Source organism: Variovorax sp. P1_H2, assembly GCF_056405295.1.
This window is the reverse complement of sequence record NZ_JBFUCJ010000049.1, coordinates 1-44,657: the sequence shown is the minus strand read 5'-3', so window position 1 is coordinate 44,657 and position 44,657 is coordinate 1. Positions and strand designations below refer to the sequence as shown.

38 protein-coding genes and 1 pseudogene are annotated in these 44,657 nt (G+C 69.8%); 31 read left to right on the top strand and 8 right to left on the bottom strand.

The features are described 5' to 3' along the window. Positions 1–379 precede the first annotated feature (379 nt). Both AC1D2E_RS18035 and AC1D2E_RS18030 read left to right on the top strand, forming a co-directional pair. A complete protein-coding gene (locus tag AC1D2E_RS18035) occupies positions 380–2,299 on the top strand; it encodes a sensor histidine kinase (RefSeq protein ID WP_478198660.1) in 1,920 nt (639 codons plus the stop codon). 168 nt (positions 2,300–2,467) lie between these two features. After that, entirely contained in the window at positions 2,468–3,937 is a 1,470-nt protein-coding gene (locus AC1D2E_RS18030) for a DUF1254 domain-containing protein (protein WP_478198659.1), read from the top strand. 396 nt (positions 3,938–4,333) lie between these two features. Here the strand turns inward: AC1D2E_RS18030 and AC1D2E_RS18025 are convergent, their stop codons facing one another. Further along, entirely contained in the window at positions 4,334–4,921 is a 588-nt protein-coding gene (locus AC1D2E_RS18025; protein WP_478198658.1) for a hypothetical protein, read from the bottom strand. A 12-nt stretch (positions 4,922–4,933) separates the two neighbouring features. Then, positions 4,934–5,761 carry a DUF2092 domain-containing protein gene (locus AC1D2E_RS18020; protein WP_478198657.1) on the bottom strand — a complete coding sequence of 276 codons (828 nt, stop codon included), beginning with the start codon at positions 5,759–5,761 and terminating at the stop codon, positions 4,934–4,936. Positions 5,762–6,193: 432 nt separating this feature from the next. Between AC1D2E_RS18020 and AC1D2E_RS18015 the strand changes: the two genes are divergently transcribed. Next, a complete protein-coding gene (locus AC1D2E_RS18015) occupies positions 6,194–6,841 on the top strand; it encodes a response regulator transcription factor (protein WP_478198656.1) in 648 nt (215 codons plus the stop codon). 41 nt (positions 6,842–6,882) lie between these two features. After that, positions 6,883–7,254 (top strand): response regulator transcription factor, encoded by a 372-nt coding sequence (locus tag AC1D2E_RS18010; protein ID WP_478174573.1) that lies wholly within the window; start codon positions 6,883–6,885, stop codon positions 7,252–7,254. A 67-nt stretch (positions 7,255–7,321) separates the two neighbouring features. On the opposite strand, the pseudogene AC1D2E_RS18005 reads toward AC1D2E_RS18010, so the two are convergent. Then, a pseudogene (locus tag AC1D2E_RS18005) lies at positions 7,322–7,736 on the bottom strand (hypothetical protein); the annotation flags it as partial. Between the two features lie 147 nt (positions 7,737–7,883). Between AC1D2E_RS18005 and AC1D2E_RS18000 the strand changes: the two are divergent. After that, entirely contained in the window at positions 7,884–9,401 is a 1,518-nt protein-coding gene (locus tag AC1D2E_RS18000; protein WP_478198655.1) for an SLC13 family permease, read from the top strand. A 110-nt stretch (positions 9,402–9,511) separates the two neighbouring features. After that, on the top strand, positions 9,512–10,585 hold the full coding sequence (locus tag AC1D2E_RS17995) for an NAD(P)-dependent alcohol dehydrogenase (protein WP_478198654.1): 1,074 nt from the start codon (positions 9,512–9,514) through the stop codon (positions 10,583–10,585). 8 nt (positions 10,586–10,593) lie between these two features. On the opposite strand, the gene AC1D2E_RS17990 is transcribed toward AC1D2E_RS17995, so the two are convergent. The 4 genes from AC1D2E_RS17990 to AC1D2E_RS17975 all read right to left on the bottom strand — a co-directional run bounded on the left by AC1D2E_RS17990 (position 10,594) and on the right by AC1D2E_RS17975 (position 12,903). Then, positions 10,594–11,439: an FUSC family protein gene (locus tag AC1D2E_RS17990; RefSeq protein ID WP_478198653.1), complete on the bottom strand. Its 846-nt coding sequence runs from the start codon at positions 11,437–11,439 to the stop codon at positions 10,594–10,596. Positions 11,440–11,497: 58 nt separating this feature from the next. Next, positions 11,498–11,956, bottom strand: a complete 459-nt coding sequence (locus AC1D2E_RS17985) for a MarR family winged helix-turn-helix transcriptional regulator (RefSeq protein WP_478198652.1) — start codon at positions 11,954–11,956, stop codon at positions 11,498–11,500. A gap of 85 nt (positions 11,957–12,041) precedes the next feature. Then, on the bottom strand, positions 12,042–12,446 hold the full coding sequence (locus tag AC1D2E_RS17980) for an Hsp20/alpha crystallin family protein (RefSeq protein WP_478198651.1): 405 nt from the start codon (positions 12,444–12,446) through the stop codon (positions 12,042–12,044). 19 nt (positions 12,447–12,465) lie between these two features. Next, entirely contained in the window at positions 12,466–12,903 is a 438-nt protein-coding gene (locus tag AC1D2E_RS17975; protein WP_478198650.1) for an Hsp20/alpha crystallin family protein, read from the bottom strand. Positions 12,904–13,332: 429 nt separating this feature from the next. Between AC1D2E_RS17975 and AC1D2E_RS17970 the strand changes: the two genes are divergently transcribed. The 4 genes from AC1D2E_RS17970 (at position 13,333) to AC1D2E_RS17955 (ending at position 16,817) form a co-directional block, all read left to right on the top strand. Further along, positions 13,333–13,647: a hypothetical protein gene (locus AC1D2E_RS17970; RefSeq protein WP_478198649.1), complete on the top strand. Its 315-nt coding sequence runs from the start codon at positions 13,333–13,335 to the stop codon at positions 13,645–13,647. Positions 13,648–13,846: 199 nt separating this feature from the next. Next, a complete protein-coding gene (locus tag AC1D2E_RS17965) occupies positions 13,847–14,389 on the top strand; it encodes a hypothetical protein (protein WP_478198648.1) in 543 nt (180 codons plus the stop codon). Continuing rightward, on the top strand, positions 14,386–14,904 hold the full coding sequence (locus tag AC1D2E_RS17960; RefSeq protein ID WP_478198647.1) for a hypothetical protein: 519 nt from the start codon (positions 14,386–14,388) through the stop codon (positions 14,902–14,904). Before AC1D2E_RS17965 ends, AC1D2E_RS17960 begins: the two co-directional genes overlap by 4 nt. 188 nt (positions 14,905–15,092) lie before the next feature. After that, positions 15,093–16,817 carry a M30 family zinc metallopeptidase gene (locus AC1D2E_RS17955; protein ID WP_478198646.1) on the top strand — a complete coding sequence of 575 codons (1,725 nt, stop codon included), beginning with the start codon at positions 15,093–15,095 and terminating at the stop codon, positions 16,815–16,817. A gap of 104 nt (positions 16,818–16,921) precedes the next feature. Here AC1D2E_RS17955 and AC1D2E_RS17950 read toward each other — a convergent pair whose 3' ends face one another. Continuing rightward, positions 16,922–17,293, bottom strand: coding sequence for a hypothetical protein (locus AC1D2E_RS17950; RefSeq protein WP_478198645.1), 372 nt, complete (start codon positions 17,291–17,293; stop codon positions 16,922–16,924). A 219-nt stretch (positions 17,294–17,512) separates the two neighbouring features. On the opposite strand from AC1D2E_RS17950, the gene AC1D2E_RS17945 reads away from it, so the two are divergent. The 21 genes from AC1D2E_RS17945 to AC1D2E_RS17845 all read left to right on the top strand — a co-directional run bounded on the left by AC1D2E_RS17945 (position 17,513) and on the right by AC1D2E_RS17845 (position 44,583). After that, positions 17,513–17,764 (top strand): hypothetical protein, encoded by a 252-nt coding sequence (locus AC1D2E_RS17945; protein ID WP_478198644.1) that lies wholly within the window; start codon positions 17,513–17,515, stop codon positions 17,762–17,764. 37 nt (positions 17,765–17,801) lie between these two features. Continuing rightward, the gene (locus tag AC1D2E_RS17940; protein ID WP_478198643.1) at positions 17,802–18,401 is read left to right on the top strand and encodes a Pvc16 family protein; all 600 of its coding nucleotides are present in this window, start codon (positions 17,802–17,804) and stop codon (positions 18,399–18,401) included. After that, entirely contained in the window at positions 18,398–19,207 is an 810-nt protein-coding gene (locus AC1D2E_RS17935) for a hypothetical protein (RefSeq protein ID WP_478198642.1), read from the top strand. Before AC1D2E_RS17940 ends, AC1D2E_RS17935 begins: the two co-directional genes overlap by 4 nt. 59 nt (positions 19,208–19,266) lie before the next feature. Next, positions 19,267–21,042 carry a phage tail sheath family protein gene (locus AC1D2E_RS17930; RefSeq protein WP_478198641.1) on the top strand — a complete coding sequence of 592 codons (1,776 nt, stop codon included), beginning with the start codon at positions 19,267–19,269 and terminating at the stop codon, positions 21,040–21,042. Between the two features lie 176 nt (positions 21,043–21,218). Beyond that, positions 21,219–21,662 (top strand): phage tail protein, encoded by a 444-nt coding sequence (locus tag AC1D2E_RS17925; RefSeq protein WP_478198640.1) that lies wholly within the window; start codon positions 21,219–21,221, stop codon positions 21,660–21,662. A gap of 25 nt (positions 21,663–21,687) precedes the next feature. Beyond that, complete coding sequence (locus AC1D2E_RS17920; protein ID WP_478198639.1) at positions 21,688–23,307, top strand: phage tail protein; 1,620 nt, start codon at positions 21,688–21,690, stop codon at positions 23,305–23,307. After that, positions 23,307–23,786: a phage tail protein gene (locus tag AC1D2E_RS17915; RefSeq protein ID WP_478198638.1), complete on the top strand. Its 480-nt coding sequence runs from the start codon at positions 23,307–23,309 to the stop codon at positions 23,784–23,786. Before AC1D2E_RS17920 ends, AC1D2E_RS17915 begins: the two co-directional genes overlap by 1 nt. A 14-nt stretch (positions 23,787–23,800) precedes the next feature. Further along, positions 23,801–24,784 (top strand): CIS tube protein, encoded by a 984-nt coding sequence (locus AC1D2E_RS17910; protein ID WP_478198637.1) that lies wholly within the window; start codon positions 23,801–23,803, stop codon positions 24,782–24,784. Positions 24,785–24,786: 2 nt separating this feature from the next. Then, positions 24,787–24,954 (top strand): hypothetical protein, encoded by a 168-nt coding sequence (locus tag AC1D2E_RS17905; RefSeq protein WP_478198636.1) that lies wholly within the window; start codon positions 24,787–24,789, stop codon positions 24,952–24,954. Positions 24,955–24,979: 25 nt separating this feature from the next. Next, a complete protein-coding gene (locus tag AC1D2E_RS17900) occupies positions 24,980–26,065 on the top strand; it encodes a phage late control D family protein (RefSeq protein WP_478198635.1) in 1,086 nt (361 codons plus the stop codon). A gap of 77 nt (positions 26,066–26,142) precedes the next feature. Then, positions 26,143–26,832, top strand: a complete 690-nt coding sequence (locus AC1D2E_RS17895; protein ID WP_478198634.1) for a phage baseplate assembly protein V — start codon at positions 26,143–26,145, stop codon at positions 26,830–26,832. 18 nt (positions 26,833–26,850) lie between these two features. Beyond that, positions 26,851–28,518, top strand: coding sequence for a hypothetical protein (locus AC1D2E_RS17890; protein WP_478198633.1), 1,668 nt, complete (start codon positions 26,851–26,853; stop codon positions 28,516–28,518). Between the two features lie 82 nt (positions 28,519–28,600). Further along, on the top strand, positions 28,601–28,972 hold the full coding sequence (locus tag AC1D2E_RS17885) for a GPW/gp25 family protein (RefSeq protein WP_478198632.1): 372 nt from the start codon (positions 28,601–28,603) through the stop codon (positions 28,970–28,972). Positions 28,973–28,975: 3 nt separating this feature from the next. After that, complete coding sequence (locus AC1D2E_RS17880) at positions 28,976–31,243, top strand: putative baseplate assembly protein (RefSeq protein ID WP_478198631.1); 2,268 nt, start codon at positions 28,976–28,978, stop codon at positions 31,241–31,243. Between the two features lie 237 nt (positions 31,244–31,480). Beyond that, positions 31,481–34,270, top strand: a complete 2,790-nt coding sequence (locus AC1D2E_RS17875; protein ID WP_478198630.1) for a phage tail protein — start codon at positions 31,481–31,483, stop codon at positions 34,268–34,270. Positions 34,271–34,609: 339 nt separating this feature from the next. After that, complete coding sequence (locus AC1D2E_RS17870; protein ID WP_478198629.1) at positions 34,610–34,924, top strand: hypothetical protein; 315 nt, start codon at positions 34,610–34,612, stop codon at positions 34,922–34,924. Between the two features lie 18 nt (positions 34,925–34,942). Beyond that, positions 34,943–35,296, top strand: a complete 354-nt coding sequence (locus AC1D2E_RS17865; RefSeq protein WP_478198628.1) for a hypothetical protein — start codon at positions 34,943–34,945, stop codon at positions 35,294–35,296. Next, positions 35,293–36,198 (top strand): hypothetical protein, encoded by a 906-nt coding sequence (locus tag AC1D2E_RS17860; protein WP_478198627.1) that lies wholly within the window; start codon positions 35,293–35,295, stop codon positions 36,196–36,198. Before AC1D2E_RS17865 ends, AC1D2E_RS17860 begins: the two co-directional genes overlap by 4 nt. Positions 36,199–36,222: 24 nt before the next feature. Beyond that, a complete protein-coding gene (locus AC1D2E_RS17855; RefSeq protein ID WP_478198626.1) occupies positions 36,223–37,812 on the top strand; it encodes a hypothetical protein in 1,590 nt (529 codons plus the stop codon). Positions 37,813–37,854: 42 nt separating this feature from the next. Further along, positions 37,855–42,897 carry a hypothetical protein gene (locus AC1D2E_RS17850; protein WP_478198625.1) on the top strand — a complete coding sequence of 1,681 codons (5,043 nt, stop codon included), beginning with the start codon at positions 37,855–37,857 and terminating at the stop codon, positions 42,895–42,897. Between the two features lie 165 nt (positions 42,898–43,062). After that, the gene (locus AC1D2E_RS17845; protein ID WP_478198624.1) at positions 43,063–44,583 is read left to right on the top strand and encodes a hypothetical protein; all 1,521 of its coding nucleotides are present in this window, start codon (positions 43,063–43,065) and stop codon (positions 44,581–44,583) included. The last annotated feature ends 74 nt before the right edge of the window (positions 44,584–44,657 follow it).

Here is a 44,657-nt window from a genome sequence, read left to right as displayed (position 1 = left end):
GATGCCCGGACTGCGAGTGGGTCAGCGGGTCTTCATCCAGGGCAATGGCGAGGCCGCTCGCGTCCTGCTCCAATGAGCCACCCATCGGCCGAGTCGGATTTTTGGCATCGCGGACGCTGGTTCTTCGAAATGGCACTCAGGGAAGCTGGCGCTGAGCGCCCGGAAGGACCGGGCCGCAGTGCCGCAGATCTCGAACTCGTGAACTGACGCATGTCCGTTCCGGTGCAGCAGCACCGGAACGCGTCGATGAGCTTGTGCACCGCCATGAATCCCGTCTTCGAGGCCGGGAGCGCCGTCGTCATACTGCCCTTCGGTATCCTCTCAAGTCACGTCACTCGACCCAGACGAGAATTGGGCTTGGTCGCCGAATGGAGTTTTCATGAGTTGGGTCACCATTGTTTGGGCCATGGTCGGGTCCGCGTGCCTCATGCTGGCTGCCGTGCATCTGCCGGTGTGGGTGAAGGATCGGGCAGCCTGGCCGAGTTTGTTCTTCTCGGTCTTGGCGGTGGCGACCGCTGCGCTTGCTTTCTGCGAACTCGTCGCCATGAAAGCGCAGGGGCCGGATGAATATGCCCTCGCGCATCGCATGGGACAGGTGGCGGCCTGGCTCATCACCGTATCGCTGGTCGGCTTCGTGCGCAGCTATCTCAAAAGCGGTCGCGCTTGGTTGGGGTGGACAGTCATCGTGCTGCGGACCTTCACGTTGTTTCCCAACTTCCTGAGCGGTCGGTCACTGAACTTCAAGGAGATCTCGGCGTTGCGCGCCATTCCGTTCCTGGGCGAGAACGTCTCGGTCGGCATCGGGACGCCCAATCCGTGGATGCTGGTCGGCCAGTTGACGATGTGTCTGCTCGCGATTTTTGTCTTGGATGCCAGTCTCTCGGCCTGGCGCCGCGGCAACAGGGCCACTGCGCTCACGATCGGTGGCACGGCCTGCTTCTTCGCCCTGGGTGGTGTCGCTCAAGCGGTGCTGGTGTTCTGGGGCTTTGTCGAGGCGCCGATCATGGTCAGCTTGTTCTCTTTGGGCATTGTGTTCGCGATGGCCTACGAACTGAGTCGCAACGTGCGTCACGCGGCGAGACTGCTGCATGCGTTGCGCGAAAGCGAGGAGCGCATGACGCTCGCCACGCAAGCCGCGAACCTGGGCCTCTGGATGCGTGATGTCGCTTGCGATACCTTCTGGGCGAGCCCGAGGACTCGGCAGCTGTTCGACTTTTCGCCTAGCGAGCCAATGGATTTGGAGTCGTTGCTATTGAAGGTGCATGCCGACGACCGCGACATGGTGCGCCTGGCGTTCTCCGAGGCGGGAGGGGAAAGGGTTGGCCACTATCAGACGGAGTTTCGCGTCTGCGTTTCCGATGGCAGTACGCGGTGGCTCTCGGCGCAAGGACAATTCGAATTCGAATGCCAGCGCGCTGTCCGTAGCCGGGGCGCCTGCAGCGACATCACCGCACGCAAGGAAGCCGAGCAGGAAATGCTGCGTCTGCGGCACGAGATCGCTCATGCAGGCCGTGTGTCCGTGATGGGGCAGCTGGCGGCTTCTCTGGCTCACGAACTCAACCAGCCGCTGGGCGCCATCCTGCGCAATGCCGAAGCCGCAGCACTCATGTTGCAATCCGGTCACGCGGACCTCGAAGAGATCCGCGCGATTGTCGACGACATCCTCGCCGATGACCAGCGCGCGGGACTCGTGATCGATCGCATGCGCGCCATGCTGCGGCGCCACGAGGTGGAGGTCATGCCATTGGAGGTGCGTGACCTCCTGGAGGATGTCACCGCATTGGTCCGTCCCGACGCCGCGGCGCGCCACATTCGCGTGGAATTGGAAGTTGCGCACCATCTGCCGCCGGTTCTTGGCGATCGCATCCATCTGCAGCAAGTGCTGCTCAACCTTATCTCCAACGGCATGGACGCGATCGATGAAGCAACACACAAAGTGCGAAGCATTGTGGTCACCGCGATGCATCGAGGCACCGAGACGGTCGAGATCGCTGTCAACGACACGGGTTCCGGTATTCCGAAGGACCGGTTTGAACAGATCTTTGGGTCGTTCTTTACCACCAAGCCGACCGGGATGGGTATGGGCCTGTCGATCTCCCGCACACTGGTCGAGGCACATGGAGGGCGACTGTGGGCCGAGAACGTCGAAGGTGGCGGCGCCAGCCTGCGCGTGACGCTACCGGTCTCACCGGCCGACGGGCCCGCAATGGCTACGCCTGCGCCTGCGCGATCCGTCAGGCAAGTGCGATACACAGATGAATCGCGCCGAAGTCTGAAAGCGTGGTCTGGAGCATCTTGACTCTCCTATTCGCCCGAACTGATGTTTCTCGTTCGAGGAGGACCGCGCTTGCGTGGGCCTGTCGACCCTCCCTAAAGGGCAGTTGCCAACCCATTGGAGCCGGTGTCATCATCGCGCGGACCGTTGCAACGGTGCACGGATCACGATCTTCAAGGCAGAAAGGCAAGCATGAAAGCGGAATTAGTGAAATGGCTCGCGGTGGTCGCCGGAGCGATCAGCCTGACGGTTGGCTGCGCCAGCAAGACCGATCCGATCGCGCAGGCAGCCAAGACGGATGTGGCCAAGGGCATACCCGCGCCGAGTCTCGAGCAGACCAAGGCGATCGCCGAGGAAGGCTTTGTCTATGGCTTGCCGCTGGTCATGAACTACGCCGTGATGAACGAGTTCGCGGTGGACACCAAGTCCAGCCAGTTCAAGGCGCCCTTCAACCAACTGCACAACGAGCATCGGGTCGCGACGCCCGCTGACACGGCCGTCATCACGCCCAACAGCGACACGCCCTATTCGATTCTCTGGGCCGACCTGCGCGCCGAGCCGCTCGTGATCACGGTGCCGGCGGTCTCGAGCAAGCGCTACTACTCGGTTCAGTTGATCGACGGCAACACCTACAACTACGGCTACATCGGGAGCCGGGCAACCGGAAGCGCGCCTGGGAACTATCTGGTTGCAGGCCCCGACTGGAAGGGTGCGACGCCCCCGGGCATCAAGAAGGTGTTCAACTCCACGACCCCCTTCGCGCTGACCTTGATCCGCACCCAGCTGTTCAATCCGGCCGACATGCCGAACGTCGAGAAGGTGCAGGCGGGCTACAAGATCCAGCCGCTTTCCGCATTCCTCCATCAACCCCCGCCGCCTGCTGCGCCGAAGATCGATTTCGTGCCGGCCACGACGGGTGGCATCAAGGCCAACTTCTTCGAGTACCTGTCGGCCGCGCTGCAGTATGTGCCGCCTTCGGCTGACGACAAGGAGATCCGGGCCAAGCTGGCCAGCATCGGGGTGGGCCCCGGCCGGAGCTTCGAATTCAAAGACCTCTCGCTCGAGCACAAGGGCGCGGTCCTGCTCGGCATGAAGGCCGGCGACGACCAGGTGGACAAGTTCCTCTCGGGCGGGATGAAGAAGATCAACGGCTGGAACGTCGGCGCGTTCTTCGGCGACCAGGCGTTCTACAAGGCCGACTGGCTGATGCGTGCCGGCGCCGCGAAGGGCGGCCTCTACGGCAATGACGCCGTCGAGGCGATGTACCCCTACACGCGCACCGACGGCGCCGGCCAGACGCTCGATACCAGCAAGCACAATTACACGCTGACCTTCCCGGCCGGCAAGCTGCCGCCAGTCAATGCCTTCTGGTCGGTGACCATGTACGACGGCAAGAGCCAGCTGCTGATCAAGAATCCGATCAATCGCTATCTGATCAATTCGCCGATGCTGTCGACGATGAAGAAGAACGCGGATGGCTCGCTGACGCTGTACATCCAGAAGGAGTCGCCGGGCAAGGCCAAGGAGGCCAACTGGTTGCCGGCGCCCGACGACACGGTCTATCTGGTGATGCGTCTCTACTGGCCGAAGGCCACGCCGCCTTCGATTCTTCCCGCCGGCGCCGGCAGCTGGCAGCCGCCAGGGATCGTTGCGTCGAAGTAGCGGTTCGGAGTCCGCGCTTGAAAAAAGGCTTCTCGCCGAGCTGAGCACGCGCGTGTCGGATTCAAGGGCTGCTCCGACTTTCATTGCGGTCGCTCGGTGGCGCCCATCGAAATCCTCTACGCCGCGACACCAGGAAGGATGCCTGAAGGTCTTGAGCCCGAGGCCATTCGCAGACCAGGATGACGGCCGCCGACCAGGCAACAACGTTCACCAGGCTTCGCGCAAGCGTCTTGAGGGACTTCATCGGCGAGTACCGTGCCACCTTCAGGGTCGAGCGGATCTGCTGGGGTCCTGCAGATCGCGCCTATCGGCGCTACGTGGCCAGCACGAGGCAGACGAGGGAGGGATGGGTGAGCTGCGCGATCTCGCGCAGTGTCCTGGAGGGGCAGTCGTTCATCAGTAAGGAGCCGGTACGACGGTGTAGTACACGCCGTTGGCGCCGTAGTACGGCCGGAACCAAGTGCTGCCGACCTGGTAGTAGGTGATGCCGGCCTGACTCACGATCACCGCGTCGGGCGGCACGGTCGCATAGTTCACGCCCATTGAATAGACCGGGCGCGCAGCACTGGCGACCGCGGCGCCGGCGGCCAGGCCGACGACCGCACCCGCAGCGACCGCGCCGGCGCAGTTGTAGCAGCCCGCGTGGTAGTACGGCACCGCCACCGGTGCGTGGTAGGGCGCATAGCCCGCGTAGCCGTAGGCCGGCGGGCGGTAGGTGCTGAAGCCTCCGGCAGTCGTGTGCACGGCGCCGTAACCCGGTACCCCGGCGGAATGCCCGCCGTAGATGTTGGAGTGGCTGACGGCGCCGTCCCAGCTGCGCGAGGTGGATCCGCCCCAGCGGTTGACATGCGTGGCGCCACCCCAGCCGCCATAGGAATGGCCGCCGAAGCGGTTGGCGCTGGCCCAGGCGGCCGCCGGTTCATGGAAGCCAGCCGCGATGAGCAACGCGACCAGCACGGGAAGAAGGACCTTGGTATTCGTCATGGTTCGTTCTCCTTACTTGGTCTTGGTGGCCTTCTTCGCCGCCGCCGGTGGCTTCGGCACCGCGAAGCCGATCTTCTTCGCATTGGCCGCATTGACCGCCGCGAAAGCCTCGGCCGCGATCACCGGGTCGAGCTTCCAGTTGGACAGCTCCACCTGGTGGTGCAGCAGCAACGGGTCGCCACGGAACACCGCGCGCATCTTGCGCGGCAGCTTGTCGTCGGCGCCGATCCAGATCTGCATGAACATCTGGTCGCTGGCGATAGCCACCATCTCGGTGGTGGTGCCGCCGACGACCTTCGACGGGCCGATGTAGAAGGCCTTGGTGAGGCCCTCGGTGAGCGCCTTGAAGGGGTCGCTGCCGACGACGTCGGCGAAGGGGAAGTAGATCGCGGCATTGTCGAAAGCCTGCTTGAGCATGGCGTCGATGGTGGGCGGGGCTGGCGCGACGGCCACCAGGTTCTCGGCCGGCGCGAAGGCGGTGATGGTCTTGCCGTCGTAGGAGAACTCCGAGGCGGGCCCGTCGCCGAGAGTGAGCACGCGCAGCCTGTCGGGGCGCTGCAGCAACACCTCGGAAGTGGTTCCGTAGGCCAGCGCGGGGCCGACACTGCTCGGGCTCTCGTAGGTGGCGACGGCCGTGAACGACACCGAATTGGCGGTCGTCAGAGCACCGCCCATCGCGCGCAGGAGGTCGATCGCCTTGGCTTCGAGTTCGGGCTGGGCTGACTTGGCGGCGGATCTGGCGGGCTTGGTGGGTGGAGCTTGCTGTGCATTTGCCTCCGCCATCAGCGACAGGCCCAGCGCGACCAGCAATGTGCAGGCGGAGCGTTGGAGTTGGATCATTGCTGATTTCCTTCTTCGACATTGATGAACACAGGCCCGGATCGCGGGCGCATTGATCTGCTCGCTGGACAGGCACTGCGCCTTGCGGTTCGTTTCAGTGCTGAGGATAGTGACAATGGCGTCGACGCACACCTTCCCTTTCGGGAAGTAGCCGGCGAGTCATCAGTCCACGTTTCTCGGCGGCGCAGTAAGCTCGCACGCTCGAGACAGAACTGCCGCTCAGAGCCAAGATCGTGGTTTTCCGAAACTGGGGAACGCTGTGCTTGGCCGCGATCAACTTGCGTAGATCAGGCCCGATTTTGCTGAATGGAGGACCGTGAAGTTGAAAAAATCATTCGATTGCCGAGCCCGGATCCACGATCGTGGCCGACGCGATGGCGCCTGCGCCGGTCTCCGTTTCAGGCTGTCGGTTGGGCTGGAACTCGCCGCAGCATGAAAGCGAGCGAACCTACCGTCCACATTGTCGACGACGACGTGTCGTTTCTCACCGCCACGTCCCGATTGCTGCTCGTGAGTGGTTTCACCGTGAAGACCTTCCCGTCTGCGAGTGAATTTCTTGCGCAGTGCGACAGCAACGCGCGGGGTTGCGTGGTGGCGGATTTGCAGATGCCCGGATTGAATGGGCTCGATCTGCAATCGGCGCTCGCGCTGACGCGCAACCCGCTGCCGCTGCTCTTTCTTACCGGCCACGGCGACATTGCTTCGACGGTGCGCGCGATGCGCGGCGGCGCGGAGGACTTTCTGGAAAAGCGAGCCCCCAAGGAAGAACTGCTCGACGCGGTACGGCGGGCCCTGGCGCGAGACGGGCATGAGCGCCAGGCGAGGGCACGCCAACGCGAGCTGGAGGAACGCTTCAGCGCACTGTCGGTGCGAGAGTTCGAGGTACTCTCCCACGTTCTGCGGGGCCGGCTCAACAAGCAGATTGCCGGCGATCTGGGAATCAACGAACGCACCGTGAAACTGCACCGCACGGCGATCATGATGAAACTGGGGGTGGGGTCCGTCGCGGCGCTTACACGACTGTCGCAGGAGGCAGGTGTATTGACGGCGGCCGCGCCGACCTTCCCTAAGGGGCAGTAGACAAAGGGTTCGGAGGCGCCCAAAGTGCACGTAGACCTCCGATGAGCACCATCATCCCCATCTATGTCGCTGTCGTCGATGACGACGAGAGCCTTTGCCGATCTCTTGGCAGGCTGCTGCGTGCGTCGGGCATGCAGCCGATCACCTATGGCTCGGCAGAAGCGTTCCTCGCAGACACGAAGCAGCCCCGGTTCGACTGCCTCGTTCTCGATGTCCAGCTCGGGGGGATGTCGGGAATCGAACTGGCCCAGCGCCTGGTTGCGGAAGGCGGACACGCGCCGTTCATTTTCATCACCGCGCACGACGACCGGGAAATGCGCGCTGCGGCGCAAGCCGTCGGCTGTGCGGCCTACTTTCGCAAGAACGATACCGGGGCCGATGTTCTCGAGGCCATCCGCCGAGCGGCTGGCTGAGCAGCATGGACATCTGCCATCGACATTGCGCGCGTATCTGTGGGCGGTGCGCTAGAAGCTGACTGCCAGGCCGACCGAGAATCCCGAGCGTGAAGCCGGTCGGAGCCCGATAGCGGCTCCACAGGCTGGCCGTGATGGCGTCGGCATGGCCCTTTACCGCCGGCGAACTGCTGCCATAACTCTGTAGCCGGATGTTGGTGTAGCGCAGCTCGACGTCGATTTCGCTTTCGGACCGATAGCGCTCGTAGTCCAGCATCAACGAGCCGTCGAGGCCGTAGGCGTTGAGATGGCCCCTGTCGAGAAAATCGAGTTCGGGCCCGGAGTTCCGGCCGAGAAGGACTCTGGCTATCGCCAGGTCGCTTGCGACGCGACCGAGCGCGAGATTGACGATCGTCCCACCCCATGCCGCCGGTCTGCGCGCCGTTGTTCCACTTCACCGGGATGGCACGCTCCTCACGGCTGTTGCTCGCATAGAACGTGGGGCAGCTCATGGCCGTTCGCGATTTCTTCAGGGAGGATCGTAGCTTTCCTCTTTCTGGGGCTGGGCCGTCAGCTTGATCCACATCAGCCGCCGTCGCCGGCTCGGCGTCGATGATGAAGGGGTCTCAGACCCAGGCCCGGGAGCCCCCATGAACGCCATCGCTACGCCCACCTCGCCTGCCGGACCGGCGCCCGTCTCCTTCGTCAAGCGCGCTGGACTCGTTGCCGCGTTCGCGGCGTTGATCGCAATCGTCTGGATGCCTTCGGCCCAGGGGTTGCCACAGGCCGGGCAGGTGATGCTCGGCATCCTCGCTTTCGCCGTGATCGTCTGGATGACCGAGGCGCTCGATTATGCGGTGAGCGCGGTGGTGATCGGCGCGCTGATGATCTTCCTGCTGGCCTATGCGCCCGATGCGGCCAGGCCGGACGGCGCCGACATGGGGACCGCCGCCGCGCTGGGCCTGGCGCTGTCGGGTTTCGCCAGCAGCGCCGTCGCGCTGGTGGCGGCGGCCTGCTTCATCGCCGCGGCCATGACCGCGACCGGGCTCGACCGGCGGATCGCGCTGATGGTGCTGTCGAAGGTCGATGCGCGCACCAGGCACATCGTGATCGGGGCCATGGCGGTTGGCTTTCTGCTGTCCTTCATCGTGCCCAGCACCACGGCGCGCGTGGCCTGCCTGATGCCGATCATGATGGGCTTCATCCTCGCATTCAAGGTCGACAAGCGCAGCCGCTTCGCGGCGCTGCTGGTGATCACCGCGGCGCAGACCGCCAGCGTCTGGAACATCGGCATCAAGACCGCGGCGGCGCAGAACATGGTGGCGACCGGCTTCATCGAGAAGCAGTTCGGGGTCAACATCACCTGGACCGAATGGTTCGTCGCCGGCGCGCCCTTCTCGGCGCTGCTCAGCGCCGCGCTCTACTTCATCATGACCCGGATGCTGAAGCCCGAGATGGCCGAGATCCAGGGCGGCAGGACCACCATCCGCCTGCAGCTCGACGGGATCGGTCCGATGACCGGGCGCGAATGGAAGCTGCTCATGCTGGTGCTTGCGCTGCTGGGCTTCTGGTCGACCGAGAAGGTGCTGCACGACTTCGACACCTCGTCGACCACCATCGCCGCGATCGCGCTGATGCTGCTGCCGCGCGTGGGCGTGATGGACTGGAAGGAATCGCAGCGCGCATTCCCGTGGGGCACGGTGCTGCTGTTCGCCGTGGGCATCAGCGTCGGCACGGCACTGCTCAAGACCCACGCCGCCGACTGGCTGGCGAACCTGATCGTGCATCACCTGGGCCTGCAGCAGGCCGGCGCCTTCGTGATCCTGATGCTGCTGTCGCTGTTCCTGATCGTGATCCACCTCGGCTTCGCCAGCGCCACGGCACTGGCGTCGACCATGATCCCGATCGTCATCAGCGTGCTCACGGCCGTGCAGACGCCGGGCCTCAATGTGGTCGGAATGACGATGCTGCTGCAGTTCGTGGTGAGCTTCGGCTTCATCCTGCCGGTGAACGCACCGCAGAACATGATCGCCTACGGCACCGACACCTTCGAGGCGCGCGACTTCGTGCGCACCGGGCTGGCGATCACGGCGGTGGCCACCGTGCTGCTGCTCGTGTTCGCGCTCACCTACTGGCCGTGGATGGGGTACATGGCATCGGGTGGGTGAATCGGCGCGCGGCCGCCGGCCGAGTGCTTTCCCGGTCACTGTTGCGCGAGATCAAGGGCGCGCCGCGCACATGGCGATCCAATGGAATCGATTGACGAAAGGGCCTTGCCATGAAGAAGATGAAAGCCGCGATCTTTGTTGAAAAGGGTCGCATCGTTCTCGATGAGAAACCGATCCCCGACGTCGGGCCGCTGGATGCGCTGGTGCGCGTCACCACCACGACGATCTGCGGCACCGATGTCCATATCCTGAAGGGCGAATACCCGGTCGAGCGCGGCCTGACCATCGGCCACGAACCAGTGGGCGTGATCGACAAGCTGGGTTCGGCGGTCACCGGGTTCCAGGAAGGCCAGCGCGTGATCGCCGGCGCCATCACGCCCAGTGGCCACAGCTACGCCTGCCTCTGCGGCTGCGGCTCGCAGGATGGGCCGGGGACGAAGCACGGCTTCAAGGCCATGGGCGGCTGGAAGTTCGGCAACACCATCGACGGCTGCCAGGCCGAGTACGTGCTGGTCAAGGATGCGATGGCCAACCTCAGCCCGATCCCCGACGGCCTCACGGACGAGCAGGTGCTGATGTGTCCAGACATCATGTCCACGGGCTTCTCGGGTGCCGAAAGCGGCAAGGTCAGGATCGGCGACACGGTCGTGGTCTTCGCGCTGGGGCCGATCGGCCTGTGCGCGGTCGCCGGCGCCAAGCTGATGGGCGCGACCACGATCATCGGCGTCGACACGGTGCGCGAGCGGCTCGACGTCGCCCGCGCGCTCGGCGCCGACCACGTCGTCGACTTCAGGCAGGGCGACCCGGTCGAGCAGATCATGGCGCTGACCGACGGGCGAGGCGCCGATGTCGCGATCGAGGCGCTCGGCACGCAGGGCACCTTCGAGTCCTCGTTGAGGGTGCTGCGGCCGGGCGGCACGCTGTCGAGCCTGGGCGTCTATTCGAGCGACCTGCGGATTCCGCTCGGTGCCTTCTCCGCCGGCCTCGGCGACCTGAAGATCGTCAGCACGCTGTGTCCCGGCGGCAAGGAGCGCATGCGCCGCTTGATGGACGTGGTCGGCTCGGGCCGGGTCGACCTCAAGCCGCTGGTGACACACCGCTTCAAGCTGGACGACATCGAGGCCGCCTACGAACTGTTCGCCAACCAGCGCGATGGGGTGCTCAAGGTGGCGATCACGCCCTGAGCGGGTGCTCAGCCGGCGCGCGTCTTCTCGTGATGCGCCGCCAGGTGGGCGCGGTCGTCGAGCGTCGAGAAGGCCACCGCGAAGGCGATGCCGACCAGCGCGCCGAGGATCGTGTCCAGGACGCGCGCCATCGGCATCCCGTCGGTGGCGTGCGGCGCCGCGAGCGAGGTCATGAGCAGCGCCATCGGCGTGACGCAGATCAGGCCGAACACATAGTTGAAGCCGATCACCAGTTCGGTCGCGAACTGAAGCAGGACCACGGCCAGCAGCACCCACCAGAAAGAGGGATGGTTCACCAGGAACACCCACGCCAGCGCGGCGCCGACGACGGTGCCGACGGTGCGCTGCACTGCGCGGTGCATGGTGACGTGCWGGTGGCCGCCTTGCATCACGGCCGTCGCGCCGATTGCCGCCCATGCCGGATGGGCCCAGCCGGCGGCCAGCGCCAGCAGTGCCGCACTCGCCGCGCAGAGCGCGATGCGCGCGCCTGCGATCCACAGGTGCAATGCGGGTCGAGGGCTGTCGCCGGCGCCAGGCAACGGGGCGCCGGAACGCAGCCGGTCGGTCGAACGGCAGATCCCCCAGGCGACGACGGCGCCGGCCGCCGTGAAGGTGGTGCGCTCGACCACGGTTCGCCACGAGTCCACGGGGCCGACCGCGGCGCAGGCCGCGAAGACGAAGATGACCGCGCCGGGGCCGCCGAGCCGCCAGCGGTTCACCAGGACGCTCAGCAGACCGGCGAGCAGCGCCAGGCACAGCAGCATCGTCGCCGGCGCCGCGCCTGTCTTCGAGACCACGGACAGCACGCCGACCGGCGACGTCTGCAGCAGGCCCGCCAGCAGGACGATCGGCATGCGCCGCCGCGCCGGCGCGAAGCGGCCGAAGAGGGCGGCCAGGGCGCCCAGCGCGGGCTCATTGGGTTCTCTCGGCCATGGCGGCGATCCGGGCCTCGATGCGCTCGAAGGCCTGCAGCATCGCGGCTGCAGCCTCGTCGTCGACGTCGGCCAGCAGTTCGGACTCGATGGCCTGCAGCCGCTTGCGGATCGACGCCACGGTGCGGCGGCCGGCCGGGGTCAGGTGCACCCGCTTCACGCGGCGGTCTTCCGGGTGGGGGCGGCGTTCAATCAACGCCTGTTCGACCAGGATGTCCAGCAGCCGGACCAGGCTGGAGCCGTCGAGCCCGACCGCGGCGGCGAGTTCGCTCTGCGAGATGCCGCTGCCCAGTTCGTGCAGGTGCATCAGGGGTGCCCAGGTGGCGTCGCTCAGCCCGGCGGAAGACAGCCGGGCGTCGAGCGCCTGGCGCCAGCGGCGGGCCAGGCCGACCAGGCGGATGCCGATGCGCTGCTGAAGTTCCGATGTTTCGTTCGTCACCAGAATGGTTTTATCACAATCGTTTGAATTCAAACGATTTGGAGAAGAACACGAAGCGTCCTTGCCGCTTCGTGTTCTTGCACGCTCAGGCCACCTGGACTTCGATGCGCCGCGGCTGCGCGTGCTCCGCCTTGGGTATGCGCAGCTTCAGCACGCCCTGTGCAAGCTCTGCCGAGATCTTCTCGGTGTCCAGCTCCTTGCTCAGGGTGAACACCCGGCGGAAGCGCCCGAGGCCGACCTCCGTGTGGCTGGACTGCAGTCCTTCGGGCAGTTCCAGATCGACTTCGCCCTCGATCGTCAGCGAGTCGGATTCCACATGCAGATGCAGCTTGTCGCGTGGCACGCCCGGCAGGTCCGCGTACAGCGTGATGCCGGCACTGTCCTCGATGACGTCCACCGGCGGGGTCAGCGCGGGTTCGTCGTAGCGCCGTTCGCTCTTTCGTTCCAGGCCGGTCCCGGGTTGGGGCTCGCGTTTCTGAATGTCGTTCATCTCTTTTCTCCCGTTCGCTTCATTGGATGGTGATGCGACGCGGCACCGCGGAGGCGCGCCGCTTGACCGTGATGTGCAGCACGCCGTCGCGCACCTTGGCCTCGACCGCGTCGGGATCGGCATCGTCGGGCAGGGTCAGCAGGCGGCGGAAGGCGCCTTCGAAGCGCTCGTTGACGTGCAGCGTTTCCTTGGCGCCGGGCTCGGGCAGGCTGCTCTTGCGCTCGCCGGAAATGGTGAGCAGGCCGCGATCGATCTGGACGTCGAGCGTTGCGGGGTCGAGACCCGGCGCAAAGGCGTAGATCTCGACCGTCTGCGGCGTGCCGCCGACGTTCAGCGCCGGAAAGCTGCCGTGGCCGAAGCCTCGGATGGTGGGGGAGAGATCGAAGGCCTGCTGCATCTCGCGTTGCAGGCGATCCATCTCGGCGAACATGTCGCGCGGGAACAAGGATCGAACCATGGCGAAAACCTCCTTTTGGGTTGAACGGAGCGCCGGAGGCGTCTCCAGTGCTTCCAAGTCCCAAATAGGCGTGGCGGCCGAAAGTTCAAGAGGCATCCTGCCGATGGATGGCGCGATCGCGCCATCGGAACGTGAAGAAGCCCGCGCGAGGCGGGCTTCTTCGTGAATGTGGCCGTGGGCACTTACGCGACCCACGTTACGGCAAATGTTCACTTGCGGAAGTCACCTGTCGTTTTTCTCGTCGTGGTGGCTTCGACGCGCCGGCGTGAGATGCGGCTTGCCTGCGCAGGCAACCGAAAGAGGCCAGGGCATTTCGGGGAGGGCGAATTATACCCGGGTCGAAGGATGCGCGCCGCAAAGACTTCGGGATTACACCTAGTCCATTCGAAGGGCTTGTAACCAAAAGTGTTATTAGTCATAATGCCTTACATGCAATCCACCCGCTCCCCCCAACTGCAGTGGTCCACCAAGGGACTGCTTGGCATTCTTCGTGCGACCCGGGCGGCCCGGGCGGCCCAGGCGCCGCGCCCTGACCGGACGGTCAATGACCCGCCGGAGCCGTTGAGCGTCGAGGAACTGAGCGAGGTCGCGAAGAACTGGCGCAGCCGCGCCGGTGAGGACGAGGGCCGTGCCGACACGGTCGCCCAGGCGCTCGAATCGGTGGTGGAACGTCGCCGGGCCGCGGCGACCCGCAGCCGGGCCCGCGTCGTCGGCGAGCGGATTTCGCAGTTCATGCGGATCTAGATCAGGTACCGGGAGGACGACCCGAGCGGGGTCAACGGCGCGCACTCAGCCGTGCCTGAGCGTGAACTGGTGGCACGACAACGCCCCGTTCGACGCACGCGATGCATCGATGGCGTCCTCGAGAAAGCTCTGATTCGCATCCCGGATGCGGACCCTTCCGGCAGACGCCCGCGCCGCCTCTTCCTAGACTCCCCGGGGCATGAAGAAGACGAATCGGGAATCGACGGAACGCAGGTGGGCTGGCTGTCTTGCGCTTGCCGCGGCGCTGGCATTGAGCGGCTGCGGCTCGCTCGTCGCCGAGAGCGCTTCGGCCGGCGCGGGCATGGTGGGTGCGGCGCTGGCGAATGCGGTCACCGACAACGCCGGGGTCGCCACCGGCATCGGCATCGGGCTGCAGTCGGCCGCGCGCGCGGGCGTCCAGTACTACGAACGCAAGGTTCACGACGAGGCGCAGAAGCAAATTGCCCAGGTGGCCGGGCCGCTCAAGGTCGGGCAGGTCAGGCCGTGGAAGACTGCGCTCTCACTGCCGCTCGAGCGCGAGGAAGCCGGCCGCGTCACGGTCAGCCGGGTGATCAGCACCGGCGAGCTCGACTGCAAGGAGATCATCGTGTCGGTCGAACAGAGCGGCGCCGACCTGCTGCCCGCGAGCGAGTTCTACGTGGCCGCGATTTGCCGCAACGGCAGTCGCTGGGCATGGGCCCAGGCCGAACCGGCGACCGAGCGCTGGGGCTCGCTGCAATGACGCGTATCAGCGAGCGCGCGGCTGTGCGCCTGGGAACTGCGCTCGGGTGCGCGTTGGTCCTCTCGGGCTGCAGCGCGGTCGGTGGCATCACGGGAGCGGTCGCAGGCATCGCCTCGGGCGCCGCGTCCGCCAATCCGGCTGTGGGCGTGGCCGTCGGCATCGGCGTCCAGGCTGGCGTCGATGCGACCATCCAGACCGTGCTCCGCCGATGGAGCCAGGTAGAGCAGGCCCGCATTGCGGCTCTGGTGGGCGACATGGAGGTCGGTCAACGCCGGCCCTGGGACGTCCGCCACGCCGTGCCCTATGGAGACGGGCAAGGCGAGGTCCAAGTGGTGCGCGCGTTCAGCACGCCGCTGGCGGCTTGCAAGGAGGCCGTGTTCTCGGTCGGCGACATCGACGCCAAGCATGCCGGTGAAGCGCAGACCTACTACGTGACCACGGTGTGCCAGGGTGCGCACGGCTGGAAATGGGCGTTGGCGGAGCCGGCGGTGGCGCGTTGGGGCAAGCTGCAATGAGCTCGCGCGGACCCCGGAGAAGTAAGAGTTTCGCCTCACTGCAGATTCCTCCGCAGCTGCCGATATCCACTTGCAACCCGATTCACTGAACGCCGATCCGTCGTGCATTCCTCGGGCTGCGCGGGGAGGCGCTTGCCACCTCGCCGAACCCTGCAACGAGGAAGCGAAAGATGCGCCGCAGATCACGAGTGGAATTGCCATGGGGCGCGACGGCCATGCTGGCCGCCGCCATGTCCTTGTCGGCCTGTGGCGGCGGTGGTGGTGGCGGTGGTGGCGGTGGTGGCGGTGGCGGTGGCGGCGGCGGCGGCGGTGCCGTGGCAGTGCCCGCGGCAGCAGCTGCGCCGCCCGCGGAAGTGAAGCCGCCGGACGCGGCGATCACGACCTCGTGCAGTTCCTGCAGTGCGTTCGAGGTCAGCACCTATTCGGGCTCGGGCACCGTCGTCTGGCAGGGCATCAACAAGTCCCAGGTCTCGGCGGATGTTCCGTTGTCCGTCGCCGGCCTCGACGGCCAGACCGTGACGCTCGTGCTGACCAACGAGAGCACCACCGACCAGGCAATGGCCGGCATCGTGCTGCGCTCCAGTGTCGATCGCAGCATCGTGTCCAGCAAGGCGATGTTGACGGACGCCGGGAGCGGCATCGACAGCGTCGAGGCACAGAAGCGCGCGATCGGCGAATTCAATCGTTCGGGCTTCGGACTGCTGATCGATCCGCAATCGAAGACGCAGCCCGCGCTCTCCAAGTCAATGGCGCCATCGGCGGCCTATGCCGTCGATGACCAGCGCCAGATCTACCTCTACGACCATTCGCAGCGGACGGTGAAGCTGGTCGCCCAGCGAGCCGCCAGCGACGGCACCATGGTCAACCTGTGGGTCGAGGCCGGTGAACTGGGCCCGTCGCGGATCAGCGCCGAACTCGCCAACCGCATGAAAGACAAGTTCGCCGCGCCCGGCGGGATCTACGACATGCTGGTGCGCACCGGCGGACCGCTGTGGGGCGACCACGACTTCAGCCAGATGGTGGCGGGCAGCGGCCAGCCCGTGGACATCTTCTTCGTCAATTTCGAACCCAATGGCAAGCCCTATGGCCTCATCGGCTACTTCTGGGGCCTGAACAACTTCAGGAAGGGCAGCGGCGATCTGAGCTACAGCAACGAATCGCTGAGCCTCTATCTCGACTCCGAGTCGCTCTACCTGGACGGGGAGGCCGGCGTGAAGCAGATCGCGACCGCGATGGCCCACGAGGGCCTGCACATGCAGAACTTCTATCGCCGCGGCGTGAAGATGGGCTCTCAGTACACCTACGACACCTGGCTGGAGGAAATGTCGGCGCTGATGATGGAGGACTGGGCCAGCTTCAACATCGACCCCAGCCACAACGCCATTCGCGACACGCGCTTTCCGAACTATCTGGCCTACAACGGCTCGGGCAGCTACAACTGCACGCTCTCCGAGTGGACGCCGATGGGGGCGAGCTGCGAGAGCTATGCGTTGACCGGCTCGTTCGGCGGCTTCCTGAACCGGCAGTTCGGCCTCGACTTCTACAAGTCGCTGCTGAACAGCACGGGGATCGAGGAYTCGACCGCGATCCTGGACAACGCCATCAAGTCGAAACGGCCGGATTCCAACCTGGGGCAGGAACTGCGCCGCTTCTCGGCCACCGCCGCCGGCGTGATCCCGCTGGGTGCGGGCATTGCCGAGTACAGCATGCCGGCCCGCAGTGAAGGCGGCTTCAGCCTGCCCGCGATCGACCCCTCGAGCCTGGGCCGCAGCAACCGCGCGCTGCCGCAGGCGGTGCCCGACATGCTGCACAAGCTGGGCAGCTTCCCGGTGGCGCGTCCCGGCCTGAAGGGCACTTATACCGAGACCGTCCGCGTGCCCGCGGGGACCACCCTCTCGGTGGTTGTGAACTGAATGCCGGAAGAAGGCGGGGCCCGTCAGGAGCCCAGCAGATTGGATCGCGACCACCGACGAGGCGCCGGCCGATTCGCTCAAGGTGCAGACCTGGGTCAAGCCCCTCATTTGCCCTTCGCCGCCGCCACCATCGCACAGGTGTTGCCCGGCTCCACCGAGCGGAACTTCTCGACCACCATCTGCTCGCGTGCCGGTCCTTCCATCGCCTCGCGCACTTCGAGTCGGCCATCGAAGTTGACCAGCAGCGGCGCTGCGGGTTCCTTGCGCCATTCGAGGTAGCTGCGCTGCAAGGCGACGGCGTCGGCGGTCATCGCCACCGGCCAGCGCTTGCCGGTCTCGCAGTCGGTGAACAGCGCGGCATCCGCGAAGTAGACGAAGTCGCCGCGCCAACCCGTGGGCTGGGCCTGCAGGCCGAGGGCGAAGGCGGCGAGCAGCAGGCCCAGGCCGCGCTTGCCGATCGAAAGCGATGGAGTCATGGGAGGCCTTTCACTTTCCGAATGCGCCGGGCCACAGACTACTACGCCGGCCGCGGGCCGGGTCCGTCCCGCCCCGGTGGGTCGCGGCTGCCGGGTCGGCAATGACCCGGCAGGCGTCCCTGCAGCGCGGTCACTCCCAATCAAATCAAGCACTTGCGCACAGGCGTCGATTGGCACGCGATTCGCAATGACAGTGCATGACTTTGCCTGGAGACTGCATTGCTCGACGGGTCGGCGGAAAGCAGAACGCGGCGCGCTGCCGAGGCCATCGAGGCCTACCTCGCGTGCTGGCCGCAGGCTGCCGACACGGAAGAGGGCATTGCGCAATGGTGGTTGCCGCGCATGGGCGTCGAGCTGCCATTGCCCGATGTGCGATCGGCGCTCGAGCGGCTGGTGCGCCAGCGCGTGATGATGCGCTCCAGCCTGCCCGAAGGCAGCGTGATCTACCGGGCCGCGCCGGCGGGTCCGTGAGGCCGCGCGGGATGCGTCGGAACGAGCGCTGACGAAGATGGCCAACATCCAGGCGATCCACTCGGTAGGCGCTTCGATTGCGACCTTCCTGCGCAACACCTACCCGGCGAGCGTGGGTGCCCAGGCGATGCCGGCCTGCGATTTCGCGCTGGTGTCGTCGGGTGAACTGGCCGGCACCATCGAGGACACGACACGCATCACGCTCTACCTCTACCGCGTGACGGTGAACGAGCACAACCGCCAGCAGCGCCCCGGTCTGATGTCGCCGCAGCAGCAGGCGCCGCTGGGGCTGGACCTGCACTTCCTGCTCACCGCATGGGCCGGTACGGCGCAGGACGAACTGCTGCCTTTCACGTGGGCGCTGCGCCAGTTGTATCTGCACCCGATCCTCGATGCGTCGTCGCTGTCGCCCGAGGGCGCGTGGAGCGCGCAGGAGGTGATCCAGATCATTCCTTCGGAGTTGCCGGTGGAAGACATGATGCGCATCTGGGATGCGCTCGCGCCGCCGTACCGGCTCTCGGTGTCGTATGTGGCGCGGCTGGTGCGCATCGATCCCGACCTTGTCCTCGAAGCGGGGCCGGTGGTGGCGACGCGCTTCGGCCATGGCACGGCGCGGCCGGCGGGAGCCGGGCCATGACCCTTGTCATCCGCGAACTCGAACACATCGACACGCGCGTGCTCGGCGCGCTGCGCTGCGTCGACGCGAGCACGCGCGCGGCGGTCGATGCGCCGCTGCAGGTCAGCGTCGATGGCGCGCGCGTGCGGCGCAATCGCAGCGGGTTCTACGTGATCACGCAAGCCGATCTGCTGGCCGCGCACGAGGCCGCCTTCGACACGCCGCCCGCCGCACCCGCGATCGGCTCGGTCGCGCTGCGCGCATCGCTGCGAGACCTTTCCGGCAGCTACCTGCCGCGCATCGCCGCGCTGGCGCTGCCGCGCGACCCGGCGCCGGATCATGCGGATCCATCGACGTCGTTGTTCCGCCCGATCGAGGTCGAGATGTATCCCGCGAGCAGTGCGCCGGTGGGCGTCAACTGGGCGGTGCTGCGCGTCAGCGYTCGAGAAAGCGCCAGCGGCGACGCGCTCGGCGGCGCGCTGCTCGTCGTGCGCAGCAGCGCCGGCGTGGTCGCGCGCGGCCTGAGCGACTGGCGCGGCGAGGCGCTGGTGCCGGTGCCCGGCGTGCCCGCCACGACGTGGTCCGACGAGGCCGAGGCAGTGGTCGTCGACGAGACCGCCGTGACGCTCGAACTCGTCTACGACCCGGCCACGGGCCTGCGCACCCACGCCGATGCCGTGCGCGCCGGCCGTGCGCCGGCCGTGCTGCCGCTGGTCGATCCGGACCAGCTCGAGGCCCATCGCGCCACGCTGCCGAACGCCACGCTCGACCTGCGGATCGCCTCCGGGCGTTCGCAGTCCGTTTCCCTCGCGCTCGCATTGCCATGAAGGCCCAGCGAGTCACTCGTCGTCCAGCACCCGCAACCTTCATGCAAAGGAGATAGGCCATGCCCGAATACCTGGCACCCGGCGTCTACGTCGAAGAAACCAGCTTCCGCGCCAAGTCGATCGAAGGGGTCGGCACCAGCACCACCGCCTTCATCGGGCCGACGCGGCGCGGACCGCTCGGCGGCGTGCCGGAGCTGGTCACGAGCCTGCCCGATTTCGAGCGCATCTACGGCAGCCTCGAGAACCTGGCGCTCGGCGACGTGAGCGATGCCGCGCGGCGACTCAACTTCGTCGCCCACGCGGCGCGGGCCTACTTCGACAACGGCGGCTCGCGGCTCTACGTGGTGCGCACGCTCAACACGGCAGCGGTGGCCAGTGGCTCGCTGCTGGCCGGCGGCTCGGACGCCGAGAACGCCTCGATTCGCGCGCGCTTCGCGGGCGCGGCCTACAACGGCCGTGTGCTGTTCCGCGAAGCGGCGCGTTCCGCCACGGTGCGAACGCTGGGCACCGCGCCCGCGGGCAGCCTGCTGAGCATCCGGGTCGGCGACACCGAGACGCTCTACACCGGGAGCGGCGCCACCTGGCTCGACAGCGGCAACACGGCGCTGTCGCTCACCGGCCTCGCCGCCGGGGACACGCCCGGCGGCGCCGGTTCGGTCGCCAACCTGGTGACGCTGGCGGTCGACGTGATCGACGCCGATGGCTACGCGCAGTCGTGGGACGAGCTCGGCTACGCGCCCGCGCATCCGCGCTGGCTCGGCACGGTGCTGGCGCAGAACCCGGCGAACCGGGCCGACGCGCTGGCCAACCTGGTGGCGGCGCAGATCGGCAACGGCGTCAGCGCCTTCGAACTGGCGGCCGCGGTGCGGGCGCTGCCCGCGGTGGTCGGCGACACCGACGGCCGCCGCCTGCTGGTGATGGCCGGCGGCACCGACGGCAACGCGCCGATCACCGGGGCCGAAGGCACGCCCGGCAGCTATGCCGACGGCCTGGCGACCCTGTCGGGGCTGGAGGACGTGTCGATCGTGGCGGCGCCGGGCGGCAGTGCGTACGCCGATGCGCAGGCGATCCAGGGCGCGCTGATCGGCCACGCCGAGCGGCGCCGCGCCTACCGCATCGCGGTGCTCGACTGCGAGCCGAGCCAGACGCCCGGCGGCATGCGCATCGCGCGCGGCCGCATCGACTCGCGCTACGCCGCGCTCTACTACCCGTGGGTGATCGTCTCGAACCCGCTGGCCCGGCCGGGCCGCGACGACATCCCGCGCGAGATCGCCTTGCCGCCCTCGGGCTTCGTGGCCGGCATCTATGCGCGCAACGACACCCAGCGCGGCGTCTACAAGGCGCCGGCCAACGAGGTCGTGACCGGCGCGCTGCGCTTCGAGAGCGACATCAACTTCGCGCAACAGGAACTGCTGAACCCGATCGGCGTCAACTGCCTGCGCTACCTGTCGGGCCGCGGCTATCGCGTCTGGGGCGCCCGGCTGGCCTCGAGCGACCCGGAATGGAAGTACGTCTCCGACCGGCGCTACTTCAACTACCTCGAAGCCTCGATCGATCGCGGCACGCAGTGGGCGGTGTTCGAGCCCAACGGCGAGCGGCTGTGGGCCAACGTGCGGCAGACCATCTCGGACTATCTCTACAACGAGTGGCGGGGCGGGGCGCTGCTCGGCACCACCACCGAGGAAGCCTACTTCGTGCGCTGCGACCGCACGACCATGACGCAGAACGACCTCGACAACGGGCGGCTGATCTGCCTGATCGGCGTGGCGATCATCAAGCCGGCCGAGTTCGTCATCTTCCGCATCGGCCAGAAGACCGCCGACGCCCGGCAATGAAACACACCCCCAGGTTGGCCCACTTCGTGTGGCCGCCCACCCCCTCGCCGGGGGCAACACCAGCGGCCCGGCGAAGCCGGTTCCGCGGTGTTCCTGGAATGGGGCTCCGGGCTTTCATCGGCACGGGGAGAACGAGGCAACGGCGTCTGAACTGAATCGCACCGAAAGGAACCACCATGGCCAATCGCACCACGCCCTACGGCGCCTTCAACTTCGTCGTCAACTTCGACGGCGGCGAGACTTTCGGCGGCTTCTCGGATGTCTCGGGCATCGGCACCGAGCTCACGATCGCCGAGTACCGCAACGGCAACGACAAGGAGAACCACGTGCGCAAGGTCGGCGGCGTGCACAAGGTCTCGGACGTCACGCTGAAGCGCGGCATCGTCAACTCGCTCTCGCTGTTCCAGTGGATCAAGGACTCGCGCACCAAGGGTCCGGATGCCAAGAAGAGCATCACCATCCTGCTGCTCGACGAGTCGCAGAAGCCGGTGCAGTCGTGGGTGCTGCGCGGCGTGCTGCCGATGAAGTACACCGGCCCGACCCTGGCKGCCAAGGGCGGCGGCGACGTCGCGATGGAAGAACTCGTGCTGTCCTCCGAAGCGCTCGAGATGGAAGCCTGAGCCCCCTCTGCTTCATTGCCACGCCATGAGCCTGCTGTTCGAAACCGCCGCCCCGCCGGTCGTGCCCGACCTGCGCCGCGCCGACGTCGCCTGCTTCGTCGGCCATGTGGCGCGCCGGGCCGGCACGCCGCTGCCGGACGCGGTGCGCGACCAGTTGCGCGAGGGCGGCTGGATCGACGGCCTCTGGGCCCGGCCGCCGGAGCAGGTCGAGTCGCTGCTGAACCTGCCGGTGGTGATCGACAGCTGGGCGCGCTTCGATGCGCTGTTCGCCTGGGAGGCCCGGCCGCTGCGCGCGGACCCGGTCGACACCGACACCGGCATCGCGGTCTGCGCCACCTACCTGGGCGCCGCGGTGCGCAGTTTCTTCGCCCGCGGCGGGCGGCGAGCGATCGTGGTCCGGGTCGGCGACCCCTGGCCCTTCATCGAGACGCTGACCGACCCGGCCGCGACGCGGCGCGAGCGGCTGCGCCGCATGGTTCCCGATTTCGCCGACCGCACGAACCCGGCCCGCTTGTTCGTGCCTTCCGAGCCGTCGACCTGGCAGGGCATCCATCATGTCTACGGCCTGCGCGAACTGAGCCTGCTGCTGCTGCCCGACCTGGCCGACGCCTGCTGCACCAGCGATCCGCCGCCGCGCACCGAGCTGCCGCCGCCCGCGGTGCCGACCGGCTTCGTCGAGTGCAGTGACAACGATGCGCCGCCCGACGACAGCACGCTGCGCCGGCTGCCGGCGCCGCGGCTCGACAGCGACGGCTACCTGGCCTGGCAGCTGGCGCTGATCGCGGTGCGCGCCTTCCTGGCCCGGCACCAGCGCGAGCTGATGCTGCTCGCCGCGCTGCCGCTGCCGCAGGCCGAGACCCGGCGCGTCAGCGGCGACGGCCAGGTGCATGCGCAGGCCGAGATGGGCGCCTACCTGCGGCGCATCGGCGTGCTGTCCGTCGCGGCGATTCCGTCCGACCAGGACCCGGGCGCGTCGAGCGCCTTCGTGCAGCTGGCCTGGCCCTGGCTGCGCACGCGGGCGGCCGTCGACCTGCCCGAAGGGCTGGAGTCGCCCGATGGCGTGCTGGCCGGGCTGGTGGCCGCCGGTGCGAGCCTGCGCGGCTGCTTCCGTTCGGTGGCCGGCGATTTCTCGGTGCCGCGGCTGCGCGACGTGGTTGAGGCCGAGCCGCAGCCTTCGTGGGGCCTCGGCGACGACAGTCCCGATGCGCAGCTGGCGCGCCACGTCTGCCTGTTCGCGCAGCAGCCCGAGGGCTGGGCGCTGCAGTCGGACGTCACGCTGTCGTCGCAGGAGGCCTGGCGCTTCGGTGGCAGCTCGCGCCTCATGGGCACCCTCCTGCGCGCCGCGCGTGCAGCCGGCGACAGCCTGGCCTTCGACCTCAACGGCCCGGCCACCTGGGCCCGGCTGCGGCGCAGCATCGACAACCTGCTGGCCGGCTTCTGGACCGAAGGGGCCTTCGCGGGAGCCACCATCGGCGATGCCTTCGCGGTGCGTTGCGACCGCACGACCATGACCCAGGCCGACCTCGATGCCGGCCGTCTGATCGTCGAGATCACGCTGCGGCCCGCGGCCTCGATCGAGCGCATCACGGTGGTGCTCGACCTCAACAACGCGAGCAGCGCCGCGGCGCTGCGGGAGGCCGCCTGATGCCCGACCAGGACCTGCCCGAGAACCTGCTGCAGCCGCTGCATGCGTTCCGCTTCCACGTGAGCTTCTCGAACGCGCAGGGCGGCGACACGGTGGACGTCTGCAGCGGCGCCTTCGCCGAATGCACCGGCCTCGAGGCGACCATGGAGCCGAAGGTGATCAAGGCCGGCGGCCTCAACTACGGCGCGGCGCAGCGGCCCGGGCCGGTGAGCTTCGCCACCGTGGTGCTCAAGCGTGGCATGACGACCACGCGCGATGCCTTCACGTGGTTCCAGCTGGTGACCGGCGGCGCCTATGCGTACCGGCTCTCGGCCGAGATCCAGATGCAGGACGCGGCCGGCGAGACGGTGGTCACCTGGAGCCTGGACAGGTGCATGCCGGTCAAGTTCAAGGCCTCGGACCTGAATGCCAAGGGCACCGACATCGGCGTCGAGGAACTGCACCTCGCGCACGAGGGCCTGCGCCTGATCGTCGACTAGGAAAGCAAGAAGCCATGGCCAGCCTGCCCGACGCCCCCACGGTCGAATCCGCCACCTTCGACGTGCTCGAGGGACCGGGCGCGGGYACCGGCGCGATCGCGGTGCAGTTCAACCCGGTCTCGCTCGAATACACGATCAGCAACGAGTTCGACGATCGAAACGGCAACAACGGCGCCCGCCAGTTCGTCAAGAAGAGCACCGCCAAGCTCGCGATGACGCTGGTCTACGACAGCAGCGACGACGGCAGCGACGTGCGGATCCAGACCGAGACCATCTCGCGCCTGATGGAGCCGGCCAAGGACGGCAAGAAGAAGTTCGCGCCCAAGGTCGCGTTCGGCTGGGGCACCTACACCTTCAAGGGCGTGATCGAGCAGTACAAGGAAACGATCGACTTCTTCGCCGCCAGCGGCGTGCCGCTGCGCGCCAGCATCGCGCTGACGCTGGCCGCGCAGGAGGTCGAGTTCCAGAGCAGCAAGAACCCCGACGCCAGCGTCGACGGCAACCTGACGCCCGATCCGGTCGATGTGCCGCCGGGCGCCGCGCCGGCCTCGGTCGCCAATGCGCTCGGCGATCCGCGCGCGGCGCGCGCGATCGCCTCGGCCAACGGCGCGGCCAGCCTGCGCTTCGGTGCCGATGTCTCGCTGTCGGTCGGCGGCGCGGTGAGCATCGGCGCGCCGGTGGCGTTCTCGGCGGGGGCGGGGCTGTCGGTCGGCGCAGGTGCCTCCATCGGCGGCGGGCTGTCGCTCGGCGGCGGCGCCGGGCTCGGCATCGGCGCAACGGCCGGCGCCGCGTTCGCGGGGCTGCGCGTCGGCACCGCGGGCGCCAGCGCTTCGGTCGACACTGCCTCGGCCCGCGCCGCGCTGCTGCCGGCGGCGGGCGTCAGCGGCCCGGTCTCCTTCGGCCCCGGCGGCCGCGCGAAGGCCAGCGGCGGCGCCAGCCTGTCGGCCGACGTCGGCGCCGGTGCCGACCTGCATGCACGAATCGGATTCGGAGATTGACGATGCCCATTTCATTCGACGAAGTCTCGGCCGAGATCGAACGCGAGCCGGCCCGCGGCAGCACCGAAGGCGCCGCCGCGGCCGCTTCGCCGCCGCCCGATCCGCGCGAGCAGTTCGAGCGCGAGCTGAGGATCTTCTCCGAGCGGCAGGCGCGGCTCTCGGCCGACTGAACGCAGCGCACCAAGGAACGATCGCATGTCCGAAACCAGCCTCAGCCAATCGGCGATCTTCAGCGCCCGCCCGGTGGTGCGCATCGGCGGCCAGGCGGTCGAGCGTGTGACGACGCTGCTGAGCGCGATGCGGATGGAGGAGAGCGAAGGCGGCATGAGCACGCTCGAACTGCGGCTGTCCAATTGGGTCGCCACCGGCAGCGGCGGCGCCGAGCTGGCCTTCGATGCGCAGTCGCCGCTGAAGCTGGGCGCCGAGCTGCGGGTCGGCACCGGCGACGAGGCGGCGCCGAACGAGATCTTCCGCGGCAAGGTGAGTGCGCTCGAGATGGTCTGCAACTACGGCCAGCCGCCTGAGCTCGTGGTGCTGGCCGAGGACGCACTGAGCGCCGCGCGCCGGGCCCGCCGCACCAAGGTCTACGCCGGCATGACGCCGGCCGACGTGATCCAGGCCGTGGCCGGCAACCTCGGCCTGTCGCCGACGGTGACCGGCCTGGCATCGCCAAGCGGCACCTGGATGCAGCTCAACGAGACCGACCTGGCCTTCCTGCGCCGCCTCGCCGCACGCTTCGAGGCCGACTTGCAAGTCACCGGCACTGCGCTCGCGGTGGCGCCGCGGCAGGAGGTGCAGCGCGGCACGATCGAGCTCACGCTCAACAGCCAGCTGGCGCGGGTGCGCATCACGGCCGACCTGGCGGACCAGGTCACGGCCGTGACCACCGCGGGCTGGAACGCGCAGGACGGCAGCGCCGTGAGCGGTTCGACCAYGGGCATCACGCATGGCGGGCCGGGCAGCGGCAAGAGCGGCGTGGCCTGGGCCGAGGAAGTCTTCGGCACACGCAGCGAGCATGTCGGCAGCTACGCGGTGTCGACCGACGGCGAGGCGCAGGCGCTGGCCGAGGCCGCGATGGACCAGCGGGCGCGCCGCTTCCTGCGCGCCGAGGGCACGGCCGAGGGCAATGCGCGCATGCGGGTCGGCGCCCAGGTGCGCCTGAGCGGCATCTCGGCGCAGTTCGACAACAGCTACTACGTGACCGAGGCACGGCACCTGTTCGACATGCGGCAGGGCTACCGCACCGAGTTCCGCGCCGAGTGCGCCTACTTGGGCCAATGAMATGACCCCCGAGCTCACTTCGTTCACGGCCCCCCGAGGGGGCTCAATGCCCTTTGGGCGGCCGGGCGGGCATTGACATGAAGCGCGACGCCGTCTTCCACAACACCGCCGGCTGGATGCAATCCGGCTTCCTCGCGCGCGTGGTCTCGCTCGACGACCCCGACCGCCGCAGCCGCGTGCAGGTCAAGCTGCTGTCCTTCGCCGACGTCGCGGAGCAGGACTCGACGATGTGGGCGCGCGTGGTCTCCTCGTTCGCGGGCAGCGATCGCGGCGTGTTCTTCCTGCCCGAGGTCGACGACGAGGTGCTGGTGGTGTTCGTGCAGGGTGATGCGCGCCATCCATTGGTGATCGGCGGCTTGTGGAACGGCGCGGCGCAACCGCCCGCCGCGATCGAGTCGGGCGGCCGCAACCGCTTCAAGCGCATCAAGTCCAAGAACGGCATCGTCGTCACGCTCGACGACCAGGATGGCCAGGAGACGCTGAAGCTCGAGACGCCCGGCGGCCAGAAGCTCACGCTCAAGGATGGCCCGGGTAGCGTGAAGATCGAGGACAGCAACGGCAACTCGATCACGCTCGAATCGGCCGGCATCACGGTGCAGGCCGCGGCCAAGGTCAAGGTGCAGGCCTCGACCGTCGAAGTCACGGCCGGCATGGTGACGGTCGATGCCGCGATGTCGAAGTTCTCGGGCCTGGTCAAGTGCGACGTGCTGCAGACCAATGCCGTGATCTCGACCAGCTACACGCCCGGCGCGGGCAACGTCTGGTAGCAGGGAGAGGGCGACGCCATGCACGACATCCTCATCGGCGCCCCGCGCGACATGCTGGCGAGTTCCAGGCCCGCGCTGCTTCAGCGCAGCGACGAGGACTTCATCCAGTCGACCCTCGATGAATTGCGCAGCGCGCAGGGCCGCCAGGCGCTGGCCGGCCGTCGCGCCAGGGCGGTGGATGCCCACGGCACGCTGAAGCTGTTCCAGCCGATCCAGCGCCAGTTTCACCTGGCGCTGATCGAGGCCTGGTGCGACACGCCGGGCGCGCCGCGCATCGATCCCCAGCGGGTCGATTCGGCCGGCCTGGTGCTGCGCCGGCTCGATGCCAACGGCGAGCCGCAAGGGTGGATGCGCTCGAACGGAAGGGTGCGCGGCTGGGTGCCGATCTCGCGCGTCGGTGGCAGCGGCAGCGACCCGGCGGCGCGGCACCGGCTGCAGCGCCGGCTCACCGGCGTGGCCGACATCGACCGCCAGCTCGCGGGCTTCGCGCTGCAGCAGCCCGACAACCTGTTCGAGGAAGACGTGGTGCCGCTCTTCATCGCACCGCCCGATGTCTGCGCCGATGCCGGCAAGACCGTGTTCTACGGCATGGTGCCGACCGTCAGCAGCGAGATCAGCGAGGCCGCGCCGGCTGCGGCCGCGCCGGGGTCGGTCGGCTTCGGGCCGGACTCGAGCGCCTTCCGCACCCACCTCGTGGCGCCGCTGCGCGGTCTCGAAACGCCGTTCCCGTTTGCCGGTGCCCAGGTGGTGCCGGGCTGGTTCGATGCCAGCGAGTCGCCGGGCGAGGTCAAGCCGACCGACGTCACGGACGCGCAGTTCGCGGCCTTGAAGGCACCGATCGAGGACAGCGAGCAGCCAAGCCAGCCGGCCGGGCAGATGCGCGTCTTCCTGCTGCTGCTGCGCCAGCTCGCGAGCGAGTTCAATGCCTTCGATGGCGGCGCCGAGGCGAATGCGCTGCGGACCGCGCTGTCGACCATCTCGCTGCCGCTGACCCTGAAGGAAGGGCAGATCGAGCGGCTCCGCGTGCGCGCCGATCTTTTCCTCGCCGATGCCTGCAAGGTGCTGCTCAAGAAGGAGCGCATTGCCGCGCCGATCGAGATGCCCGAGCGCTGGCCGGCGCTGAGCCCCGAGACTACGCAGGCGCTGGCCAACGCGATGCATGCCGCGATGCAGGCACGCGCCGCGACRCTGCTGCCGCAGAGCGGCCGCTACGACGAGCCCGGCGCGCGCTACCAGGTGCGGGCCTTCGTCCGCATCAAGCCCGAGGGCGACTGCCCGACGCGCATCGTCTGGAGCCAGCAGAGCGAGCCCTTCGTGATCGCGCCCTGGTACGAGAGCGCCGATGCGCGGCCGCCGGTGATGATTCCGCTGCCGGACGCCAGCGACCGCGGCATGCTCAAGCAGCTCAAGCCCAACGTCGCCTTCGTGGTCCCGCCGTCGATGCAGAACCTGTTGTCGGGCAAGGCCCGCGACCTGCTCGAAGGCAAGGCCAACATGGGCTCGCTCGGCATCACCTGGATCTGCGGCTTCAACATTCCGATCATCACGATCTGTGCCTTCATCGTGCTGAACATCTTCCTCACGCTGTTCAACCTGATCTTCGGCTGGCTCTTCTTCATCAAGATCTGCGTGCCGTTTCCGAAGATGGGCAACAAGGCGCCGGCGAAGCCGCCGTATCCGTCATGAGCGCCGCGCCGGGCCGCCCCAAGCAAGCTCGCGCCCCCTCGGGGGGCAGCGAGGACACGCAGTGCCGAGCGTGGGGGTCTGTATGACTGGCTTTCCATTGCTGCCATTGCCCGACGCGAACGGCGCGCTCGCGTGGCCCGATCTTGCGCAGTCGGTGCGCGACGGCATCCGGCTGATTCTTTCGACCCGGCCCGGCGAGCAGCTGATGCGGCCCGACTTCGGCGGCGRCCTCGACCGGCTGCTGCATGCGCCCAACACGGTCGCCACGCGGCGCCAGATCCGCGACCTGGTGCGGGACGCGCTGACGCGCTGGGAGCGCCGCATCCTGCTCGACGCGGTCGAGGTCTGGGAGGTCGACAACGAGCCCAGCGCACTGCGGGTCGAGATCGTGTTCCGGCTCGCGCGCACGGGAACCCCGGGCGCCATGAACGTCACGGTGCAATTGGAAGGCTGAACCATGCCCATCCTGCCGCCTTCACTCGACGACAGACGCTTCGACGACCTGGTCGAGGACCTGATCGCGCGCATCCCGGCGCACACGCCGGAGTGGACCAACCCGCGGCTCGGCGATCCGGGCCGGACGCTGATCGAGCTCTTCGCCTGGCTCGGCGATGCGCTGCTGTACCGCGCCAACCTGATCCCCGAACGGCAGCGGCTGGTGTTCCTGAAGCTGCTGGGCATGGGCCTGAAGCCCGCACAGCCTGCCCGCGCCATCGTCAGCCTGGGCTTCGCGCAGCCGACCGAACTCGGCGCCCATACGCTGGCGCCCTATGGCAGCGTGAAGGCGGCCCTGCCCTTCGAGACGCTGGCCGAGACGACCGTGCTGCCGCTCAGCGGCGAGGCCTACATCAAGCGCCGCCTGAGCCCGCAGGAGCGCGCCGATCGCGCCGAGGTGCTGCAGGGCCTGGCGCGCATCCACGGCATCGCGGGCACGCCGCAGGGCTACGAGACCACGCCGGTGTTCGCCGAGGGCAGGGCGGTGCCTGGCGGGCTCGATGTCTTCGGCCAGAGCGCCGACCGCGCGCTGTGGGTCGCGCTGCTGGCGCCTGTCGCGCCGCGGCCGGTGGACCAACCGGCCGTCAACGCCGCGGTCACGCTGGCGATGGGCACCGGCGGCGGCGGCTTGCCGGCGCTGCTGTCGGTCGGCGTGGTGCCGGCGCTCACGATGCCGGCGCCCTTCGAGGACGTCGCCACGCCTGCGCCGGTGCCGGTGCTGTGGGAACTGACGACGCAAGGCGCGAGCGGCTTCGCGACCGACTACCTGACGCTCGGCGTGCAACCCGGCACCGACAGCAGCGGTGGCCTGGCGCGCGCCGGCACGCTGCGCTTGCAGCTGCCGGGCCAGCGCGACATCTGGGCGCCGCCCAACGATGTCGGCGTCAATCCGCTCGCCGGTGTGGGCGATGCGCCGCCTCGGCTCGACGATCCGGATCGCGCGGGGCGCGTGGTCGCCTGGCTGCGCCTGCGGCCGAAGCCGGGTGAAAGCGTGGCGTCGCTGAAGCTCGCCTGGCTCGGCGTCAATGCGGCCGAGGTCGACCAGCGCACCACGGTGACGGCGCGCGTGCTCGGCGCTTCGACCGGTGGCGGCTCGCAGACCTTCTCGCTGCCCTTCGGCTCCGTCGATCCTTCGTCGCTGGTGGTGCAGGTGGAGGAGCCGGGGCAGGGCTACCGCTCCTGGACCGCGGTCGACGACCTGGCTGCGATCAGCGCCGACGCGGCGGTAGCGCGCGAGGCCCGCGTGTTCCAGCTCGATGCCGAGGCCGGCACGCTGCTGTTCGGCGATGGCGTGCGCGGCCGCGTGCCCGAGCGCGAGATGCGGGTGCGGCTGGCGAGCGGGCGCTTTGGCGGTGGCCGCGCCGGCAACCTGCCGCCCGGCAGCATGGGCGAGCTGCGAGCGACGCGCATCGACGGGCGCGCGGCACCGGCGATCGCGGTGCAGCAGCCGCTGGCGGCCGAGGGCGGCGAGGATGCCGAGACGCTGGCGCTGGCGGAGCGCCGCATCCCCGCGATGCTGCGCCATCGGGACCGCGCGGTGACCGAGGAAGACTACCGCCGTCTGGCCGAGGAGGCGCCCGGCATCGAGGTCGGCCGCATTGAGGTGCTGCCGCGCTTCAAGCCCGCCGACCGGCGCTTCAACGTGCCGGGCGTGGTCAGCGTGATGGGCTTGCCGGCCGCGCCGCTGCAGCCGGCGCCGAACCCGCGGCCCGACCGGCCCTTCATCGAGCGGCTGCATGCGCATCTGTCGGTGCGGGTGCCGCTGGCCACCGAGCTGTACGTCATCGGCTGCGACTACGTGGCGCTGGGCATCGCGGTCGCGGTGCGGCTGCGCGACGGCTTCGCGCGCGACAAGGTGCTGCTCGACGTGCGCGAATCGCTGCGCCGCCTGCTGTGGCCGCTGGCGCCGGGCGGGCTCGACCAGAAGGGCTGGCCGCTGGGCCGCGCGGTGCGCAGCCGCGAGCTCGAGGTTGAGGTGTCGCGCGTCGACGGTGTCGACGAGCTGCGCGGCATCACGCTGTTCCAGCGCAACGGCGATGCCTGGCAGGCGCTGCCTTCGATCGCCTCGGACGGCGCGCAGATCCTGACGCTGCTGGCGTGGCAATTGCCCGAGCTGCTGGCGGTGGTGGCGGTCGAGGGCGATTCGCCGCCGCGAGATCTGTCGGCGCTGCCGAATCCATTCGCCGATGACAACGCAGTCGCGGTCCCCGTTGTGCCGGAGGTCTGCTGAGATGAAACACCCCCGAAGCGCCTGCGGCGCCTCCCCCTCGAGGGGGCGATACCGGCGGCCCGGCAAAGCCGGTTCCGCGGTATCCCTGGCATTTGGCTGCGCCGGTTTCATGCGTCGCGGGTCACGCGATCACGTGGTGGAGCACTGACATGAAAAGCCCCCACGCGCATCACTTCGTGTATTGCTGCCCCCGCAGGGGGCGCTCAACGCCCTTCGGGCGGCCGGGCGGGCACTGACATGGATGCCAACGGCCTTCGCTTCTGGCAGCTCGCGGACCGGGCTGCATGGCCCGACCTGCGGCATGCCGGCGTCGCGGGCGCTTGCGCGGCGCTGCGGCTGGCCTCCGAACGTACGTTGCTGCCGGCGCTCGCGCCCGCCGCGGCTTTCACCGCCGCGCAGGCCGCGCTGGAGGAGGTGCCGCGCGCGGTCGATGCGCTCGAATGCGTGGCCAGCTGGGACGGTGGCGTGCGCGGCGTGGTGGTGCACGGGCCGCTGCCCGACGACGTCCTGCTGCTCGACCTTGACGAGACGCCGAGCGATCTTTGCGTCGTCCATGACGGCGTGCTGCTGATCGTGCGGGCCGGCGGTCTGCTGCTGCACGACCTGCGCGGCCGCTGGGCCGACCTGCCGGTATCGCTCGAGGATTTCGTCGCCTGGCGGGTGGCGCCGATCGCCGCGGACGGCGCGTGGGTGCTCGAACGCACCAGTGGCCGCATCGCGCGGCTGCACGGCCAGCCGCTGCGGGCGCAGACGCCGACCACCGACATGTACGGCCCGCAGGTGTTCCGGCCGGAACCCGAGAACGGCTGCCCGCCGACGCTCGAGCTGTTCGCGACGCTGGCGTTGGGCGCCAGCGAGCGCCTGCTCGCGATCGCCGACGACCGGACCGGGGGGCCGATGCTGCTGTGCTGGCTGGACGGCGAGGGCAGTGCGGCGGTGCGGCGCTGGAATGCGGCCGAGGCCCGCTTCGAGGCGCCGCTGCAGCTCGACGGTGCCGCCTATGCCTATTCGCTCGCCACGCTCGACGGCGACCGGATCGCGCTGCGCGTGCCCGGCCGGCGCGATGCACCGGCCTTCGATCTCGCGGCCGCGGATGCGCAGCGCCGCGTGGTGCCGCTCGGCGAGGTCTTTCCGCTCAACGCCGAGGCGCGCGAGGCCTCGTTCTGCGGCGGCGTGCGCGAGGACGGCCAGCCGCCCCGCTACCCGGTGGCGGCGCGTCGGGCCGAGCCTCTCCATGCGCTGTCCTACCAGACCTCGGCGCGGCGCGGCGAGGCGCGCAATTTCCTCGCCGCGGCGGGTGACGATTTCCGTGCCTCGCTGATCGACAGCGGCGACACCACCACCGTCTGGCACCGGCTCAATGCCGAAGCCGTGATTCCGCCGCACTGCGGCTTCGTGGTCTGGCTGGCCGCGACCAATGTCGCCCGGCCGCCGGCCGACGACGACGGCACGCAATGGCATCCGCATGCTTTCGGCCGCGAGGCCGCCGCCATCGACGAGGGCGCAGGCGGCCCACAGGTGCCGAACGCCGCGTGGGACCGGGCGCCGAGCGAACTGGCCGGCCATCCGGGCTTGCTGTCCGGCGATCGCGTACCCGGCCAGCGCGGCCTGTTCGGCGTGCTGGTGCAGGCCAGCCGCCGGCGCGTGCGCACGCTGCAGGGACGCTACCTGTGGTTGCGCGTGGTGCTGTCGGGCGATGGCCGCGCCAGCCCCGAGATCGTTGCGCTGCGCGCCTGGGCCAGCCGCTTCTCCTACGTCGACCGCTACCTTCCGCGGGTCTATCGCGAGAGCCTGTTCGGCGATGCGGCGCTCGCGCCCGGAGTCGGCGCCGGCCGCATCGAGATCGCGCACGCGGCAGCGCTGGATGCCGGCGGCGCGCTTGACGACACGGTGCGCGCCCGGCTGATGCTGGCCGGCGTCCGGCCCGGCGCGGCGGTTTCGGTGACGGTCGAGCGCGCGGGCCAGGCCTGGCTGCTGCACGATGCCGCGAGCGCCTGGCGGCTGCGCCGCGAGACCGACACACAGGGCGCGGTGCCGGTGGACTTCATCGCGATCTACCTGCCGCAGGCCACGCCGACGGACTTCAATGCGCGACTGGTCGCGAACTTCGAGGGCGTGCTCACCCAGCTGGAGGACCGCGTGGCGGTGGCCCATCTGCTGAGCGATCCGCAAGGGGTGCCGGAGCCGAATCTCGAATGGCTGGGGGCCTGGATCGGTGTCGCCTTCGATCCTGCGCTGCCCGCCGACCGGCGGCGCGAATGGCTGCGCGCCGCCCCCGATCTGGCGCGCCGCCACGGCACCCGCGACGGCTTGCGGCTGGCGCTCGACGTCGCCAGCGGCGGTGCGGTGCGCGGCGGCGAGATCGTGGTGGTCGAGGACTTCAGGCTGCGCCGCATCCTGGCCACGCTGCTCGGCGTCGACATGAGCGATGCGCACGATCCGCTGCTGCCCGGCCTGCACCAGAGCGGCAACTCGATCGTCGGCGACACGCTGTTCGTCGGCAGCAGCGAAGGCGCGGAGCTCGCGGCGCTGTACGCCGATGTCGCGACCAGCGACAGCGAGGACGCGGCCGCGCTCGACTTCCTCGGCCGACTGGCCCATCGCGCCACGGTGCTGGTGCACCAGGAGCTCGAGCCGCAGGACTTCGCGCTGATCCGCCGCATCGCGCAGCTCGAAGCGCCGGCCCATGTCTTGGTGCGCGTGGTGGGCGCGACCTGGCCGCTGCTGGTGGGCATCGCCAGCCTGGTCGGGGTCGACACCTACCTCGGGCCGCCGCGCCGACCGCGGCCGGTGCGGGTCGGTGTGTCCTCGATCGGCCTCGGGGATCGGCTCATCGGGCCCGGCGTGCTCGACCCGCGGCTCGCCGGCAACACCGGCGCGCAGGTCGGGCCGCCGGTGGCCGATGCGGGGCGCGACCGCGCGGTGCCGGCGGGCACCAGCTTCGTGCTGGATGGCAGTGGGTCGCGTGCGCCTGAAGGGCGACGCATCACCGAATACCGGTGGCGGCTCTTGCCGCCGCAGGACTGAACCCGGGAGTGTCATGAAACTCTTCTTGGGACGAATGGCGTTCTACGTTGCGTGGACGGCGGCGGCGGGCGGTATGCCCTGGGCCGGCCGACGTCACCGGCCCTTCGGGCTGCCCTGCGCTGCTCGCGGTACGCGGGGTCTCGCTCAAACTCGCCTTCGGCTCAAACAGTCGCGAGCCCTGATCCGCGCACCGCTGCGCTGCTCGGCGGTGCCTCAACGGCCGGCCCAGGGCATACCGCCCGCCACCGCTGATACGTTCGGCCCGTACCGCGTGCCGGGCGCCCGCCCCAAGGGACACGACCACGCATCCAAGATTCCTTTCAACCCAGGAGAAACCACATGGCTGAATTCGTGATCGGTACCGACATCAGCACCGCCGAGGCGGTGATCGAAGTCACGGTGAGCCCCGACAAGCCGTTGCCGGTGGGCCGGCAGATCTTCCGGCTGATCGTGGTCGACGACTCGGGCAACGAGTCCAAGCCCGACCAGATCGTGGTCATCATCGCCGACCAGGCGGCCCCGACCGCGGTACTCCAGGGGCCGCAGACCGTGGCCTCGGGCACCAGCTTCAAGCTCAGCGGCGAGAAGTCCTTCGACGTCGGCGGCGGCAAGGTGGTCAAGTACGTCTGGACCTACGTCGGCCCGGGCACCTGAGGACGACGGGGACGCACCATGGTCGCCTTCACGATCGGCAGGCCCGTCACCACCGATGTCCCCGGCATCGACGTGGACGGCCTGCCTGCGGGCAGCCATCGCTTCCAGCTGGTGGTCGAGGACAGGAACGGCGTGCGCTCGCAGCCCCACCAGATCGTGGTGCTGGTACGCGACCGCGTGCTGCCGCCGATCGATCCGCCGATCGTGCGGCCGCCGGTGGTGGGGCCGGTCGTCGACCCGGTGCGCCCGCCCATCACCGGCCCCGTCATCGCCGGTCCGCTGGTCTCGCCACTGGTCGTGCGCGACGCCGGTCCGGTGCCGCCCGCGCCCAAGCCGACCCCGGCACGCAAAAGCAAGAGGAGAAAGCCATGACCATCCTGGCCACCGCGGCCGACCCGCTGTTCGCGCAGCCGCGCGCCGAGCGGCCGGCCTATGCCACCGGCATGCTGCTCGACGCGCAGGACTTCAGCGACGAGCAGACCTACCACCGCGGCCGCCTCGCGCTCGCCTTGTCGCTGTTGGCCGGCGGCGGCACGCTGGCCGGGCTCGCGGTCGAGCACCAGCCGCAGAGCGCGACCCAGGCCGAGGAGGTGCGGGTGCGGCCCGGCGTCGCGGTCGACCGGCTCGGCCGCCTGGTCGAGCTGCCGCGTCCGGCCTGCCGCGGGCTGGCCGACTGGTTCGCCGATGTCGCGGCCGCCGACGGCGGCGATACGCTGCGCACCAGCGCCTACGGCAACCTGCAGCGCTTCGTTTCGGCGCGCTTCCTCGCAGCCAATCCGGCGCTGCCCGCGCGCGCCGTGGTGGCCGATGTCTACCTGCGCTTCGCCCAGTGCGCAGTGGGCCTGACGCCGAGCTTCGCGGCCGGCCCTTTCGACGCGCTCAACGCGGTGTCGACCTCACGCATCCGCGATGCCTACGAACTGATGATGGTGCCGCGCACCGGTCTCTCGGACACCCAGGCCGGCCTGCCGCTGCCGCCGGCCGGCCCGCTGCTCGGCACCGGCAGCGCGAGCGAGCGAAGTGCGGCGGCGCAGGATGCCGTGCTCGGCGGCTATGTCGCGAGCGGCCACGTCGGCGGCACCGCGCAGGGGCTGCCGCCGGGGCCCGAGCATCCGCCGAACCTGGATACCAGCGCGGTCTTCATCGCCCGCGTGCTGCTGCCGGTCGGCGCCGCCAACCCGCCGCAGCGCACGGCCGACGTGCCGCTGGTCGACAACTTCTCGCGCCGCTTCCTGCCCTCGATGCCATTGCTGTGGCAGTCGGCGGGCCTTTGATTCCCCAGCCTTCCGGAGCCCGCCATGGCCACCTCCTTCCTCGATTCGCGCAGCTCGAACTTCTCGAACGTCGCGCGCGGCGCCTCGCGCGAACAGATCGCCCTCGACGAGGTGCGCCGGCTGCGCAGCAGCGGCGTGCTGGTGGAGGACGCGCGGCGCGAGCGGCCGCGCTATTTCGATGGCCGTTTCCTGGCGGCGCGCGACCTGATCAAGGACCAGCAGTACTTCCTCACGCGCGAAGCCGACCTCGGTCGCGCGGCCGGCTCGGGCGTGGCGACCGGCTTGCAGGTCAACATCGGCGACAGCGCCTCGCAACTCGTCATCGGCGCCGGGCAGGGCATCACGCCGACCGGCGAGCTGGTGCTGCTGCCGGCCGACCTGCGCATCAACTTGAGCGACCTGCCGCTGGCCGAGCAGCTGTCGGCGCGCTTCGGCCTCGGCCGCATTCCGGCGGCGCCGATGCGCAGCCGCACCGGCCTCTTCGTGCTGGCGCTGCGGCCGGTGGAGTACACGGCCAATCCGATCGGCGCCTATCCGACCACGCTGACCGGCCCGCGCACGGTGGAGGACGGCGACGTGATCGAGGCCACCGCCGTGACGCTGGTGCCGTGGCAGGACGACGGCGCCGCCGATGCGCTGCAGGCCCGCCGCGCGCATGCGGCGCGGACGATCTTCGTGCAGGGCGGCAATGCGGCGGTGGCTTCGGGCCTGCTGCCGCTCGCGATGCTGGCGCTCGAAGGCAACAGGCTGGTCTGGATCGACGAGGCGATGGTGCGGCGCGAACTCGGCGCCGACCGCGGCGACCTGCCGGGCCTGGGTTTCRCGCCGCGCGCGCTGCGGCTCGCGCACCTGATGCAGCACACCACCCACCTGGAGGACGTGACGCGCCAGCTCGGCGGCCGCAGCTTCCCGGCGGCGACGCAGTTCGAGGCGCTGCCGCCGGCCGGCCCGCTGCCGCCCGGCATCATCGCCACCAGCGATTTCACGCAGCGCTACTTCCCCACGGAGGTGGATGTCGACTTCTCGGTGATCCCGGAGGACGAGCTGCCCGCGCTGGTGGAAGAGTCGCTCGCGCTGCCGCCGATCGACCTGCAGGACAGCGAGGCCGCGCTCGACCGCACCGCGGTGCTGGTGCTGGCGCCGGTCCCGCGCGCCGAATGGCGCGCGGTGATCGCGCGGCTCGAGTCGCGGGTGCGCACGCTCCGTCCCGCGGCACCGAACCAGGTCGCGCTGCGCAAGCCGCTGGAGATCCTCACGCGGCTGCGGCTGCCCCTGCCGCTTCCGGCGCCGGCGCCTTCGGATGCCGAGTGGACGCGGCTGGCCAACCTGCCTCGCCTCTGGTACGTGCGGCGGCGCAACCTGGCCTACCGCGACGACCTGGCCGGCACGCCGCTGGCGGTGATCGGCGGACCGACGCCGGCGCCCGCACCCGCCGCGCCGCGCGCCGTGCGGGTCGCCGTGCCATCCGCTGCGCCCAAGGCAGCGGCCGCGAAGAAGGCCTCAGCCAAGAAGACCACCCGGGCGTCGGGCGTCGAGCCGGCTTCGCGGTCGACCAGCCCCAAGGCTTCGTCGCGGGCCGCGGCAAAGAAGGCGGCGCACAAGAAGCCCGCCTGAACGCGACCGCCCCGATCACCGAGCACGCCACAAGGAACCGCCATGGCCATCCGACCCATCGCCACGCCGCTTGCCGGTGAAAGAGTGCTGGCGCTGTCGCCCGAGAACGCGACCGATGCCTCCACCTTCTGGCAGCGGCGGCTCAACCTCTTCGCCGGCCGCGCGCTGTCGGCCGGCGCGCTGGCGCAGCGCCAGGCCTGGCAGGCCGGCCACATCGCGCAGCGCGGCCAGGACTGGGTGCCCGGCACGGTCGACGGCTTCGAGGCCGTGGTGCGGGGCGCCACGGGCGGCACGCGCTTCGCCGACGTCGCGGTGCACATCGCCAGCGGCCGCGGGCTCGCGGTGACCGGCGAGGACGCGGTGCTGCGCCAGCCGCTCTCCACCACGCTGGCCGACCTGCCGGTGGTCGCTCCGCCGGGCTTCTTCGACGACGGCAGCGGCGTTGGCGCACCCACGGCCGACGGTTCGCTGAACCCGCGCGAGATCGGCGCCGCGCTCGGCGCGCTGTCCGCCGCTTCGCGGGCGGCCCTGCCGAGCACCGGGATCCTGCTGCTGCAGCCGGCCCTGGCCGACACCTCCGAGTTCGATCCCGAGGACCCGTGCGAGCGGTCGGCCTGCGACGAGGGCAGCACCGGCGACCCGAGCGTGTTCGAGGACTGGCGCATCGGCGACGCGGTGCGACTGCTTTGGTACGTGTGGCCGAGCGAATGGCGCGCCTTGCCGGCGCCCGGCCCGGGCGCGCGCAATGCGCTGGCTTGGACCATCTTCGAGGCCGAGGCCGAACTGGCCGCCGCCAGCGCCCTGCCGTGGGAGGGCTGGGGCGTGCCGGTGGCGCTGGTGCAACTCGACCTCGCCACCGAGCAGCCGCTGTGGGCCGATCGCGCGAGCGTGGTGCGCCGCGGCGGCCTGGCGCGCAACGCCCGGCTGCAACTGGCCACCGGCACCGCCGGTGCGCCGCTGCTGGTGGCCAGCAGCCGGCTGCCCTCGCTGCAGCAGGCGCGCATCGAGCAGTTCGCCGAGGAGGTCGCCGCGCTGTCCGCCGACGCCGCGCTCGCGCCCGAGCAATTGGCGACTTCGTTCCCGGGCTTCCTGCCGCCGATGGGACTGCTGCCGCGCAACTGCTACGAACCGGTGACGCGCCGCAGCGCCTTCTTCCCGGCCGGCTTCGACATCGACGCGGTGCCGGTGCCGGTCGAGCAACTCGACATCGCGGCGCGTGCCAATGCGGCGCTGGCACCGCTCGACATGCAGGCCACGGAGAGCGTGCGGCTGCTGGTGCCGGTGCCGCTGGCTTCGTGGGAGCCGCGGCTGTTGATCACCAACGAGACCCCCGACCCGGAATTCCAGCGCACGCTCGATCGTTTCCTGCGGGTCCGTTCGCGCACGCTGGGCTTGCGCCAGGGCCTGCGCGTGCGGCAGTCGGTGCTCAAGCACGGGCTCGACGGCCAGCCGCCGCAGGTGGTGGCCTGGAACGATGACGACGATGCGGTCGAAACCGAAACGCTGTCGCCCTGGGGCCCGGCGCCGGCGGGTGGCGGCCACCGCAGCCGGCTGGTCGCGGGCCTGCACCAGCACTACTTCGAGCGTGCCACGCAAACGCTGGCGCCTGGCGGCGACCCTCTCTACTGCTGGGTCAACCTCGACCCCGACCATCCGCCGCGCACGCTGATGCTGCAGTGGCACGTGGCCGGCGCCGACTGGGAGCATCGCGCCTACTGGGGCGAGAACCTGATCGCCTTCGGTACCGACGGCACCGCCTCGCGCCGGCGCATCGGCGAGCTGCCGGTGCTGGGCGGCTGGGTGCGGCTCGAGGTGCCGGCGGCCAGCGTCGGCGTCGCCAACGCCACCCTCGACGGCATGGTCTTCACCTTGTTCGACGGCCGCGCCGCCTACGGCATGACCGGCAGCGGCAGCGGCGCCAGCGAACGCAAGTGGTTCTGCAACGTGCTGCCCGACGGTGCCCAGCGCTTCGGCGACGACGGCTGGGAGATGCTGACCGCCAACGACCTGTGGACCCCGTTCGAGCCCATGCTGGGCGTGCTGCCGGCGACGCCCGCGGCGCCGTCTTTCATCTCGGGCGGCCATGCGGATGCGCCGGCCAAGGGCCTGCACTTCCACAGCTACGACATCGCGCTGGCGCCGGCGCCGCGGCCGCCGGCCTTCGCCGTGCAGCCGACCGAGAGCCTGTACGCCTGGGTCTACCTCGACCCCAACGACCCGCCGCGCGAGATTCAGCTGCAGTGGCGGGTGCGCGACGGCAACATCGCGCGGCGCGCCTACTGGGGCTGGAACCAGATCCCGTCGAACGTCGCCGATGCGCATGCCGGCGTCTATGCCGGACCGCTGCCGCAGCCGGGCGGCTGGGCCCGCCTGTCGATCGCGCTGTCGGCGCTCGACCTGCCCAACGGCGCGGCCTTCACGGCGCTCGATTTCATGCAGTTCGACGGCTTCGCGGTGTTCGGCCCCGCGGGCGCATTGAGCACCGCCGCCACCGGCGCGCCGATCACCGAGCGTCCCTGGATTGCGGTCACCGATGCGCCCGGCGGCGGACCGACCACCAATCCGGGCTGGCACCTGCTGACCGCCGCGCAGTTGCGCGCGCCGTCGGCCGCCTCGATCAATGGCAAGGTGGCGGCGCTCGACGACCTGTTCGCGCACCCGGCGCTGCAGGTCTTGTCGGCCCACGAGCGCATGCAGCTCTACCTGCTGGGCATCGACGGCTTCTCGGCCTATCTGAAGTCGCGCACCGACCGCGCCGACGACCTGGTCGACTACGGCTTCGTGAAGGTGCAGACCGACGTCTACCGCGTGCGCCAGCTGATGCTGGGCACCACCGCGGCGACCCGGCTCGCGGTCTCCCCGGTGCTGGCGACGATCGCCCAGGCCGAGACCGCGACCGCTTCGCAGGAGCAGATCTCCAGCTTCATCGCCGACCTGAAGAAGAAGGTGGTCGCGACCCCGCCGAGCGCGGCGCCGGCCGCCGCGGTGCGCGCGGTCGCCGGTGCGGCGGCGGCCACCACCGCCGGCACGCGTGCGGGCAGCCTGCTCGCCGCGCCGCTCGCCACCCGCATCGACACCGGCGTGATCTCGGTCGGCGGCAGCGTCGGCACGCGGCTCGGCACCGGCGTGATCGGCACCACGCTGGGCGACACGGCAACGGTCAAGCTGCCGATCTCGACCGGCCTGGCCGGCAGCATCGGCAGCAGGGCGGAGCTGTTCGACACGCGCGCGCTCGGCGACATCCAGGTGATCGGCATCGGCGGCGGCAGGGCCGCGGCGCCGGCACCGCCGTCGCCTTCCGACGTCGCCAACGCCGACCCGCTGACCGGCAGCGCCTTCATCCGCACCACCACCATCGCCAAGCGGCTCGAAGACCCCAAGTCGAAGGAGGCGCGCGACTACGCCACCTCCTCGCGCTACGAGGCGGTGCTGTCGCTGGTGCGGCTGGCCGACACGCTGACCGCGGAGGATGGCGGCGTCACGCCGGGCCTGTTCCAGGACGTGTCGATGCGCGGGCTCGACGGCGACACCTTCCTCGACGACCTGAAGCCGCCGGAGGGCGGGCCGCCGCCGCTCGAGCGGCCTTTCACCGATTTCCTGGTCAAGCGGCCGTTGCTCGCGGCGCTGCTCAAGGTGCCGACGCGGCTGCCGGCCGGCCAGACCACCGGCGATCCGGACGAGGGCGCGATGTTCTCCGACAGCACCGACCTGTCCGACCATGTGGTGGCGCTGATGCGCAAGATGGAGGGCCGCATCAAGCTCTACCGCGATGCGCTCGGCGTCTGCAATGCCGCGGCCACCGGCGTGCGCGGCGCGCTGGCCGAGGTCGGCACGCGGCTGGTCGATGTCGCCGACGCGCTGGCCGAGGCCCGGCACGACGTCAGCGTCGCGCGCTCGCTGCTGGCCGAGGAAAGCGAGCGGCTCGATGCGGTCAACGCGAACCGCATCCGGGTGCTGGCCGACGAGGTCAAGTTCCTGGCCTTCGTGCGTCCGCGCGAGGTCGAGAACCTGCTGGCCACGCCGACCCATTCGGTCGACCCCGGCCTGCTCGAGGCGCCGGTGCCGGCCTGCCTGCGCGCGCATCCCGATGTGCCCGACGAGATCGCCGACATGATGCGCGTGGTGCGCGAAGCGCCGGCCAACTGGTTCGTCGCCGCGCCGCCGATCCTGCAGCGGCTCGACCGCTCGGAGCCGCTGTTGCGCATGGTGCAGGTGGCCAAGACCCGCGCGCTGTCGGGGCTGGCGACGCCGATCGTCGCCGCCACCGCGGGCGTGACGAAGATCAGCCAGGCCATCGCCGGTGTCGCGACGCGGCAGGTGCAGGCGCTGGCGCCGCGCATCGCGGCGATGCAGGCGCTCGACCTCGCGGCCCTCGCCGGCCTCACCTGGCAGGGCCAGCGCGTGCAGGCCGAGCAGGTGGTGTCCTTCGCCGACCTGGCCGACGGCGGCCACGGCCGCGCGGACGTCGCGCGCAGCGCCGCGGCCGAACTCGAGAACATCCGCAGCATCGCGGTCTGCCTGCACGCCGAGTTCTCGGCCGTGCTGCCGGCGCTGCGGCTGCAGTGGGCCGAGACGCTGTCGGAGTTCGACGCCGCGCCCAACCTGCGCAACCTCGCGAGCCTGCCGCGCTGGTCGGAGATCGCCTTCGAGGACCGCAAGCAGATGCAAGGCTACGTCGACTGGCTGTTCGGCCAGATCGAGCCGAACAAGCCCGATGCGGTGGCGCTGGTCAACGACGTGGTGCGCATGTGCCTGCTGCTCGCGAGCCATGCGCCGGTCGACCGCATCATCACGGGCCGCCTGGCGCGGCCGATGCCGGCGGTGGTCGTCGGCACGCGCATCCCGTTGCTGGCGATCGACGCCTCGAAGCTGCGCGTCGGCATGCAGGCCGTGGCCTACCGCGGCGAGCAGGTGGTGGCGCGGGCGCTGGTGGAAGACATCGGCAATGCCGAGATCTCGGCGCGGGTGGTGCAGACGTTGGCGATGCAGGTCGAGCTCGGCACCGACGTGCGGATTCATTTCGACGACGGCGCGATGCTGAGCATGAAGACGGCCAGCGCCAAGCGCACCTTGTTCGGACGATAGCATGCCCACCCCCGTTGCTTGCTCACTTCGTGTAGCCGCCTCCCCCCTCGAGGGGGCAACACCGGCGGCCCGGCAAAGCCGGTTCCGCGGTGTTCCACCAACGGGCCTGGCTTCGCCGGCCGCAGCTGAGCGGCCCCATGCAATCGTCGGACGTGGGGACGAGCTGTGCTGACACAGCGTCACGCCCGTCGCCTGCGGCTCGTGGCCGGCAGCGAGGAGGCGGCGCGCGCCGCGGTGGTGCGGATCGAGGACGCGCTGCGCTGCGCCAGCCTGCCCGATGCCGGCGCGCGGCTGCTGCTGGTGCGGCGACTGGCGCTGGGCCGGCTGCCCCGGCAGGCCTCGTCGCAAACCATCGCCCGCGTGATCGAGGCCCGCTTCGCCGACAGCGCCGTGGTGTGGACGGACGGCGCCGGCGCCGATGCAGCGGCCGCCGAGCACGTGGCGTTCCGCAGCGCATGGCATGCGCGTGTCGCGCTCACGCGGCGGCTGCTGCAGGGCAGGGGCTGTACCGCGTGGTACTGGCCCCTGGCAGTGGCGGAATTCCGGGTCGGCGCCAGCGCTGGGGACAACATCCGGGCCATCGCGCGCGCCGTGGCCCTGTCCGGCGAGGCGGCGGTGGCGCTGCCGGCGTGGGCGCTGCATGCGACACGCAGCGGCGGCGCGCGGAGGCTCRCAGCGATGGTGCCGACGGCCCTGGGCGAGGCGCTGCTGCGCGCGTCGGGCCTGAACAGGCGGGAGGAGGCGCCGGGCGTCGTCGCTGCCGGCGCCGGGCCCTCGGCGTCCCGCCTGCCGCCATGGCTCGAATGCCTGCTGCAAGCGGCCGGGGGCGGATGGAACGCGGGGCACCGGCCGCTCGTCTCGGCGCCCCCGCTGGTTGCACCGGACACACCGATGGCAGCCGATGCCGGCGCCGGCCTTGCGCCGGTGCTCCCAGCGGGCACACCGGCCGCTCGGCCTGCTGCAAGGCCCTTGGCGAGGGCGACGGACGGGCGGCTTGCGCGACCGCTCGACGCGACCGTGCCGGTGTTCGCATCGTTTACCGCACCGGCATCGGACGCGTCGCGCGCAGCCCCGGACGGCATCGCCATCACGCCCGCCGAAGTCGGCGCGGCGAGCGGCTGCTGCGACGCGGCGCCCACCGCTTGCGGCGGCCTGCTGTTCCTGCTGCCGGTGCTGGCGCGCCTCGGCCTGCCGCGCTGGGCCGGCGCGGCCTCGGCCGATCCGGCCGACTGGACCCGGGCGGTCCTCTCCGCCGCGCTCGAACGGCTCGACGCCCCAGGCGACGACCCGATGTGGCAATTGGTCGCGTGCCCGGCGCCGCCGTGTCGCATCGATGCGGACGCGCCTGCGTCGTGGCGCGAGCTGCTGGCGGCGCCGCGCGGCGCGCCGTCCATGCCGCTGGCGCAGGCGCTGGCGACCGCGGCGAGCCCGAGCGAGCAGGCCCGCCTGTGGCTGACTGCGGTGCGCCGCTGGCTGCGTCGCGGCGCGCGCATCGGGCTTGCGAGCCTGGTGCTGCGCCCCGGCTGGCTGAGCCTCACGCCGACCCATGCCGACGTGCATTTCCGGCTCGCGGCCACCGATCTGCGGGTGCGGCGCATCGGGCTCGACATCGATCCCGGCTGGCTGCCGTGGTTCGGCCGCGTGGTCGCCTACCACTACCGGGACGCCCCGGCGTCATCGTCGTGAACGCGCCCGAGGCTCTGCCGATCCGCGCCGCGCTGCGCGTGCCGCTGCATTCGCTCGCGCTGGCCGTGCTGGCC

Coding starts and splice junctions, on each gene's coding strand:
- AC1D2E_RS17950 (WP_478198645.1), bottom strand. CDS start 17,293: ATGACTCCATCGCTTTCGATCGGCAAGCGCGGCCTGGGCCTGCTGCTC.
- AC1D2E_RS17970 (WP_478198649.1), top strand. CDS start 13,333: ATGCAATCCACCCGCTCCCCCCAACTGCAGTGGTCCACCAAGGGACTG.
- AC1D2E_RS17860 (WP_478198627.1), top strand. CDS start 35,293: ATGACCATCCTGGCCACCGCGGCCGACCCGCTGTTCGCGCAGCCGCGC.
- AC1D2E_RS17930 (WP_478198641.1), top strand. CDS start 19,267: ATGCCCGAATACCTGGCACCCGGCGTCTACGTCGAAGAAACCAGCTTC.
- AC1D2E_RS17875 (WP_478198630.1), top strand. CDS start 31,481: ATGGATGCCAACGGCCTTCGCTTCTGGCAGCTCGCGGACCGGGCTGCA.
- AC1D2E_RS18025 (WP_478198658.1), bottom strand. CDS start 4,921: ATGACGAATACCAAGGTCCTTCTTCCCGTGCTGGTCGCGTTGCTCATC.
- AC1D2E_RS18015 (WP_478198656.1), top strand. CDS start 6,194: ATGAAAGCGAGCGAACCTACCGTCCACATTGTCGACGACGACGTGTCG.
- AC1D2E_RS18000 (WP_478198655.1), top strand. CDS start 7,884: ATGAACGCCATCGCTACGCCCACCTCGCCTGCCGGACCGGCGCCCGTC.
- AC1D2E_RS18035 (WP_478198660.1), top strand. CDS start 380: ATGAGTTGGGTCACCATTGTTTGGGCCATGGTCGGGTCCGCGTGCCTC.
- AC1D2E_RS17905 (WP_478198636.1), top strand. CDS start 24,787: ATGCCCATTTCATTCGACGAAGTCTCGGCCGAGATCGAACGCGAGCCG.
- AC1D2E_RS18020 (WP_478198657.1), bottom strand. CDS start 5,761: ATGATCCAACTCCAACGCTCCGCCTGCACATTGCTGGTCGCGCTGGGC.
- AC1D2E_RS17895 (WP_478198634.1), top strand. CDS start 26,143: ATGAAGCGCGACGCCGTCTTCCACAACACCGCCGGCTGGATGCAATCC.
- AC1D2E_RS17940 (WP_478198643.1), top strand. CDS start 17,802: ATGGCCAACATCCAGGCGATCCACTCGGTAGGCGCTTCGATTGCGACC.
- AC1D2E_RS17865 (WP_478198628.1), top strand. CDS start 34,943: ATGGTCGCCTTCACGATCGGCAGGCCCGTCACCACCGATGTCCCCGGC.
- AC1D2E_RS17880 (WP_478198631.1), top strand. CDS start 28,976: ATGCCCATCCTGCCGCCTTCACTCGACGACAGACGCTTCGACGACCTG.
- AC1D2E_RS17915 (WP_478198638.1), top strand. CDS start 23,307: ATGCCCGACCAGGACCTGCCCGAGAACCTGCTGCAGCCGCTGCATGCG.
- AC1D2E_RS17975 (WP_478198650.1), bottom strand. CDS start 12,903: ATGGTTCGATCCTTGTTCCCGCGCGACATGTTCGCCGAGATGGATCGC.
- AC1D2E_RS17980 (WP_478198651.1), bottom strand. CDS start 12,446: ATGAACGACATTCAGAAACGCGAGCCCCAACCCGGGACCGGCCTGGAA.
- AC1D2E_RS17965 (WP_478198648.1), top strand. CDS start 13,847: ATGAAGAAGACGAATCGGGAATCGACGGAACGCAGGTGGGCTGGCTGT.
- AC1D2E_RS17960 (WP_478198647.1), top strand. CDS start 14,386: ATGACGCGTATCAGCGAGCGCGCGGCTGTGCGCCTGGGAACTGCGCTC.
- AC1D2E_RS17920 (WP_478198639.1), top strand. CDS start 21,688: ATGAGCCTGCTGTTCGAAACCGCCGCCCCGCCGGTCGTGCCCGACCTG.
- AC1D2E_RS17995 (WP_478198654.1), top strand. CDS start 9,512: ATGAAGAAGATGAAAGCCGCGATCTTTGTTGAAAAGGGTCGCATCGTT.
- AC1D2E_RS17870 (WP_478198629.1), top strand. CDS start 34,610: ATGGCTGAATTCGTGATCGGTACCGACATCAGCACCGCCGAGGCGGTG.
- AC1D2E_RS17850 (WP_478198625.1), top strand. CDS start 37,855: ATGGCCATCCGACCCATCGCCACGCCGCTTGCCGGTGAAAGAGTGCTG.
- AC1D2E_RS18010 (WP_478174573.1), top strand. CDS start 6,883: ATGAGCACCATCATCCCCATCTATGTCGCTGTCGTCGATGACGACGAG.
- AC1D2E_RS18030 (WP_478198659.1), top strand. CDS start 2,468: ATGAAAGCGGAATTAGTGAAATGGCTCGCGGTGGTCGCCGGAGCGATC.